Origin of the sequence: Pseudoalteromonas sp. BSi20495 (genome assembly GCF_000241185.1) — a bacterium.
GTDB lineage: Bacteria > Pseudomonadota > Gammaproteobacteria > Enterobacterales > Alteromonadaceae > Pseudoalteromonas > Pseudoalteromonas fuliginea.
Genome location: NZ_BADY01000129.1, coordinates 1 through 57,671 on the forward strand (window position 1 = coordinate 1; position 57,671 = coordinate 57,671).

A 57,671-nucleotide genomic window follows, 5' to 3' on the forward strand; every position below is an offset into this window, starting at 1 on the left:
GGAAGATTTAAAACCGAAGTTTTATTTAACTCTCTGAGTAGTTCGTGCCTCGCTATGCGTTGGCCTTTCCCGTCTCAGTGGGGTCGCATTATAGGGAGCGGCGGATTTTACGCAAGCGTTATTTGCATAAAATAGTAATTAAAATTAAGCCCCAAGCAAGCGCACATGATAAGCACAAGTTACCCACAAAAGCCTGTTGATAACTCTTGTTTTTACATAGCTAAACCATACTAAAGCTATTAATTAAAACCTTAAAAATGCAAAAAGCACCTTATGTAGGTGCTTCTCAAAAGTAATAGTTATTAGAATCTAGGGTCTGTTTATCTTTCAAGGTTAAATTTGCAGCAGCCTATTTGGTATTCAGGCAAGGCAGAGCCTATGTAGTGTGGTTACTCCCCATAAATAGGCGATAACGTAGCATTAATGCCAAACAGGCGCTGCCCAAAGGGTTCTTCCTAGGGGCTATTTACTCTTTGTTACTCGGTTTTTACTTATTCTTACATGGATGTAAGCCAGTAGGGTAACGCAGGAGCAGTTACCGAGCCCACTAGGTTACAAATCTCGCGCCGCGATTAAACAACCCCTAGTTTGAACAAATTTTAATCCGCAAAGAGCAACAGACCCTAGTATAAAATACTATATAACTTGCGACGATACTTAGCTGCGAGTGCGTCGCCATCAGGTAAAGAGGCAATAATGGCTAAAAAGCTTGGTTTTGCTTCGTTGAAATTCAGATCTTTTTGCAGCACTGTAAATAGTATATCCAATGCATCTTCTTTTCTGCCTGCTTCATTGAGTAAAATACTGAGCTCTTCTTTTAATTCTAGGTCATTTGGGTACTTTTCTACTTGTTGTTGCTTTTCTTTAATCTCTGGTGAATCTTTTGCTTCAAGCGCGGCTTCGCATTTTGCTTTTATATTATTAAAGTAAGCATCTTGCTCTTGTGCATCTATTGTATTTATAAGCGCTTGCGCTTCATCTACTTTGTGAATTTGAATACATATGTCTGCTAGCACTAATTTGATACGTGCATTCCCGCTGTCTATTTCATAAGCTTGCTTTGCATAATTAAATGCAGCATTTAAATCTGACTTTAATAACGCTTGCTTTGCTTGTTCTAACAGTAAGTCTTGTTGCGCAGGTAAATGCTTTGCTAGGGCTTCGCGTATTTGTACTTCGCTTTGAACACCTGCAAGTAAATCTACTGGTGCAGAGTCTTTTAATAATACAAGCGTAGGCAGTGTTTGAAGACCAACTTGTTGCGCAAGTTGAGAAGCGAGTGCTTGCTCTGCATCGCAATCTAGGTTTGCTACTACTATATGGCTTGCATATTCTGCTGCTACTTTATCTAAAATTGCAGCCTGTCCGATGCAGTCAGGACTTTGAGGAGAGAAAAAGTTAAGCAACACCAATTTTTGTTGTGATGTTTCACCGAGTACTTGTTGAAGGTTTTGCGCATTAATACTAACTATGTTGCTCATTGAATTGATTGCCATATTCGTCTATTTAGGTTTTTATATGGTGGTGAACATAATAATTACAAGTCATATACCTAAATCACTCGGTATACATATTCAACAATAAGGGAAAATATGAAATTAACTTACCTAAGTGCAATACTTTTATTAGCAAGCCCATTAGTACAAGCAAATGGACTCGATCTGAATTTAAGCAAAGCCATGCCAGCTATTGAAAAGTTTTACCTCGATTTACACCAATCCCCAGAGCTCTCTTATCACGAACAAGAAACAGGTAAAAAGATAGCAGATAGATTAACTCAGCTGGGTTTTAAAGTAACAAGTAATGTAGGTGGCTTTGGTGTAGTTGGTATTTATAAAAATGGTGAGGGGCCGACAGTAATGATCCGTACTGATACCGATGGCTTACCTATAATAGAGCAGACAGGAAAGTCCTATGCCTCAAAAGTTAAAGTAACAGACGAGCACGGTGCAAAAGTAGGTGTAATGCACGGCTGTGGCCACGATATCCACATGAGTTCTTTTATTGGAACTGCAGAGCAGTTAATTACTCATAAAAAACAGTGGCAAGGTACATTAATGATGATTGCACAGCCTGCAGAAGAAGTAGGTGGGGGTGCTAAAGCGATGCTAAGCGAAGGACTATTTAGTAAATATGCAAAACCTGATCATATAATTGCTTTACATGTAAGCGCTAGCGTCCCCGCTGGTAAGATATCAATGAAAAATGAATACACTATGGCAAGTGTAGATTCTGTCGATATTACAATTAAAGGTAAAGGTGGTCATGGTGCTTATCCGCATACAACTATAGACCCAGTGGTTATAGCTTCACGCACTGTACTTGCTCTACAAACAATCACAAGCCGAGAGCTTTCACCGCTTGAGCCTTCTGTTATTACAGTGGGGTCTATTCATGGTGGTTCAAAACATAATGTGATTTCGGATGAAGTAAAATTACAACTCACTCTCAGAAGCTATAACCCCGATGTAAGAAGCGCTCAAATAGCTGCTATCAAACGTATTACAGCTGGGATAGCACAAAGCGCTGGATTGGATGAATCAAACTACCCTGTAGTATATGTACATGAAGATGAATCGATTCCATCTACTTATAATAACCCTGCACAAACAGACATTGTTAGAAACTCTATTGCCAGCGCAATTGGCGATACTAATGTACTTGAAACACAAGCTGTAATGGCGGGTGAAGATTTTGGCCTATACGGACGCACCGATGAAAATATCCCTATTACCCTTTTTTGGCTAGGAGGCGTAAACCAAGCACAATATGCAGATTCGATAAAAACAGGTGAGGTACTCCCTTCCCTACACTCTAGTAAATTCGCACCTGATTATAAAGTTGCTATTCCTACCGGAATAAAAGCAATGAGTAACGCTGCTGTTGCCTTATTTAATAAATAACCTGAGTTCAGGTTAAGTAATACCAATTCAACATTAAGCAATATGGTTTAATAAAATGGCTCTGTTGCTAGGGCATGTTGACCTTTATGGATTGAAATTTGTTCAATCTAGGGGCTATTTAATCGCGGCGCGAGGTGTGTAACTTAGTGGGCTAAGTAAAAACCGAGCAACAAAGAGTAAATAGCCCCTAGGCAGAACCCTTCGGGCAGCGCATGTTTGGCATTTATGCTGCTTTATCGCCTATTTATGGGGGAATAACCACACTACATAGGCTATGCCTTGCCCAAATACCAAACATACTGCTGCAAATTCAACCATGAATGGTCAACACGCCCTAACTAGCAACAGAGCTTTTTTTATAACTCGACTTTTTAAAGGTCGCTTTTCCACCTCGTTTAGCAAAACGTTTTTTAGGTGAGGTTTTTGGTAACTTCGCAAATGCATTGCTATCGCAGTTTGCTGCTAATTGAACAAACCCATTTAGGTCAGCAAGTAAAGGCTGTAAAAATTGCTGATAACTCATTGCCTGCTGTGCAATATCACCTAAGCTCGACTCCCACTTTGCGGTTAAATCAGGACTCGCTAAACCTTGTGGTAATACGCTAATAAGAGCAAGTCCCGTTTCGGTCGCTCTAATTGACTTACCTTCACGTTTTAAAAAACGCCGCTTAAATAGCAACTCGATTATTCCCGCACGTGTTGCCTCCGTACCTAAACCATCAGTGTCTTTTAATACTTTTTTAATTTGTGGATCTTTAACATAACGGCTAATGCCCGTCATCGCAGCCAATAATGTGGCATCGGTAAAATAAGCAGGGGGTGATGTATGCTTTTCGACTACTTCGCCTTTATCGCAAAAAAGAGGCATACCTTTTGTTAAAGGAGGTAGCAAGGCTTCATCTTTTAATTCAGATTTACCCATTAACACCTTAAAACCCAAGCTTACATCTTGCTTTGCATTTGCCTTAAAAAGCCCACCAGCAATAATTACCTCAGCTTTAGTTTCGTTATATATATAGTCGGGATAAAACTGAATTAAGTAATGACGGCTTATTAATTGATATACCTTTGCTTCGTCACCGCTCAAACTCGCTGACTTTAACTGTTTAGCCGTAGGCACAATGGCATGATGGGCAGCCACTTTTGAATCGTTAAAACATTTACTACGCTTTTTTACATCAGCCCCGTTTACTAATTCACTGCTTTGCCCACCATTAGCACTTATTGCCTTAAAAATAGCAGATGCTTCTTGATGGTGATCTTTGGGTAAATAACGATTATCTGAGCGTGGGTAAGTAATTAGTTTATGACGTTCGTAAAGTATTTGGCAAATATCCAATACTTTTTGAGCTGGCATACCAAATGCTTTAGCGGCATCTATTTGCAGAGCAGATAAATTATAAGGTAATGGAGCACTTTGCTTTTTTTGTTTTTGGTCGAGTGAAGTAAGCTCAGCACTTTGCTTTGTAATGCGTGAAGCAACATTTTCTGCAAGAGCTTTGTTAAGTATTCGCCCTTCTTCATCTTGATGTGGCTCACATGCTTTGCTTGGAACCCACTTAGCTATGAATGGTTGATTATCTGGAGTAAACAAATGCGCCAATACATCGTAAAAAGGCTTAGATACAAAATTCGCTATTTCGTTATCTCTATTAACAACAAGACCTAAAATAGGGGTTTGAACCCGCCCTACCGAAAGCACATTACCAAATCCTGCTTTTTGCCCAGCTAATGTATATGCACGCGTTAAATTCATACCAAATAACCAATCCGCACGAGAGCGCGCTAAAGCAGATACACTTAACGGAATAAAATCTCGATTAGAACGCATAACGCCCAGTGATTTTTTTACCGCAGATAAATTTAAATCACTAATGAGTAAACGTTGCGTACTTTGCTTTTTAGCCTGACTTATTTTAGCTTCTTCTATTACTTGGTCAACCAGAAGCTGGCCTTCGCGGTCTGGATCGCCAGCATGAATAAGTTGCGAAGCTTGTTTAATTAATTTTTTTAAAACAGTGAGCTGTTTGCGAGTTTTGGTTTTGGCTTTTAACTTCCACTGCTCAGGTATTATAGGTAAGTGATCAAACTGCCACTTTTTAAAGCGCTCATCATAATCATCAGGCTCTGCTTGTTCTAGCAAATGCCCAATACACCACGAGACACAATCACCGTTAGCAACTTCTATATAGCCATCGTGTTTTTTATGTGGTTTTGGTAACGCATCAGCAATAGCGCGTCCAAGTGAAGGTTTTTCTGCAATGTAGAGTTTCATAGCTTGCTCACCACTGTTTATATAAACAGTAGTCTAGCACATTAGTTTAAAGCTATAAATTTTATTGTTCGTTTGATGCAATATTGCGCTTGTTACTTAAGAAATAAACTAGCGGTAGGTAACAAACAACAACGGTACCAATATTAATGAAAGGCAATAAGGTTTTATAAATATATGTACTATAAGAAAGATCCCATAGATGGCGATCAACCAACCTAAATAGCTGTAAAATAGGGGCACTTATAACAACTAGTTGACCGATAACACACTGCCACAAATAAATTTTGTCTTTTATTCCTAAATAGGCGATCAAAGCCATCCAAGCAAGATCATTAAATGCCCAAATAACGTAACGATATATATAAGTACTGCTATCGAACTCTTTTAAATAGTCGTTGATCAACGCTCCATAAAAAAAAAATACAGCAGTAACCAACACAAAGCGTAATGCAAGGTGATCTTTGCGTAGGTAAAACACAAAAATAGCAGGGCTTAATATAAAAACCCAGCTACTCTCGAGTAACCTAGAAATACTTTCAAACCATTCAGGCAAAATATTACACTCAGCCTATTTTTTATCAGGTTCTTTATCATCATTATCGTCATTACCACCGCCATTACCTGGCATATAACTAAATTTATCGATATTCTTCATGGCTGACTCCGTTACATTTGTTATTGAAAGCTTACTTTATGATAAATAAACGTATTTGCCAAGTAAAGTTACCTAACATCAATAGGTGCTGACTCTTTTGCCTTACCTTGTAAAATAGAAATCTCTACACGCCTGTTACGACGGCGGTCTTCATCTGTATCATTTGGTACAAGAGGTCTTGTTTCAGCTCGCCCAACAACCATCATCCGAGTTTTGTCAAAGCCTTGTACTTTTTGTAATTCACTTGCAACAGCCACAGCACGTTTAGATGATAAATCCCAATTATTAACATACAGTTCATTCGACACCTGAAAATCATCGGTATGCCCTGAAACTGTAATCTCTCCTGGCACATCTTTTAAAAGAACACCGATATCTTGAATTATAGGTTTAAACTTAGGTTGTAAAAATGCACTACCTGAAGGAAAGGAACCGTTTTCTCTAATACGAATAATTATTTGCTGCCCTAAAGACTCAAGCTCTATTGCACCATCAATAATTTGCTTTTCAAGCTGCTGCGCGATTTTTTTAACAAGCTCGTTTGTTTGTTCTTGATCCGCTGCTGAAATAGCCTGCTCTGAAGATTTTTCCTGCGAAGTGCTCCGAGACTCACCACCACGTTTATCACCTCGTTGTTCTTGCCTGCCGCCAGCTGAACTTTCATCACCGGCTTGAAATTCAAGCATTTGCTGAGTCATTTCTACGGTTTGCTGCTGAATAGTTTCAATTGGTGTAGGTTCTGGTTTACCTGGCGTAAACTCCATTGCAATAACCGAGGTACCTTTGGGAATATCTTTTACTTCTATTTTGTTTTGTACACCGAAAGCAAACTTCATCGAGCCTGCTATTTGTTTAAATTTAAGTACATCCATTTCAGAAAATGCAAGCAAGAGTACAAAAAAGCACATCAGTAAAGACATTAAGTCGGCAAAGGTTCCCATCCAAGCAGGTAAACCAGGAGGAGGACATTTACACTCTTGCTCAGACATGGTTACTCCTCAGTATCAACTTTACGTTTTGATTCAGCTAAGTAGTTCTTCAAAATACCTTCAATCACTTTTGGATTTTGACCATCTTGGATACCTAAAACTGCATCTAAAATCAAACGTTGATTCATCGCCTCTTCGTCTTTACGAAGTTCCAATTTAACTTGAATAGGGATAGCCACTACGTTTGCTAAAAAGGCACCGTATAAGGTAGTTAATAGTGCAACAGCCATTGAAGGACCAATTGATTTTGGATCGTCCATATTCGATAACATAGCAACTAAACCAATAAGCGTACCAATCATACCCATTGCAGGAGCAATATCGGCCATCGCTTTAAATAAGCCTGCGCCCATTTCATGTCGTGTTGAAGTTAAAGTGATATCTTTTTGTAAGGTCGCTCTAACAACGTCAGCATCGTGACCATCAACTAGCATATCTACACCTTTACGCATAAATTGATTTGGTATTTCAGCTTCCTCAAGCGCCAGAAAACCGCCCTTTCGAGCTGAATCTGCAAGTTCAACCGCTTTTTCAATTAACTCTTCCGGCGATTCAATTTTAAACATAAAAGCTTTAGCGGCAACTTTACCTATCCCAAAAAATTGTCCCATGGTGTAATTAGATAAAACTATAAATATAGAGCCACCAAATACAATTACCACTGAAGGGGTATTGTAAAACATGGCCATTTCACCACTACTACTCATAAACATGGACATGACAATTAAGCCAATTGCGCCAAGGATCCCTATTATGGTTGCTAAATCCACATTACCTCCAGAGGTTTCATGCACTAAGGCCTTATTGTAAAACTTTTATTATTAACTGCTTATCGGCAACATGCTAAATTGCTTGAGTCATATATGAAAATAAACATAAAAAACAATTCCAGGATTATTTTTAAACAAAGTTACAATGTTAATATAACGATTAATCATTTAAATGATATCAGTATGACCGTAATTAAGGCTTTATTAATCCACATAAAGTAACATTTAGCCGTAATAGAAGAAAAAAACATATCATTCTTTGACCTAGTTTAGCATTCCCCCTAAAATTGGCTCCTAAATTTATCAAGTAAGCTGAAATAAGATGGCGACTAAAAAACCTGAAAACTTAAGTTTCGAACAAGCACTAGAAGAATTATCAATAATTGTTAGTGATATGGAACAAGGTGATTTATCGCTTGAGCAGTCATTGAAGCAGTTTGAACGCGGTATTGCTCTAGCTAACGCTTCATCTGGTAAACTCAAGCAAGCAGAACAAAAGGTATCTATTTTAATGGGTAATGGCGATAAATCAGTACTTACAAACTTTGATAATGATATGGAATAGCGGTGAGCATTAAAGAACATATTGAACGTGCTCAAATAGACGTTGCATCAGCACTAAACCTTTATTTTGAACAAGCACTTGATAGTGATAGAGCAATAAAAGAAGCAACTCATTACAGTTTGTTTAATGGTGGAAAAAGGCTGCGCCCATTTTTAGTCTACGCAACAGGCAAAATATTAGGGGCAGACAAAAAAGATTTAGATATATTAGCAGCAGCTATTGAATGCATACACAGTTACTCGCTAGTACATGATGACTTACCTGCTATGGATGACGACGATCTGCGTCGTGGTCGACCAACTTGTCATATAGTTTATGGTGAAGCCCAAGCAATTTTAGCCGGCGATGCTCTTCAAACTTTAGCTTTTGAACTAATTGCTAAACATAGTTTTAACTGCTCTGCTCAAACACAGGTAAAAATGATAGCGGCACTCGCCCACGCATCAGGCCTTGAAGGAATGGTTTCAGGTCAAGGTTTAGATATTGCAGCCACTGATAAAATAATTACAGTACAAGAACTTGAGCGAATACATAAGCTAAAAACTGGCGCACTTATTAATTGCGCAATTACACTTGGTGCACTGTGCAGCGAAAATGTTGATGAACAAACCTTAGAAAACTTAAGCGTTTTTGGGTATGCTATAGGGCTTGCATTTCAAGTACACGACGACATTTTAGATGTTGAAGGCGATACGGTTACTTTAGGTAAACCACAAGGCTCCGATATTGCCGCGAATAAAGCGACATACCCTGCGTTATTAGGTATGCTAGGCGCTAAAGAAAAGGCACAAAACTTAATACAACAAGCCCATGAAGCGTTGGCAAATATAGATGCAGACACCACACTTCTTGCATCGCTGGCAAATTACCTAATTGAGCGTGACCACTAATTATTACTCACACGTATTGCAATTAACACTGACATTATTACTCAACATTAATTATTCGTAAAAGCTTTGGATTAATTAATGTTAGCGAAGGATATATATAAAACCATGACACTTGATAGTAGCAAGTATCCATTACTTAATTTGGTTGACGAGCCAGCCCAATTGCGTGATTTAGCGCAAGATAAACTCCCTGCATTTAGCAATGAGCTGCGCGATTATTTACTCAACTCAGTATCGCAAAGTAGCGGTCATCTAGCGTCTGGTTTAGGGACGGTTGAACTAACCGTTGCGCTGCATTATGTTTATAACACTCCAGACGATCGCCTAGTTTGGGATGTGGGTCATCAAGCTTATCCACATAAAATCCTTACAGGTCGTCGCGACCAAATGCACACTATTCGCCAAAAAGACGGTTTACACCCTTTTCCTTTTCGCGATGAAAGCCAATACGATACGTTTAGCGTAGGTCATTCAAGCACCTCTATTTCAGCTGCCTTAGGTATGTCTATTGCCGCCCAAAAAGAAGGCAAAGGTCGAAAATCTGTAGCCATTATTGGTGACGGAGCAATAACCGCAGGCATGGCATTTGAAGCGATGAATCATTTAGGTGATGTAAAATCAGACATGCTTATTATTTTAAATGATAACGAAATGTCGATTTCTGAAAATGTTGGCGCCTTAACAAATCACTTTGCCCGAATTTTATCGGGTAGCTTTTACACTAACATTCGTGAAGGTAGCAAAAAGTTACTCTCAGGCGTGCCTCCGGTAAAGCAACTTGCCAGTAAAATGGAAGAGCATATTAAAGGCATGATGATCCCAGGTACCTTCTTTGAAGAATTAGGCCTAAATTACATCGGCCCAATTGATGGTCACGATGTAAACATGCTTGTAGATACATTACGTAATATGCGTAATTTAAAAGGTCCGCAACTTTTACATATAAAAACGCAAAAAGGTAAGGGTTATAAACCAGCTGAAGCCGATCCGATTGGCTATCATGGCGTACCAAAATTTGACCCAAGCACAACTAGCTTACCTAAATCTAAACCTAGTGCAGCTACTTTTTCAAAAGTATTTGGCGATTGGTTATGCGATATGGCAGAGCAAGACAGCAATTTAATGGCGATTACGCCAGCAATGCGCGAAGGCTCAGGTATGGTGCGTTTTTCTAAAGAATTCCCTGGCCAGTATTTTGATGTGGCCATTGCAGAGCAGCATGCTGTTACTTTAGCTGCTGGTTTTGCCTGTGAAGGTTTAAAGCCTGTTGTGGCTATTTACTCAAGCTTTTTACAACGTGCATATGACCAATTAATACATGATGTTGCACTGCAAAACTTACCTGTATTATTTGCCATTGACCGGGCAGGCATTGTTGGAGCCGATGGTGAAACTCACCAAGGTGCGTACGATTTAAGCTTTATGCGCTGTATTCCAAATATGGTCATTATGGCACCAAGCGACACTAACGAGTGTCGCCAAATGCTATACACCGGTTATAAAGCAAACTGCCCTGTTGCAGTTCGTTATCCTCGAGGTAGCGCAGGTACTGCAGACATTGAAAGCACTATGCAATTGCTTGAAATAGGCAAAGCAAATACGGTTAAACAAGGCAGAAAGATTGCCATTTTATCATTCGGTACATTACTTGAAAACGCACAGCTTGCAGCTAACGAATTAGATGCAACGCTTGTTAATATGCGTTTTATTAAACCACTTGATACTGCACTTTTAAATGAGCTTGCTACTAGCCACGATGTAATTGTTACGCTTGAAGATAACGCGATTGCTGGCGGTGCCGGCTCTGCAGTTAACGAATACCTGGCAACGCAAAAAGCTGATATTAATATCCTTAACTTAGGTATTCCTGATGAGTTTATTAAACACGGCACGCAAGATGAAATGCACGATGAAATGGGATTAGGCGAGCAAGGAATACTAACCGCGATTAAAACGTTTATTAATTAACTTCTATACATTTAAATGTAGAGCACATTAAAAAAGGAGCCTAGGCTCCTTTTTTAATGTCAAATATTACCCATCAGCTGATCAGCGCATCCACACTTTAATATCAGCTAGGCCATTACTTTGTAAAATACCTAATTGTTGGTCAACGTTAGAGTTTTGCTCAAACTCAAATGCATCAAGCTGATCATCAAATGTAATGTTTGCAACACCATCGCCACCACGCTTTTTAACTTGGTGCAGTGCAATATCAGCTAAGTTAATAGATGTCTCCCAACTGATTACTTGCCCACCTAAAAGTGGTAACGGGTAGAAAGACCAACCAATTGACGCCATAATATTAGTACTTTTTCCATTCGGAAGCTGGAATGAATACTCTGCAACAGCTTGGCACAGCTCCGAAGCATAGCTATCTATTTTATTACATTTAAAATCACGCAGTAGGAGTAAAAATTCATCGCCACTCCAACGCGCTACGTAGTCGGATCCTTGTGTGCGAGAGTTAAGTAATGCTGCCATTTGCTGCAAACAGCTATCACCCGCTATTGGGCCATATGCATCGTTAATTCGACTAAAGTTATCAAAGTTGATTATTAGTAAAACAAGTGACTTACCCTGAGCTTGCAGCGATTGAGAATTACGTTGAAAGTGTTCGATATCTTTAGGCAATTGATCGAACAAAAATCGACGACTACGAAGCCCCGTAAGCTCGTCTGAATGACTTACTAGCTTGAGCTGTGAATTCACTTGATTAAGCTTATCATTAGCTTGACGTAACTCTAATGTACGTTCGGTGATCAATCCCTCGAGTGCTTCTTGCTTTCTGCGCTCTTGTGCTCTAAATACCCAAAAAACCAAGTAAAAAAACAAAATGAAGCCACTGGTGATCAACAATCTAAAATAAATAGTTTCATCAAAGCGCTCTGGCACAATAAAGCCGTATTCAGCTTCTTGTGCTTTACTCCAATCTTCACCTTGTCGCTTTGCTTCAAGCTGAAATAAAAACGACCCTGCCGGTAAGTTAGTATAAATAGCTTCTCTACGTGTATTTGCATAACGCCAATCGCTATCTAAGCCACTTAGCTTATACCTAAATTCAATGCTGTTTGGTGCATAATAATCTATAGCCGTGTAGGTAAGCGTTATATCTCGCTCATCAGTTTCTAATGATGGTTTTTGACCTAAGGCTGCAGTTGTTAAATTACGCAATGGTGTGGTAATTGTTTCTACTTTTGGCTTCAATGACAACACGCCAAATAGCTCTACGTTTTTAGGGATCTCTACAATCCCTTGCAAACTAGGATACCAAATTGAACTGCCAATATTAGCAACTGCGTCATGGCCTAACCCACTACAACACTGATTAGCTTTACCATCGAGTTGACGATCAAATGAAGAAATAACTTCCTCTACTTTTAAGCTTTTAATATCTGCTTTGAATTGATCTACAGGCATCCTATAAACGCCTTTCATGGTGCTAACCCAAACATGTTTTAGCTTTTCATCGTATTCGAGGCTAAAAATTGATCCATATGGTAGACCATTAGCCGCATCAAGTTGACGCCATTGCCCTTGGGTACTTCTATAAAAAAGCCCATCGTTAAGAGAACCAATTAAAATACCTACACCATCAATATGCAGTACACTTGTTACATAAGCACTTTCTAAAGACGTTTGATCACCAATTTTTTCAATGCCACGCTCGGTAAAGTAATAGGCGCCTTTACTTGTACCTATCACACCAAAATTAGTTTTATCCAATACGTAAGTAATAAACTTACTACCTAAAAATGCATTATACGCAAACGGCGTTAGCCCCGCATAACCAAGACGATATAACCCCCGTCCAGTGCCAATCCAAAAACCACCTTTGCTTGAACGGCTTATAGCAAATACAGGGTTATCACGTAGCGCACGCCCTGGAACGGTATAAAGTGTATTATTCTCATAAACAAATAAACCTCTTCCTGTGGCTATATAGAGTCGCTCACCATCAAACTGTAAGTCATGGACTGACGATCGACTGTATTTACTACTAGGGATCAGATTTATAAAGCTTTTACTTAAATCAAAGTAACCAATACCACTTTTGTTAGCGACCCATAATTTACCATCAGGTGCTTGGCTTATTGCCATAACGGCCTCAGTCATCTCAGATACAGCTGAATGTCGTTCAACCCGCCCTTCATGCGCAAGCCATAAGCCTTCACTAAAGCTTGCTAGCCATACATTATTTTTATCATCACGAAAAATATCTGCAAACCAAATACTTTGATCTAGCTGGCTTGGCTCAACCCATTGCCATTCGCCTGACTTATCTCTAAATAATAAACGCCCGTAAGTTGAAACCCATAATCCACCATTGGTATCACTCATAAACTTATAAACAGCTGAATTATTAGCATTGGGTAAAGGAAATGGCCTTAGCTCATCATCTAAATCTAGAAAATATGCACCTAGTTCTGAAGCCAAGTATAAATTGCCGTTCAAAAATGATAAATCATGCACAATAGTTTGCGCTAAACGCTCTGGTAGCGATATTTTTGCAGTGAGCTCTAAACGTAATTTAGAAAAATCGGAGGCGTTTTTAGTAAGGCGTAACAAATGACGGTCATTAACCAGCCAAATACCTTCCGGAGAAAGTGCCATTTGACTAACTGAGCCGACAATTTGGGTGATTACTGTCGCATTGACAATAGGTAGTTGACCGCTAGCGTGAGTTTGCAAGTCAACTTGCCCTCTATCAACATAATACAAACCATTTGCTGCAATCCAGATACTACCTTTAGAATCTTCTAAAATATCCCTTACAGGGCCTTTAATATTAAATTCTTGTGCTGCAAATGTTGCCGGGTTAATTACAACTAATCCGCTTTTAGTACCTATCCACAATAACCCGTTCGAATCGATTAAAAGTTTATTAATACCATTACTTGGTAAAAAAGAACTATTTTGGGTACTATAATTAGTAAATGTTGTTCCATCAAAACGGCTTAACCCAAACTGAGTACCCAGCCACATATAACCTTGCTGATCTTGCACTACACTTTTGAGTGATTGTGACGGCAAACCGTCTTTTATATTCCATTGCTTAACGACATAATCAGTAATTGAGGCCCAGCTTGGCGTCGCGCACAACATCAGTACACAAACCAGTAAAAATCGCATCATATTGCTGCCACCTAGTTAAACAATTCAAATATAAAAATTAAAAGGGTAGTAAACCCACTTTTATTAACGCTTGCAAACAAATAAGCGAAAAAATACCAGCCAATATATCATCAGCCATAATACCTAAACCGCCATGTACTCGTTTATCTAGCATACGTATTGGGCCTGGTTTTGCTATATCAAAAAAGCGAAATAACAAAAAGCCAACTAATAAACTCTGCCAGCTAAGCGCTGCGCCAATCATGGTAATGTAATAGCCAGCTACTTCATCCCATACAATTGCAGGATGGTCATGCACGCCTAAATCATCAGCCGTTTTACCACATGCCCATATACCAAATATACTGATCACTACAGCAAACACAATTTGTAACCATAATGGATAGTACATTGTCATAAAAATAAATGGCAGTGCAGCAAAAGTACCAAATGTACCAGGCGCTTTAGGCGCAAGGCCTGTGCCAAACCCTAAACCAAAAAATTGGTGCGGACGCTTTAAATTAAACTTGCGGTTATTATTCAAACCTGCTCCTTTGCAAAATGCTCAAAGCCATGCTGCTCAAAATTAAACTCTTCACCATTGTATAAAAGCTCAATTTGGCCATCACCACTTTTAACTTGTCCTATACATACGGCATCTACACCATATTGACGTAGTTTTAAATCCAACATCCCTTTATTACTATCAGGAACAGTAAATAACAATTCGTAGTCATCGCCGTAGCTAAGAATAAACGGTAATTGCTGATCAAAATCAAGGCTCGATTTCATCGCATCTGATGTAGGAATACTTTCAACATTAATAACAGCACTTACTTGCGACATATCTAGAATATGGCCTAAATCAGCAATAAGACCGTCAGATACATCAATAGCCGATGATGCAAGTCCGCGTAAAACTTGGCCAGCTGCTACGCGAGGTGTTGGATAATCGAAACGTTTATTAACATATTTTAAATGTTCAGGCTCTATTTTAAAACCTTGCTTGCGCGATTCAATAGCTAAACCTGCATCCCCTAAAGGACCTGTAACATAAATCCAATCCCCCACTTTAGCACCACTTCTGCGCAGAGCTTTCCCCTCAGGTACCGTTCCTTTTGCACAAATAGTAATAGTTAATGGCCCTTGAGTCGTATCGCCACCAATAATTTGTACATTAAAGTATTCTGCAATTTCATGCATACCTTCAGTAAATTCTTCAATCCACTGCGGATCTATACTTGGCAATGTGAGTGCAACCGAAACCCATGTTGGTTCAGCGCCCATTGCAGCTAAATCACTTAAATTCACAGCGAGTGCTCTATGACCGAGTGCGCGAGGGGAAATATCATCAAAAAAGTGCACGCCAGCAACAAGAGTGTCTGTTGTAACGGCAAGTTGGCAATTTTGTGGAACAGAGACCAATGCGCAATCATCCCCTATTCCTAGGTTTACATCACGACGAGTGATACCGCGACCTTTAAAGTAGCGATTAATTAATTCAAATTCCTTCATACACAAAAAAGCCGACCTATGCCGGCTCTCCTTTTAACGGTTGTTTAACCAATCAATCTGAAATTTAAAATTCAGAGTGAATTGTTATTACTTGCGTAAATGCTTAACAGCTTTATCAAGTACACCGTTTACAAATTTATGGCTATCTTCAGCGCCAAAAATTTTGGCAAGCTCAATACCTTCGTTAATAGCAACTTTATAAGGTACGTCTTCACGGAACTTAAGCTCATAGCTGCTTAAACGTAAAATTGCACGCTCAACCATATCTAAGTCATTAAACGGACGTGTTAAATGTGGTGATACAGCTTCGTCTAGTTGCTTATAATTTACAGCAACACCCGTCGCTAAATCTTTAAAGTATTCAACATCAATTTTAGTAACGTCTGTTTCGATCAACATTTGTTGTTCGATATCGGCAATTAAATTGCCACTTATTTGCCAAGAATAAACGGCTTGGAGTGCTAAGATACGTGCTTTACGTCTTGCTGCTGGTTTCACAAAAATTCCTTAAACTTAAATTTTATCTAACACATTAACCATTTCAAGCGCGCCTAAAGCAGCTTCGCCGCCTTTATTGCCCATTTTGGTGCCAGCACGCTCAATTGCTTGTTCAATGCTTTCTGTGGTTAATACGCCAAATGCAACCGGGATATCATACTCAAGTGATACTTGCGCAAGACCTTTGTTTGATTCGCCAGCAACTAGGTCAAAGTGTGGTGTACCACCTCTGATCACTACGCCTAATGCGATGATTGCATCATACTCTTTTTTTGCTGCAACGCGTTTAGCCGCTAAAGGTAATTCTACCGCGCCTGGTACATAAATAACGGTAATGTCGTCATCAGATACGCCACCTGTGCGTTTTAGCTCATCAACAGCACCTGCAAGGAGGCTGCTACCAATAAAGTCATTAAAACGAGAAATGACAATGGCAAACTTTTTGCCTGGAGCGTACTTATTACCTTCAATAATTTTCATTTGATAACCCTAAAAATAAGTTCAAGCGGTTGCGATTGCGCAAAAATTGCTGCGCATCATACCATAAAAATAAAATAATAGCCTAGTTTAAGCGTGATGCTTATTGTGGCTCAATGTAATCAACAACTTCTAAATGAAAGCCCGAAAGTGCATGGTACTTTTTAGGACGACTCATTAATCGCATTTGTTTAATTCCAAGATCGGCAAGTATTTGCGAGCCTACGCCAACAGTACGAGATGTACCTTTGAATTTACGTGGCGTAACGCTTTCGCCAGCATCAGCTGCCGCGAATGCTTTTACTGTTGCTTCTAATTCTTCAGTGCTTTCTTGCTTACCTAAAATAACTAAAGCACCTTCATTTTTAGCGATATAAGCCATTGCTTCAGAAAGGCCCCAACTACGGTCAGCACTTCTGTCCGAAAGTAGGATATCGTTAAAGGTACTTTGCAAATGTACACGTACATTTGTCGGTTCTTGCTCTTTTATATCGCCTTTAAGCAATACGTAATGTAATTGGCCGTCAATTGTGTCTTTGTAAGTCACCAAATCAAACTCACCATGCTCTGTTGGTAACTTACATTTTGCTACTTGCTCAATTGTTGTTTCGTTTAAGTTGCGGTATTCGATTAAATCAGCAATGGTGCCAATTTTAATATCGTGCTCTTTCGCAAAGACTTCTAAATCAGGGCGACGCGCCATGGTGCCATCAGCATTAAGTATTTCAACAATAACAGATGATGCTTCAAGCCCAGCCAAACGCGCTAAATCACAGCCAGCTTCGGTGTGTCCTGCGCGAGTGAGTACACCACCAGGTTGTGCCATAATAGGAAAAATATGCCCCGGCTGCACAATATCACTTGGTATTGCACCTTTAGCTATCGCAGCTTGCACTGTGCGCGCTCTATCTGCTGCTGAAATACCGGTTGTAACACCTTTTGATGCTTCTATCGACATTGTAAAGTTAGTCGAAAATGCTGCACCATTGTTTTTAACCATCAACGGTAAATCAAGTTGCTCGCAACGCTCTTGCGTCATGGTTAAACAAATTAAACCACGGCCATGGGTAGCCATGAAATTAATCGCTTCTGCGCTAATATGCTCAGCAGCTATTATTAAATCGCCTTCATTTTCTCTATCTTCATCATCCATTAAAATAACCATTTTACCGGCTTTAATATCGTCGATGATTTCTTGTGCGCTGTGTAAATTCATAAATTTGCTCGTGTAAGTTATCAGTTTCGTTATTTAATAAAACCCGCTTTAGCGAGTAAGCTCATCGAAATATCAGAGCCCGTTGGTTGCTCTGCACCTTTTATAAGGCGCTCTAAATAACGTGCAATTTGATCGACTTCTAAATTAACTTGAGTGCCTACTTTAAAATAAGCAATTGTGGTTTGCTCACTCGTATGTGGGACAATTGTTAATTTGAATTTATTACCTTCTACAGCGTTTACTGTCAGGCTTATACCATCAATACATACCGAACCTTTGTAAGGAATGTATTTCATTAAATTTTCTTCGGTTGTAAGCCAATACTCTGTTGCTCGAGCGTTTGCTGTAATGCTTGTAATCGTTGCTATGCCATCAACATGGCCAGATACTAAATGACCGCCTAAACGCGAAACAGGTTGCATGGCTTTTTCAAGATTCACCGTTTGCCCTAAAGCATAGTGAGCAAAACCGGTTAAACCAATCGTCTCGTTAGATAAATCAGCACTAAAACCGTCAATATGTTTATCAACTACGGTTAAGCAAACGCCATTGGTTGCAATGCTGTCGCCTAGCTTTACGTCTTTCATATCAAGGTCAGCACTTTGGATACGAATGGCTAAGTCGCCTTGTTTTTTTTGTAATAAAGCAATTTTGCCTGTGGCTTCTATTATCCCAGTAAACATAGCGCTACTCTTTTTATTAAGTGATTTTAATGAGTTTTTTAACGCGGTGATACGTAAGTCGTCACCAATGCGCGCACATTCATTAAATGTTAAATCAACGGTGTTTTGCATACTCGTCAATTCAGGAAAATTAACTAAACTTTTTGCATCATGGCCCATTAGTTTAGGCGCCAAATAAAAAACAAACTCGTCAACTAAATTAAGCTCTGTCATTTTACCAGCAAGTGTTGCGCCAGCTTCAAGCCAAACATTATTAAACTGCAGTTGCCCAAGTTTTTCTAAAACGGCTTGTAAATCAACTTTACCGTTACTTTCACTGACTTCAATATGCTTTACAAAATGCGGCCATTGCAATGATTTATCAACCTTAATGGTAAATATAATTACATCACTTTGGATTTCAAATAAAGCAAGGTCAGGTGTTAAACGGTTTTGAGAGTCAATTATAACACGCACGGGCTGGCGAAGCGGCAAATCAGTAGGCAGTGTGCAAGGCAGCTCACTTAGTCGCACATTAAGTTTAGCATCATCGACTAACACGGTATCGGCACCGGTTAAAATAGCGCAGCTTTTCGCTCGGTATAATTGTACGTCTTGTCGAGCAGCAGGGCTTGTGATCCACTTACTTTGCCCATTTTTAAGGGCTGTTTTACCATCTATGCTTGCTGCCATTTTACAGGTCACATAAGGTAAGCCTTGTTCCATTCGCTTAAAAAAGCCAACGTTAAGTGCTCGCGCTTGTGATTCGAGTAACCCATAAGCAACGTCAATACCGGCATCGCTCAATATTTTAAGGCCTTTGCCAGCAACTTGTGGGTTTGTATCAACCATAGCGGCAATTACTTTTACTACGCCCGCCTTTTTTAAGCCTTCAGCGCACGGTGGCGTACGCCCATAATGACTACACGGTTCAAGCGTTACATAAGCCGTTGCACCTTGTGCATTATTACCCGCTATTGCCAGCGCATTTACTTCAGCATGGCCTTGACCTGCTAATTGATGAAAACCCTCACCAATTATTTGATTATTTTTAACTAATACACAGCCAACATTAGGGTTAGGCGTGGTAGTAAACCGGCCTTTTTTGGCAAGCTCTATGGCACGTGCCATATACATTTCATCATGTTCTGTAAAAGTAGTTTGGCTTTGCATTGTTACTCCCCTAAACGGGCAATTTCTTCGCCAAATTCGCGTATGTCTTCAAACGAACGATAAACAGAGGCAAATCTTACATACGCTACTTTATCGAGCTTTTTGAGGGCTTCCATAATGCATTCACCAACCAAATGGCTTGAAATTTCTCGCTCGCCTGTAGCACGCAACTGCGATTTTATTATATTCACTACTTCGTCTACTTGCTCTGTGCTCACTGGGCGTTTTTCGAGTGCGCGATTTAAGCCATTTAATAATTTATCTTCGTTAAATGGTTCGCGGCTGCCATCTTGTTTAATAACACGAGGCATAACCAGTTCAGCGCCTTCAAATGTAGTAAAGCGCTCGTGGCAGTCGTTGCACTCACGGCGCCTGCGAACTTGATGGCCTCCACCAACAAGGCGTGAGTCAATAACTTTAGTATCTTTTGCGGTACAAAATGGACAATGCATAGCTCGGTACTTCCGTTTTAAAACAAAAAAGACCGCTAAATAGCGGTCTTTTATCTTAGCAAAAATTAAGGTCTGTTGCTCTTTCAGGATTTAAATTTGTTTTATCTAGAGCCAATTTAATTGCACTGTGCGATTTATAATCGAATAAACTGAGTCAAAACCCAGCCACAAAGCAAAAACTACTTTTAGAGCCACTTCAAAAACAGCGCAAATTTAATCTCAAAAGATAAACAGCTCCCTAACTGTTGTGCTGTTAATTACTGTTGCTTATGCAATTAAGCGTATACAGGTAATTTTGCACAAATTGCTTTTACTTTTTCTTTAACTTGCGCCTGTACAGATTCATCAGTGATGTTATCTAGTACGTCACAAATCCATCCAGCAAGCTCTTTTGATTCTTCTTCTTTGAAACCACGACGAGTGATTGCAGGAGAACCAATACGCAAACCAGATGTTACAAACGGAGAACGTGGATCGTTTGGCACTGAGTTTTTATTAACTGTGATGTTAGCGTTACCAAGGGCTGCGTCTGCATCTTTACCAGTAATATCTTTATCGATTAAATCAAGTAGGAATAAGTGGTTTTCAGTTTTGTCAGATACGATTTTGTAGCCGCGCTCTTGCATTACAGCAACCATTGCTTTTGCGTTTTTAACAACTTGTGTTTGGTATACTTTAAATTCTGGTTGAAGCGCTTCTTTAAATGCCACGGCTTTTGCTGCAATAACATGACATAAAGGACCACCTTGGCCACCAGGGAAAACTGCGCTGTTAAGCTTTTTATAGATTGCTTCGTCGCCACATGCAGAGATAATTAAACCACCACGAGGACCAGCAAGTGTTTTATGCGTAGTTGTAGTTACAACATGTGCATGAGGAACTGGGCTTGGGTAAACGCCTGCCGCAATTAAACCTGCAACGTGAGCCATATCAACAAACAGATAAGCACCTACTTTGTCAGCAATTTCACGGAATTTAGCCCAATCAACAATACCTGAGTACGCTGAGAAACCACCAATAATCATTTTTGGTTTGTGCTCAAGTGCTAGTGCTTCAACTTGTGCGTAATCAATTTCGCCCGTTGCTTCATCTAGTCCGTATTGGATTGCATTGTAAAGCTTACCAGAGAAGCTTACGTGAGAACCGTGAGTTAAGTGACCACCATGAGCTAAGCTCATACCTAATACAGTATCGCCTGCTTCTAATAGCGCTAGAAAAACAGCAGCGTTTGCTTGCGAACCAGCATGTGGCTGTACGTTTGCGTAGTCAGAACCAAATAATTCGTTAGCACGGTCAATTGCTAATTGCTCAACAACATCTACATGCTCACAACCGCCATAATAACGTTTGCCTGGGTAACCTTCTGCGTATTTGTTAGTAAGCTGTGAACCCTGTGCTTCTAGTACACGTGGGCTACAGTAGTTTTCAGATGCAATTAGTTCAATGTGCTCTTCTTGGCGAGCAGTTTCTTTAGTGATTGCGTCAAATAACTCTGGATCAAAATCCGAAATATTCATGCTACGTTCTAACATTGGGGTCTCCTAGGGCAACGTGTATGGTGTTTTTTAGAGGCTTTATTGTACGCTTTAAACGACTCTTTGCCTACGCTCTTAAGTTGAGGATATTTAAACAGGGATTGAAACTATTTCACAGACTTTTTAAGATGATATTTTTTAATAAGTACATAACTATTTTAAATGCATTTCATTTTTCACATTTAATTAGCTAATGAAAGCCTCTCTTTTTTGAATTATAATTTATAAAAAAAGCGGCCATAGCCGCTTTAATTGTTATTTTTTATTATCCTAGCTTTGCAAGTATTTCTGTACGTAATGCGTCGTAATCGGCGTTTATATCGCTTGCTAGACATGGTTTTGCTAATGCATCGCTAAGTGGTTTTGGCATATCCAATTCAATATTTAAAATATCCTCCACGCTTTCTTTAAACTTAGCAGGGTGAGCGGTCGCTAAAAAGATACCCGCTGCACCAGGCGCTCGATTTTCAACAAGACCTTGGTACGCAATAGCAGTGTGAGGCTCTGCAACATAACCCGTTTGTTGAATTTTTTTCATCACCGATTGCGTGTCTTGCTCGTTTACGCTAGTTGAATAAAAGTTATCGTAGCTAAACCAGTTATTATCTAACATTGTTTGCACACGTGGCCAGTTGTTTGGCTTACTTACATCCATTGCATTTGAAAGCGACTCAAGTGTTGCGCTTGGCGTCCACGTTTTATCAAGCATAAAGCGCGGCACAGTATCATTTTGGTTGGTTGTTGCACTTAATTTACCTACAGGTAAGCCAATAACCGCACCAATCATTGCAGCACATACATTACCAAAGTTGCCACTTGGCACTGATATATGCGCTGTTGCGCGTTTTTCTTTTGGTAGTTGTGCAATGGCCTCAAAGTAATAACAAACCTGAGCAACTAAACGGCTAATATTAATTGAATTAGCAGAATTAAGCCCAAGTGTTGATTTAACTTCTTCATCTAAAAAGGCATTTTTAACTAACTCTTGGCAATCATCAAAGCTGCCCTCAACTGCATAACAATGAATATTGTTACCTAGCGTAGTAAATAGCTTTTGCTGAGCAAGTGAAATTTTGCCTTTAGGATATAAAATTACAACATCAATATTTGGCTTATTATAAAAAGCATGTGCAACGGCTGCACCAGTATCGCCCGATGTTGCGGTTAAAATAGTTACTTTTTCATCTTCATTAAATTGCGCCAAACACTCTGCCATAAAGCGGCCACCAAAGTCTTTAAACGCAAGCGTAGGACCATGAAACAACTCTAAGCAGTATGTATTCTCTTCAACTTCCACCAGCTTAACTGGAAAGTTAAATGCATTTTTAACCATTTGTGCCACAGTGTCGCTTGGTAGCTCATCACCAATTAGGTGAGATAATATTTTGCCACTGCGTGTTACAAAGTCCATATCAAGCAATGCATCAACATCGGACAGTGGGGCAAGGGTTTCAGGAAAAAACACACCTTGATTACGACCCAAACCTGTTTTTACGGCTTCAACGAACGACACTTTTTGTGAGCTATCTTTTAAATTATGTAATTGCATGACTACCTATCCTATAAAACTGTTAATTGACGCGTGCCGTCGTTATCTAATTTACAAATGTGGCAAAAGCCTTGCTCGTTAATGTAATTTGCCTCTAACCACTGCGCGCATTGCTGTGCAGCTTCAAGTGTTTTACATACACTAAACAAGGTGGGTCCTGCGCCCGAAATACTCACTATTTCAGCGCCCAGCGCTGGTAAGCTTGCTTTGGCTTCACTAAAGCCTTTAATAAGCGGTGCGCGGTAAGGTTCTGCTATTTCATCTTTCATTATGCTCAGCGCATCGTCAAAACGATTAGTTAACAGTAAGCTACTAAATGCCGATAAACGCTGTGCAAACTCAACACTTGCATGCATGCTCAACTCTTTTGGTAAAACCGAGCGCGCTTTTGCAGTGTTGAGTGAAAAACCAGGGAACGCAGCAACGTAGTACCAATTATCATCAACAGGCAGTGCAATCGATTTATCAGGGATTAAATCACCTGTTAATTGCAAACCACCTAAATAACATGGCGTGATGTTGTCGTAATGACGACCGCCGCTTACCACAGCTTCAAAGTCAGCCATAAGCTCAATAAGCTCAACCTGACTTAAGTTAGTTTGTGCAAACTTATCAAGAGCTGCAAAGGTAGCCACTACCGAACATGCACTAGAGCCAAGCCCAGATCCAATTGGTAAATTCTTTTTAAGCTCGAGCTTTACGCTTGGCATATTAGGCGCAACATGCGCTCTAAAATGCACTAAACACTGGTACGCTAAATTTTCATTAGCATCACTTGGTAACTTGTGAGCGTAGTCGCCAGTGCAAATAAATTCGTCACTTGGTGCTGCACTTACAATGGCTACATCGCCTAATAAACTGCCATCAATTGGCGCAAGCGCTGCGCCAAGTGCATCAAAACCCACTGCAAAATTACCAATAGACGCCGGAGCATATACTTCAATCATAACGAGCTCCTAGCGCGATAGTGTTTTTAAAATATCAGCAAATACACCCGCTGCTGTTACTTCAGAGCCTGCACCATAACCACGAATTACAAACGGACGTGGCTGGTAGTATTGACTTAAAATAGCCAGCGCGTTTTCGCCATCGCGAATTACATTAAGCGCATGTTTTTCATCAACAGCCTCAATACCTACTTTACAGTGACCTTCTTTAATTGTACCTACATAACGAAGTACCTTACCTTCGCTCGCAGCACTTTGAATGCGGTCATTAAAATCAGCATCTAGGCTTGGTAGTTTTGCCATAAACTCATCAACGCTATCACCTTGTGCAAAACCTTGTGGTAATACTGACTCAACTTCAATATCGCTTAGCTCCAACTTCATGCCGGCTTCGCGAGCAATGATCAATAACTTACGTGCTACATCGGTACCCGATAAATCATCACGAGGGTCTGGCTCAGTAAAACCGCTTTCTTTGGCTTTAATAGTTGCCTCAGAAAGTGATAAACCATCTTGAAGTGCGCCAAACATATACGAAAGTGAGCCTGATAAAATACCGCTAAACTCTAATAACTCATCACCGGCACCAAATAATGACTGCAAGTTATCGATAACTGGTAAGCCTGCACCAACATTTGTTTCGTATAAAAATTTACGATTATTCTTTTGTGTTGCCGCAATTAAATCTTGGTAATACGTGTATGAGCTTGTTGTTGCTTTTTTATTGGCAGCAACTACATGAAAACCTGCATTTAAAAAGTCTACATACTGCGCAGCAAGTGCATCTGAAGATGTACAATCTACTAATACCGGATTCACTAAGTGGTTTTGCTTAACAAATTGCTCTACTAACTTTAAATCAAATGCTTGCTCAGATGAGGCTAATTTTTGCTGCCAATCACTAAAAGCAATGCCTTCGTTATCAAGGTGTAATTGACGAGAGTTAGCAACACCGTACAAGTTGAGTTTAATATTACGCTTTTCAAGCCAAGCTTGTTGACGTTCAAGCTGATTAATAAGCTCTTGCCCTACTAAGCCACAACCTAGTAAAAACACATCAATTGACGGCACATGCGTGAAAAAGTTTTCATGGCATATTTTTACGGCGTCATTACACAACTCACCATCAATTACCGCAGAAATAGCACTTTCTGTAGAATCCTGTGCAATTGCCACAATATTTACTTGCGCTTGTGCAAGCGATGCAAAAAACTTAGCTGCTAAACCACGGTGTGCGCGCATGTTATCGCCCACTAAAGTAACAATGGCTAAATTGCGCTGCACTTGTACAGGCTCAATAAGCCCTGCTTGTAATTCAAGCTCAAATGCAGTTTGTAGCGCATCGAGTGCAAGTGCTAGGTCTGTTTCGTGCACACAAAAACTAATGCTAAATTCACATGATGATTGCGTGATCAATACAATTGATACGTTATCGTGAGCAAGCGCGTTAAATACCTTAGACGCCATGCCTACTTTACCTTTCATGCCAGGGCCTGAAACAGTTAACATTGCAAGGTCTTGTAAGCTAGAAAGCGCTTTTACGGGCTCATCAGATGAATAATCGTTACCAATTAATGAGCCTTGTGCGTCTGGGTTATGCGTATTTTTAATTTCACATGGCACGCCTGCTTTAGCACACGGTAAGATTGTTTTAGGGTGAAGTACTTTTGCACCAAAGTAAGAAAGCTCCATCGCTTCTTTATAAGATAAAAAATCTACTTTAGTGGCTTTTTTAATATAACGAGGATCAGCGCTATATACGCCATCAACGTCAGTCCAAATTTGGCAAATCTCAGCTTCTAAACATGCCGCAGCAATAGCTGCTGAGTAGTCTGAACCATTACGGCCAAGCGTTGTAAGCTCACCTTTATCATTACTCGCCGTAAAACCAGGCATGATATAAATAGTTGCAGGGTTTTCTTTAAGCACAGCTTGAAAGCGCGCTTTACTTGCCACTAAATCCGCTTCTGCATCAATGTAGCCACCCGTTGAAGCTATACAGCTTGTTGCTTCTAAGTATCTTGCATCTTGCGAGTTCAATAAAGCCTGCATTAAAGAAACACTAACGCGCTCTCCAAAGCTAATTACAAATGCGCGAACTTGATCAGGGCAACACTGTATAAGCGACACGCCATCTAATTTATTTTTAAGTTCCCTTAGGTCTGGCCAGCTTGTAACTACTACGCCACTTTTTTCAACGTCAGCTTTTAAGCCTTCACAACGGCTAGCTAATGCTTGCCATTGCTGCGAAAAATCTAAGCCTTGCTCTGCCTCACTTGCTAACGCAACTAATGAATCGGTCATTCCACCTGGAGCAGAAAGCACCAATAACATTTCATCTTTTAGCTGTGCTTTAACTAATTGAGCTACCTGCTGAAGGCAAGTAAAGTCGGCAAGCGACGAGCCTCCAAATTTTAAAACGCGCATTGTTTATGTTCCTCATCCCATAAAACGAAAAAAGGCCTGTGTTCTAAGTGAACACAGGCCTTTAAATTTGTTGCACCGACCTATGCCACTATCCAGTAAGAATGGTGGTTGTAATAATAATGGTCAGTACGCGATTAATTGTTTTCATAGGTTAAGACTGCCTTAACAAAGGCTATGCTGTCAACCCCAAATTAAAAGATAAAACAGCCTTTTTGAACATGAAAAAACCTAATGAATGCCAAATTTATGCAAAATATTATTCATGCGGGTTTTATCTATTGGTTTATTTATAAAATCGATAGCGCCTAATTGAGTAACTCGTAACTTCATTTTGTCTTGAATATCTGCCGATATGACGAGCACAAAACACTCTATTTTATTAGCTTTGATATACTCAAGCACTTGAACTCCATCAACTTCAGGCATAGTTAAATCCAAACATAACAAATCAAAATTATGAGTATTTAATAGCTCAATAGCTTGTGCGCCATTTATTGCTTGCTGAATATCTGCATCAAGACATTGCTGCAAACATCGAATAACTTGCTTACGAGCCACGGTTGAGTCATCACATACTAAAATAGAAAAATTCATAATATTTACTACTGTATTAAGCATAATTAAATTTGTTAAAAAACAGCTATCCATAGCAACTTTATTTTATCTTATCACGGTCTCTTTATAAGCAAACAAAGTAATGGTAATTATTTACTCTTAAATTTTCACCCTACGATAAACTATAGTACTAGGCGTATTGTTCTTACATAACTAAACATGCTCATTTCGGTAGCTAATCAGGTACAAAGTTTGTAACCTAACCGCTTAGTAAAAATGTCGGGATCTGGTTATGCATTCCTTGCTTAAAATCAAACATGCCGAAGTAAAATAAAGCTAAAGACTCAATGTAATCAGAAAATAAATTTTGATTACATTAACAGAAATCATTATTTAACTAAGGGGGGAAAGTTAAATATCTGAGATACACTTCCGACTTTTAACACTTTTTAATAAGTAAAAATTAATTTTTATTTATTTTTACGCCTTTATTGACTAGCTTTTATATAAACCGCAGTTATTTAACTCAACCCAAGGAACCATAAATCACTTATGTTACAACAAAGCCTTTCTAAAAAGTTGCTGACCAGTGTGCTATCGGTCTATTTTTTGCTTACCTTTGTGGTCACTTGCGGACAAGTTATTGCCGAATATGTAAACACTAAGGACTATATAAGAGACGAGCTAACTACTTTACAAAAAACCTTCAGCCGAAGCCTAACCCGTGCTATTTGGGAGCTGAATATAAAGCAAACCATAACAACTGCAGAAGGTCTGTTAGCTATTCCTATGATTGAAGGTATTATTGTCCGTGATGATAGTGGTGAAGTAATTTCGCAACTCGGCCGTTCTCTCGATATACATAAACTTTACAGCCAACAGCTAGTACAAGAAGAAGTCATGTTAGAGGACTCTAAGTCTGGTTTGTTTGGTTATACTTTTCCGCTTATTTTTGAGTTTTCAGGCAGAGCAACGCAAGTTGGCGATGTGACGTTATTTTCTAGTCGTGAAGTCGTTTTTAGTCGAATCATGGTTTCAATCTACTTTTTGATTGGTAACGCAATGATTAAAACTACTTTTTTAATCATTCTATTTCTAATGGCATTTAGAAAGTTACTCACAGACCCTTTATCTCAGCTAACAGATCAAATAGAAAACCTCGAACTAGACGAACTTGAAGGGCAACATATAGAAATCGAAACGGAGGAACATAATGAACTCAACGTTATGGAACAATCGTTTAATAAATTAATAGATAAAGTAGTCCAATACCGTCTAGAGCTCGAGCAAGCACAAAAAGAACTCATTATTAGTAATGAGAAGCTAGATCAACATAACATTCAATTAGAACAAGATGTAGCACGTAAAACATCAAATTTAAGCCAAGCAATGATGGATCTACAGCAGCAAAAATATGAATTAGAAAAACAAAAAATTGTACTTACTGACGAAGTTGATCTTCGTAGAAGTACAGAGCAAGAGCTGCTAACAAAACAAACTGAACTAGAACGCTATGTTGAAGAATTAAGTCTTGCACAAGAGCGCTTACTTGGCACTGAAAAAATGGCTGCATTAGGGGGACTCGTTGCTGGGATAACTCATGATATAAATACCCCTATAGGAATTGGGGTGACTGCAATTTCGTTTTTACAAGAACGCTTAAATCAGCTTGAAGCCGCCTATAAAGAAAAAACGCTTTCGCCGAAAGCCCTTGAAGAGTTCATTAATGACGCAAAGCAAAGTACGAGTTTGCTTACAACTAACCTTGATAGAGCCTCAGAACTAATTGCAAGTTTTAAACAAATAGCCGTAGATCAGGCAAGTGATGCAGTAAGAACGATCAATTTTAAAGACTACGTGAACGAGGTGATCCGTTCACTTCATCCCAAGCTCAAAAAAACATCTCATAAACTTCAGCTAGAATGTCCTGATGACTTAGTTTTAAATTTACCTGCGGGGGCAATAAGCCAAATTTTCACTAACCTAATAATGAACTCGCTAATTCATGGTTTTGAAAATATAAACAACGGCATTATAGATATAAAAATAGCCAGCGACGAAACATTTTTAACTATTGATTATAAAGATAATGGGAGCGGTGTTACAGAGCAACAACTTAAAAAGCTGTTTGACCCTTTTTTCACAACAAAACGAGATCAAGGCGGTAGTGGGCTTGGTACACATATAATGTTCAATTTAGTAAAACAAACTTTAAGTGGTTCAATTGAAGCGATTAGCGAACCAGGTGAGGGTTTGCACTACCATATACAATTCCCTAAAAACATGCCTAAACCCCTGCCTATTTTTAATCAGAATTAAATTGGCAGGAATAAAATCAAGCATTTCGAGATAGTGATTTTATTGTTATGATTGGGCAAATTTTTCAAATGGATCAGTACCCCTATGTGGTTTAGTAACCTTATATGTTATCGCTTTAAACAAGACGTTTCATACACGCAAGAAGATTTCGACAAAGCATTAGAGCAAGATTTATTTCGTCCATGTACAGGCCAGGAGCTTTCTACATTTGGTTGGACAAAAGCATTTGGAAAGCACGGTGAAACACTATCGCATTTTTCTCAAAAAAGTATTTTAGTCTGCGCTAAACGTGAAGAAAAGGTACTACCAGCATCAGTTATTAATGAACTTGTCGCTGAAAAAATTGACTTAATTGAAGCTGAAGAAAACCGTCCAGTTAAGAAAAAAGAAAAAGACGAATTAAAAGAAAACATTCTTCATGCTCTTCTACCTCAAGCATTTAAAAAATCGAGCTTACAATTTGCATTTATCGACCAAGAAAATGGCTGGGTAGTTGTTAATAGTGGCAGCTTTAATAAAGCCGAAGAGCTACTTGCATTGCTTCGTAAATCACTTGGTACGCTACCAGTAGTACCTGCATTTGCAAACTACGACTTGGATGTATTTTTAACTGATTGGTTAACTAACTTTAGTACACCGGAAGGCTTTGCTATAGGCTCAGACGCAGAGCTTGAAGAAGCAGATGACAGCGGAGCACAGGTAAAGCTTAAAGGTCATGACTTGTCGTGTGACGAAGTTAAATCACATCTTGAAAGTGGCAAACGCGTAACCAAACTTGCTCTAGATTGGCAAGAACGCGTTAAGTTCATGCTACAAAATGATGGCTCTATTAAGCGCTTAAGTTACTCAGAAACATTAAAAGAAGAAAATGCGGATATCCCAAAAGAAGATATGGCTGTAAAACTAGATGCTGACTTTATTTTGTCATCAGAAGAGATTAAGCAACTTCTTGAAGAACTTACTCTTGGCTTAGGTGATTCTGACGATTTAGCTAAACCTGAACTCTAACTTAGAACTCTTTAATATTCTAAGAGCAAAGGCAAACTTTCGTATTAATAGCTAATTGCCAGAAATAAATACGCCGTTCATTTAAAATGAACGGCGTATTTATTTTATCTTTTTATACCAATCTTGCTTATATATGGGGTCTATTTAACGTTAAGTAAATTACGCTAGAACTAGGCAAAAATTTTTGTATCTAGTTGTTCTAAATAAAAATTTTCACGACGTTATAGTGCAATTTAATTCGTTAAATTGATCAAAGATTTATGCAGGTTGGTATTACTTATGAATCTTACTTTTCTAGCAAAATATCATGTATTTTTGCAAGGTCAGATTTACCTGCAATAATTTCATCTGGTGTTAAACCCGATAGTTCATGCGGAAACACCAACCACTCTTCAGACTCATGAATATAGTAATCTGGCACTGTATCTACTTTTGAGTTTTTTGGTTTGTAATATGGGCATGCGATACGAATATCACGTGGCAAGTTTAAACGCATAAGCTCTGAAAGTTTTTCTTTTAATGCAACAATACTACGACCAGAATCAAATACATCATCAACAATTAATAATGAATCGCCTGCATTCGCGTTTTCAACTATGTAATGTAAACCATGTACTTTAATTTCTTTCGATTGTTTACCAATACCGTAATAAGACGAAGTACGTACTGCAATGTGGTCAGTCTCAATGCCTTTGTAATCGTAATATTCTTGAACAGCAATACCGATCGGTGCACCACCTCGCCAAATACCAATAATAAAATCAGGACGAAAGCCATCTTGGTATACTTGTGCCGCTACGCGGAACGAATCTTCAAGCAGTTGTTGAGCTGTGATGTAGCACTTATCTGACATAATTAGAAACCCCAGTGGTGGATATAACGCTTGAGCGCAGCTTAGAGTTAAGCAGAAATTAAACTCAAACAGGTATTGGCGACGGATTTTACCGCAAATGAAATAAAATTGCTTGCTTCACGTACAAAAAAATAGACACCAAGTGGTGCCTATTCATTCAAAGTATAAAAAGCATAAATTTAGTAAATACTATGCTTTTTCTAGTAAAGTTCGCGCAACTGTACGCATACCTTGAGTAGTTGCACCCGCTGCCCACTGGCTTGTGCTGCCCATGTTAAACGCAGCGGCTAAATCTATGTGTACCCAACCTTTGCCGTCGTTTGGCACAAAGCGTGATAAGAAGCCAGCCGCATTTGATGCACCGCCGTAACCCCCACCCTTTTGTGCACGGCTATTTGCCGTATCAGCATAAGGAGACGGGCAGTTTTGTTGATGCCATTTTTCAAGAGGCAGTGGCCAAGCAGCTTCCATTTCTTGAGATGCAAAACTTTCAACTTCGCGTGCAAGTTCTTTATCAAGTGCAAATAAAGCATTGTACTCTTGGCCAACAGCAACAAGCGCTGCTCCAGTTAGTGTTGCTGCATCAATGATAAGTGGAGCGCCAGTCTCTCCTGCTGCCATTAAGCCATCAGCAAGTACTAAGCGACCTTCAGCATCAGTGTTTACAATTTCAACTGTCGTGCCATTTTTATAAGTAAGAATGTCACCTAATTTGTATGCATGGCCCGAAATTAAGTTCTCAGCACAACATAAAAACAGTTTAATGCGCTTTTCAATACCACGGTTAATAGCCAATGCTAAACCTGCGGTTACAGTTGCAGCGCCGCCCATGTCGCACTTCATACCAAGCATACCTTCGCTTGATTTAATTGAGTAACCACCTGAGTCAAACGTAATACCTTTACCTACAAGCGCAGCACTTACTGGTGCATTTTCATCGCCTGTTGGGTTGTAATCAAGCTCAAGCAATACTGGTGGGCGTTCACTGCCACGACCAACAGCATGGATACCAATCCATTGTTGCTCTAGTAAGGCATCACCTTTAATAATTTGGTAACTTACATGCTCAGGCGCTAATGATTGAATAAACTCAGCCGCTTTTTCTGCAAGGCTTTCAGGATAAATGTCATCGGCAGTGCCGTTAACCATTTCACGAGCCCAAATTGCTGACGTTTTTAAGTGAGCAAGTTCTTTAATATCTGATTGTGCGTTATCAACAAACTCAACACCGTTTAACGATTTTGGTGTTACAAAACCTTGATAAAAAGCCCACTGACTTTCTGTACACCAGGTATCGCCTGCTAGTTCAACGTTTTTAACGCCTTGGCTTGCAATAGTACGGCCTGCTTTTTGAACATTTTTTAATGTGTCTTGCTCAGATAAATGAACAGTTGCACCGCGCTCGTTAAAAGACAATGACGCATTATCGCCCCAATGACTCGCTGCTGCTTGTTCGCTTAGTTGAACAACAAATTTTTCACTCATGTTAGAATACCCTTGCACTTAAATGTGCCACCGAGTTTACTATAGAGCGCTTAAGTTCCCAACAGCTTGAGATAAATAACATAAACCACACTGCTGTGCAGTATTTACGCTTTGGAATTTATCATGAAGTACACGCCAACTCTGCAACCTGCCACCTTATTAAAGCGCTACAAACGTTTTTTAGCCGACCTACAATTAAGTGATGGCAGCGAATTTACCGCCCATTGTGCTAATACAGGTAAAATGACCGGATGCGCAGAGCCGGGTTTTACTGCTTTTTATTCAACGAGCGATAACGCAAAACGAAAATACCCACATTCATTAGAGCTGACACAAAATAATTTATCGCAGCTTATTTGTGTAAATACAGCGGTGGCCAATAAAGTAGTAGAAGAAGCAATAAACAATAATGTGATAAGCGAGCTACTCGACTACAGTCAATTGCAAAGCGAAGTAAAGTACGGCAGTGAAAATAGCCGAATCGACTTTTTACTCACAGACGAAAATAAACCTGATTGCTACGTAGAAGTTAAATCAGTCACATTACTAAGCCAAGATGCACCACAAAGTGGGCAAGGCTACTTCCCAGATGCGCAAACACTGCGCGGACAAAAACATATTCGCGAACTAATAGAAATGATCGAACAAGGTCACCGAGCAGTATTACTGTTTGCTGTTTTGCATGAAGGAATAAATACAGTAAGTGCAGCTGCGCATATTGATGAAAAGTACGCCATGCTATTAAGCCAAGCAATTGTGGCGGGGGTTGAAGTATTAGCATACAAAGCAAAGATTTCAGCAAATGAGGTTTTGCTTCATAAAAAAATAGCATTTGTAAAATAATGTATAAATACAAACAATTAAACTAGTCTTACTGTTGAAATGACAAAGACTCGAAAATAGTCCTTGTTAAATTGTACAAATCAGCTTGTTTTTAAAACTTTTGCCCACATAACTAGGCAAGTTTTAAAGAGCGAATACATGAATTAATAAAAGTGTAAATAGACTATTAATACACTTTTTGATCAGTGAACATGGTTGAAGCTAATTCGATTAATTAAAAATAAATTTGCCTAGGGTATAAGATTCTGTTATTTATACCGCCGGCTAATGCTGAGGCATTAAATTAAGGATTTAGGAGAGAGTTATGCCAGACCAAAAGAAACATGGTTTATTGGCTCAAGCCGGTTTAGAACCATACCAAGAAAAACCAGGTGAAGAGTACATGAATGATGCACAACGTGCACATTTTAGAGCGATTTTAGAAGCTTGGCGTAATGATTTACGCAATGAAGTCGACCGTACTAAATCGCACATGCAAGACGAAGCTGCTAACTTTCCTGACCCAGTTGACCGCGCTGCACAAGAAGAAGAGTTCTCTTTAGAACTTCGTACTCGTGACCGCGAACGTAAATTAATCAAAAAAATTGAAAAAACAATTAACCTGATTAAAGAAGATGATTTTGGCTTTTGTGAGTCTTGTGGCATCGAAATTGGCATACGCCGCTTAGAAGCGCGTCCTACTGCCGATTTATGCGTAGACTGTAAAACACTTGCAGAAATCAAAGAAAAACAATCTGGACGCGGCTAATTAACCTCTATTAATTAGTTATGTCTCCTACAGCCGTTACTGCGCCAGTGCGTAAATATCGCGGTCGTTTTGCACCGTCTCCTTCTGGGCCATTACATTTTGGCTCACTTGTGGCGGCTGTGGGTAGTTACCTTGATGCAAAAGCAAACAAAGGTAAATGGTTAGTCCGTATCGAAGATATAGACACTACGCGCGTTGTAAAAAATGCCGACTCCGATATTCTAAATACCTTACACGCTTACGCCCTTTACTGGGACGAACCGGTTGTTTATCAAACACAGCGCTTGCCTTTATATCAAGATATTACCCACTCACTTTTAAAACAAAAGCTTATTTATGGTTGCACCTGTACTCGCAAACAAATAAAAACCATTGGTGGTATTTATCAGGGGCATTGCAAAGTACTTGATCACAGCACTGAATCCGGTGCACTTCGCTTAGTTCAACAACATCCAACGACTCAATTTAGTGACTTAATCCAAGGTGATATAACGGTAAATAGTCCCCTTGCCCATGAAGATTACTTAATTAAACGTAGCGATGGTTTATTTGCTTATCAGCTTGTAGTGGTTGTTGATGATATTGATCAAGGGATTAATCGAATTGTAAGAGGTGCAGATTTAATTGAACCTACTGCTCGGCAAATTAGTTTGTTTAAACAACTCAACAGCCCTGTACCTGAATTTGCTCATTTACCTTTAGCGGTTGCCAAACCTGGCTTTAAACTGTCTAAACAAAATTATGCACCCGCAATTAGTAAAAACAATCCAAAACCTGCATTAATCAGTGCATTTGAGTTTTTAGGACTACCTGTAATTGCTGATCTAATCGATTTAAATATTGAACAATTAGTCGCTTGGGGAGTTAAAAACTTTAGCTTAAAACAGGTGCCACACGTTCCCGAAATACAGATTTCTCAGCATCCGACGAGTCAAGCCATCCAATTTACTCAACTAAGTAAATAAAAATCGCTAAAAACGGCTTAATTTCAACACATCAACTTAATTTTTAAACCCTGCTGGTATATGATAGCCGCCTAAATATATGCTATTTACGTTAAACAGCTTGTACTGGGTTATAACTTCCCTATTTGCTGTAATTTTTGATTGCGATGACAAGTCAATCAACACCTTCTAGGAGACAGACTATTATTTCCAAGCTTTTTCAATTTTGCCGACAAATAATCGGCCCGAATACCAGTGCAAAAAGCGCTTCGGTAAGCAGTGAACCTATTGTTGTCACTCGTGGTGAGCATGGTATTTCGCGCAAACAATTTAGCCCAAATGCAATCAAAGTACTGTACCGTTTAAAAGATGGTGGTTACGACGCCTACCTAGTTGGTGGTTGCATTCGCGATATATTGTTGGGCCAACAACCAAAAGATTTTGATGTAGTAACCAATGCAACGCCAGATCAAGTAAAGAAACTTTTTAGAAACTGTCGCTTAATTGGTCGTCGCTTTCGCTTAGCACATATCGTATTTGGTCGTGAAATTATAGAAGTCGCAACGATGCGCGGACATCACGAAGCGCCAGAAGATAAAAACCAAATAAGCCAATCGAGCGATCAAGGTCAATTACTACGTGATAACGTATTTGGCAGTATTGAAGAAGATGCAGAGCGCCGCGACTTTTCAATCAATGCACTTTATTACTCAATCAATGATTTTAGTATTCATGATTACGCAAACGGCTTAGCTGCAATTAAAGCTAAACAAATTGAGCTCATTGGTGACCCAGAAACTCGCTACCGTGAAGACCCTGTTCGTATGTTACGTGCAGTGCGTTTTGCCACTAAACTTGATATGAGCATCGCACCGAAAAGCGAAAAACCAATTACAGAACTAGCAAGTTTGCTTGATAACATTCCGCCAGCTCGCTTGTTTGAAGAAGTACTTAAACTGTTTTTAAACGGTAAAGCTGAAGCTAACTTTTTAATGCTGCGTAAATACGGTTTATTTAAATCGCTATTTCCAGACCTTGATAGCATTTTAAATAAAAAGCCTGGTGGGCTAGAGCACACACTTGTTCAGCAAATGTTTCAAAATACCGATGAACGTATAAATGCCGATAAAAAAGTAACACCTGCATTTATTTTTGCAGCGCTACTTTGGTTTCCATTATTAGCACGAACTAAAGAAATTCAAGAACAAGAGCAACTCGTTGAATACGATGCATTTGCTCAAGCAATGAATAAAGTATTGAGCGATAGCGCTCAGCACATTGCAGTTCCAAAACGCTTTACACTAGGTGCTCGCGACATTTGGCATATTCAGCACCGTTTAGATAAACGAGCAGGGCAACGCGCTTACAGACTAACGCAACAGCCTCGCTTTAAAGCCGCTTATGACTTTTTGTTATTACGTGTTGATGCAGGTGAAACACAGCACACCGAATTAGCACAATGGTGGACACAGTATCTAGGCCAAGACATTAACGGCCAAAAAGAGATGGTTAAGAACCTAGGTCACCCTGGCGGTCCTAAACCACGAAAGCGCACACGCCGTCGTGCACCTAAAAAGCCTGCTGAGTAATACCATGCATTGTGTTTATTTGGGTTTAGGTGCAAATCTAAACTCACCAAAAGAGCAGCTTGATAACGCCGTTATTGCGCTTAAAAAGTTGCCTCACTGTGAATTTATAAGCGTATCGCATTATTACGCCAGTAAACCTATGGGTCCACAAGATCAACCCGACTACATAAATGCCGTTGCATGTATTAAAACAAGCCTTGAGCCAGAGCAATTACTTGATTTAACACAAAGTATAGAGCTTGAGCACGGTCGAGTTAGAAAAGCAGAGCGTTGGGGGCCACGCACTCTTGATATAGACACCCTATTATTTGATGATCAAATCATAAATACACAGCGCTTAACAGTGCCTCATTATGGTTTGAATAATCGCGAGTTTGTAGTGTATCCACTATTAGAGCTTGCACCTGAACTTATTTTACCTAGCGGCGTTGCATTAAAAACCATTGCAAAAAATTTACCGCTCAACGACTTACAACAATTACCTCTGTAATTAACCTAGGCTCAGCCTGCGAGGAATATTATGTCTAAAATAACTGTTTCTACTTTAAATAAAATGAAAGCAGAGAATAACAAAATTACTGCGTTAACGGCATACGACGCCAGTTTTGCAAAGTTATTTCATGATAACGGCGTTGAAGTTATTTTAGTGGGCGACTCTTTGGGCATGGTACTTCAAGGTGGCGATGACACGCTTGGCGTAACCAATCAAGATATCGCATACCATACACGTTGTGTACGCGCTGGTAGTCGTGAATTATTTGTAATTGCCGACCTGCCTTTCATGACCTATTCAAGCGTAAGTGATACCTGTAAAAATGCAGCTGAGCTTATGCGCGCTGGCGCAAACATGATTAAGCTTGAAGGCGGAGAATGGCTTTACGAGAGTATTAAAACGCTTACTCAACAAGGTATTCCAGTTTGCGGGCATTTAGGCCTTACACCGCAGTCAGTGCATGTATTTGGTGGTTTTAAAATACAAGGTCGCGAAGAAGACAAAGCACAAAAAATGATTGATGACGCAAAAGCACTAGAAGCTGCTGGCGCACAATTATTAGTACTTGAATGTATTCCTAGTGCATTGGCAAAACGCATTACAGACGCTCTAAGTATCCCAACTATTGGTATTGGTGCTGGTAGCCTAACTGACGGCCAAATACTGGTAATGCACGATCTAGTCGGTATTTCAGCTGGGTATATTCCTAAATTTTCTAAAAACTTTTTGCTCGAAACAGGCAATATGCCTGCAGCCGTTCAAAAATATTGTACAGACGTTAAAAGCGGTGCATTTCCTTGCGCTGAACACGAGTTTAAATAATGCAGTCAATCACTGAAATAAAATCATTACGCAGCCAAATTAAAGCATGGCGACAAGCAGGTCTTAGCGTGGCATTAGTACCAACTATGGGAAACTTACACCGAGGGCATTTTTCGCTAGTCGAAAAAGCAAAAACACTGGCCGACAAAGTGGTTGTGAGCATTTTCGTAAACCCTATGCAGTTTGGTGCTAACGAAGATTTAGATAACTACCCTCGTACACTTAACGAAGACAAACAAGGTCTTGCTGAGCTTGAAACCGATATTGTATTTACTCCAAGCGTAGAAACAATCTATCCTAACGGACTTGGTGCACAAAGCTTTGTCGATGTGCCTGACATTTCATTAGGCTATTGCGGTGGTTCACGCCCAGGGCATTTTAGAGGCGTTGCAACAATCGTTACTAAGTTATTTAATCTAGTACAACCTGATTATGCCTGCTTTGGTGAAAAAGATTTTCAACAGCTGCAAGTCATTAAAACCATGGCACGCGACTTATCAATTCCGGTTGAAGTGATTGGTGTCCCTACAATGCGAGAAGTTTCTGGCCTTGCTATGAGTTCACGTAATGGTTATTTATCTGAAGCGCAAAAAACGACTGCAACCGTATTATTTAAAACGCTTAATACATGCGCAGAACAGCTAAAAAGTGGCGAGAAAGACTTCGTAAAACTTGAAAGCTTAGCTAAACAGAGCTTAGAGCAAGCTGGTCTAAAGCCAGACTATTTTGAGATAGCTCAACGAGATACATTAAAAACTGCTACACTCAAAGACACCAAGTTTGTTATTTTAGCTGCTGCCTATTTTGGTAATGTTAGATTAATCGACAATATTCAGGTCGAAATTTAATATTATTGCGACTCCATTTTTAAGGATTAAACATGCACAATTTAATAAAAACAAGCGTAGTTGCCCTTACTTTTGCATTTTTAGCTGGTTGTCAAAACCAAATACAAAGCCCTGAACTTAACCAGTGTGCTCAACAAAACTATCAATGTGAAACTACCTGTGAACAGCAGTCAAGTGGCGAAGGCTTAAAGCAACAAGTATGCTCTGGCAAATGTGTTGAAAGCTACAATCAGTGTAAAGTACAAGCCGAAAAATTAGGTGGTATATAAGCGTTTAAAATACTTGGAGCTGTTTATCTTTCAGGCCCTTAATTTTAGGCACAAAAAAACCGCTCAATGAGCGGTTTTTTTATTGCTTATAGTTTATTAATTTAAACCTAGCTTTTTAAGCTCTACTTCTACGAGCTTTGCCGAAAGTGGTACATAACCATCTTTTTCTACAATTTGTTGACCATCTTGCGAAAGCACCATTTTTAAAAATTGTGCTTCGATAGGCGCTAATGGTTTATTTGGGTGTTTATTCACGTAAACGTATAAGAAACGAGATAGCGGGTATTTACCTTGAGCAACGTTATCAAGAGTCGCATCAACAAAATTACTGCCTTTTTTAGCCAATGGAACAGTACGTACACCCGACGTTTTGTAACCAATGCCTGAGTAACCAATTGCATTCAATGATGATGAAATTGACTGTACTACCGATGCAGAGCCTGGTTGTTCATTTACGTTGTTACGAAAGTCACCTTTACACAATGCTTTCTTTTTAAAGTAACCGTAAGTACCTGATACCGAGTTACGTCCGTAAAGTTGAATATCTCTTGCTGCCCAGCTACCAGTTAGGCCAACTTCACTCCAGCGGTTAACTTGCTCTGGTGCACCACATTTACGAGTCGATGAAAAAATAGCATCTACTTGGTCAATGCGAAGACCTTCAATTGGGTTATCTTTATGAACATAAACCGCTAGCGCATCAATAGCAACGCGCACTTCTGTTGGTTTATAACCGTAACGTTTTTCGAACGCTTCGATTTCTTTTGATTTCATTTTTCGGCTCATTGGGCCTAAGTTAGCTGTACCTTCAGTCAATGCAGGTGGTGCAGTAGAAGAACCTGCGGCCTGAATTTGGATATTTACATTTGGGTAAATACGTTTGTACTCTTCAGCCCAAAACGTCATCATGTTGGCTAAAGTATCAGAACCTACCGATGAAAAGTTGCCTGAAACACCACTAATTTTTTGATATTCAGGAATGTTTTTATCTAGTGCAACTGCTTGCGCAGATACGAAAGTTGTAACAGCCACACCCATTGCGGCAACTAAATTTTTAAATTTCATGTCGGGTTCCCCGGTTTGTTCGTCTCATTTACTAACTGTTGCCCACTCTAAAGTGAGTAGATGACAGTTAGATTGCTATTAAGTGACACTTTTATGACTTTGCTTTTTATACCAATTCGCTTAATTCGTTGTTCTACTTTGAGATAAGAAAGTTGTGTTGATAACAAGGCAAAAATTTCGTTATTTAGTTGTTATATATAAGAAATTTTTAACGCAGCTAGCACCAGGTTTAATCCCTCAAATTGATTAAGTATTATTGCGAATTAGTATTAGGGCATGTTGTTCTTTATGGATTGAAATTTGTTCAATCTAGGGGCGATTAAATCGCGGCGCGAGGTTTGTAACCTAGTGAGCTAAGTAAAAACCGAGCAACTAAGCGTTAATCCTCCCTAGAAAGAACCCTTTGGGCAGCGCATGTTTGGTATTTATGCTGCGTTATCGACTATTTATGGGGAATAACCACACTACATAGGCTCTGGCTTGCCAAAAAACCAAACATACTACTGCAAACTCAACCACTAAATATCAGCACGCCCTAGTATAATTACTTAGCCAACGGAACTATCTTATCGATCGAAAAATCAAAAGAAAAACATGAACCTTTGCCTATTTCACTGCGAATATTTAATTTGCTATCGTGGCGCGTTAGTACATGTTTTGTGATCGCAAGGCCTAAACCCGATCCCCCTGTTGTTCTGCTTCGTGCTTTATCTACCCGATAGAAGCGCTCCGTTAAACGATTAATATGCTCTGGCGCAATACCATCACCGTTATCGGTAACACTAAAACAAGCACGATCACCTTTATGCTGCCAGCATACCTGTACTTTGCCGCCAGCTTTGGTGTAATGAATAGCGTTAAAAACGAGATTAGAAAACGCGCTACGTAGTTCATCCTCAGAGCCTTTAATATCTAAAGTCGCATCAATATCAAAAACAAGTTCATGACCTTTATCCTGATTAATTGATTGTGCTTCGGTTTGAATGTAACCAAGCAACTTCGGAGCATTAATTGCTTTATCGTTATCTTGACGCCTAGCACCTTCTATTCGCGAAAGTGATAATAACTGGCTAACCAAGCTATCCATGCGCTTACATTGCTCAAGCATCGTTTTTTGTGCCTTGCCCCACATTGCTGGCGGCGGCATCATATCGCCATCCATCATTTCAAGATAGCCAGATACCACTGTAAGCGGCGTACGTAGTTCATGTGATACATTGGCTACAAAGTCTTTTCGCATTTGTTCAAGCTGCTTTAAACGTGTTACATCACGCACAACGACCATTAGCTGTGTACTTGCATATGGCATAACCCTAAATTCAAGTACTTGCTCAACCGCATGCCCATTATCAAGCTCAAGGGCATCATCAAATTCACCTTTGTGCATGTATTTAGCAAACTTAGGTTCGCGAATTAAGTTATCAAGGCGCTGACCGTGATCAGTTGGCCACTGCAGGCCAAGCACCTTAAGTGCTAGTTGATTACACCACACAATACTTAAATCATTTTGCAGTACCACAACAGCATCAGGTACAGCTTCTGCCCCATCGCGAAAGCGACGAATTAAATCAGCAAGCTCATTACGCTTTTTACGATTGCGGTGCTGTAGATGATAAATGCCTTCGAATACTTGTTCCCACGCACCTTCGCCCTCGGGTGGATTAAAGCTGCGTTGATTAAGTAGCCAATCGCTCAAGCGATAAAGCTGATGATAGTGCCAAATAAGGAGGGAAAAAGATCCTAAAAATAAAAGCAAAAATGGCGCGCCAACCAGCACACCAATTAATAGTAAAGGTAAAAAATAGATAAACAGACGTTTTACTAACGCCTGCTTATTAACAACTCGATACATACACTCACTTTACCTTAGAGTAGTAATACACACGCACGTTATACCAACTGGCTTATAAATGGGGTCTATTTAACGATAAGGAAATTGCGCTATAACTAAGCAAGAATTTTATTTCTAGTTGTGTTCTAAATAAAATTTTTAACAACGTTATAGAGTTATTTAACTCGTTAAATTGTTCAAATATTTATGCAATTTGGTATTACAGCTTACTTGAAAAACGATACCCAGCACCACGTACAGTTTGCACTAAACGGTCATGTCCAAGTGGGCCAATTGCTTTACGCAGGCGACGAATATGCACATCAACCGTGCGATCTTCGACGTAAACGTTAGTTCCCCATACATGATCAAGCAGTTGTTCACGGCTATAAACACGCTCTGGGTGGGTCATAAAAAAGTGTAGCAATCTAAATTCGGTTGGCCCCATATCAAGCTCGTTACCCTCAGAGGTAACACGGTGAGAAATTGGATCTAAGCGCAGGCCATGTACTTCAATAGCTTCCTCTAATGAGGTTGGCGATACACGGCGAATAACTGCTTTAATACGCGCCATAAGCTCTTTAGGGGAAAACGGCTTAGTGACGTAATCGTCAGCCCCTACTTCAAGACCGCGTACTTTGTCTTCTTCTTCGCCACGGGCTGTAAGCATAATAATTGGGATTTGGCGGGTATGTTCATTTTGCTTAAACTTTTTCGCAATTTGAATACCGCTGCCACCTGGCAACATCCAATCAAGTAAAACCATGTCTGGATAAGGTTCAACCATAGCTGCAATTGCAGAGTCATAATCTTCTGCTTCAATTGCTTGAAATCCATTTTGCTCTAAAACAAAAACCAGCATCTCCCTGATAGGAGCTTCGTCATCTACGACTAGTACTTTACGTGACATTCCAATTTATCTCTTACGCTATCGAATTAGTTTTCATTATTATGACTAAGTATGACATTTTTATGAAAGTGTAACGTGTAAATTAAAATGGTGGTAAAAAAAATACAAATTAGTGACAAATAACCTCATTAACGTCATATTTTTAAAACCTTTTTAATATTTAACGCAATAAAAAGAGGTTTACGATAAATTTATGTAATAGCTAACTTTTTGAAATTATCTTTTTTGTATCGCTATTTAAACCACTAAACAATATTAAACTAGCTGGGATCATTGTTTTACTAACCAAGACATTTTTACAGATCGATCGTTTAAAAGTAGCTTTAAAGCCATTTTAAAATCAGCAAACCCGCCTGTGCAACCATCAATACGTTTAAAAATAGATCTAAATTTTACTAAGCCTTAAATAAAGGATCAGATTTTTACCAAGCCGATCACCCCTCAGATCAGAGTTGTACTTAGTCAAAGCTATAAGTTGTTGATTGTTTATACAAATAAATAACGATCAGATTATTTCAAAGCCTAAAATAGCGTCAAAGTGTACTTTTCTTAGTAAAATAATGATCCAAAAATAGCTGTGTTAGTAAATGCGTGATCCCAAAGTACGGTGTTGGTAATACAGTGATCTGATCAATAAACCGTAATCTGCAATATAAAAAGGGCTAACATTAAAAAAGCCAGTAACAAAGTTACTGGCCTAGTATCGATTATCTAATTTTAGGGTCTAGCTCACCGCTTAAATATTTAAGGTGCATTTCATCAAGTGAAATTGGCTTAATTTTACTCGCCTGACCAGAGGTGCCAAACGAGTTATAGCGTGCAACACAAATCTCTGTCATTGCTTTAGTTGCTTCAGCTAAGTATTTACGAGGATCAAAGTTAGATGGGTTTAACGCCATATGACGGCGAATTGCACCGGTAGAAGCTAAACGTAAATCAGTATCAATATTTACCTTACGAACACCAAACTTAATACCTTCGACAATTTGCTCAACAGGCACACCATAAGTTTCTGGAATTTCGCCACCATACTGATTAATAATTTCTAACCACTCTTGTGGAACCGAAGATGAACCATGCATCACTAAGTGCGTGTTAGGAATACGTGCATGAATCGCTTTAATGCGGTCAATCGCTAAAATGTCATCTGTTGGTGGGCGCGTAAATTTATAGGCACCGTGCGAAGTACCACATGCAATTGCAAGTGCGTCAACGTGTGTTTTATTTACAAAGTCAGCCGCTTCTTCAGGATCTGTTAGCATTTGCTCAGTGGTTAATATCCCTTCTGCGCCAACGCCATCTTCTTCGCCAGCTTCACCTGTTTCAAGTGAACCAAGTACACCTAGCTCGCCTTCAACCGATACGCCACAGGCATGCGCCATAGCAACAGTTTCGCGCGTTACTTCTACATTGTATTCGTAGCTTGAAGGGGTTTTACCGTCGCTCATTAGCGAGCCATCCATCATTACTGATGAAAAACCAAGCTGAATTGAACGCTGACATACACCTGGCGATGTGCCGTGATCTTGGTGCATAACAACGGGGATATGTGGCCATTCTTCAACGGCTGCTAAAATCATATGACGAATAAATGGAGCACCAGCATAAGCACGTGCGCCCGCTGATCCTTGCACGATTACTGGGCTGTTTGTTTTGTCAGCCGCTTCCATTATTGCGCGCATTTGCTCTTGGTTATTAACGTTAAAAGCAGGTACGCCGTAACCATGCTCTGCTGCATGATCTAAAAGTTGTCGCATACTGATTAAAGCCATTGGGTATTCTCCAATTTATCGATAGCAGTTCCCTACCATCTAGTTTGAACGGATTTGTTAGTTTGGCGTTATAACAACGCCACGAAAAACCACTGCTTTGCAGTAAAATTCCGTCTAAATTAACTATTAAATTAGGGTGAGAGGTATTTAATAATTAATTGTCGGTGAGGGCTATTACCCCCTCACCTTACGCGACTAAAATTACTTAGCGCGCGACTCTAGCATTTCAACTGCTGGCAGTTTTTTGCCCTCTAAAAACTCTAAGAACGCACCACCACCAGTAGAAATATAAGAAACTTTATCGGCAATGCCGTATTTATCAATGGCGGCTAAGGTATCACCGCCACCCGCAATTGAAAACGCATTTGAGTTAGCAATTGCTTGTGCAATAGCACGAGTGCCATTACCAAACTGGTCAAACTCAAACACGCCTACTGGACCATTCCATACAACAGTGCCTGCATTTGCAATAATTTTTGCAAGCTTGCTCGCTGTATCAGGGCCAATATCAAAAATCATATCGTCGCTTGTTACTTCGCTTACATCTTTAAGCGTAGCTACAGCAGATTCAGAAAACTCATTACCAACAACTACGTCAGTCGGTACCGGAATTTCGCCATTATTAGCAATCGCTGCTGCACATAAACGGTTCGCTTCATCCATTAAATCAGGTTCGTAAAGCGATTTACCAACTGGGCTACCTGATGCCGCAATGAAGGTATTTGCAATACCACCACCGGTAACTAACTGATCAACAATTTTAGAAAGTGAATCTAAAACGGTTAATTTAGTTGAAACTTTAGAACCACCAACAATCGCCACTAATGGACGAGCGGGGTTATCAAGTGCCTTGCCTAATGCTTCAAGTTCAGCCGATAACAGCGGACCTGCACATGCAACATCGGCAAATAAGCCAACGCCATGGGTAGATGCTTGTGCACGGTGAGCCGTACCAAATGCATCCATTACATATACATCACACAGTGCTGCTAGTTGCTTAGATAGCGCTTCGTCGTTTTTCTTCTCGCCTTTGTTAAAGCGTACATTTTCAAAAACAACCACTTCGTTATCAGCAATATCAACACCGTTTAGGTAATCTTTTTCTAAACGTACAGTTTGCTCTAGGGCATCGTTTAAGTAATCAGCTACAGGTGCAAGCGAAAACGCTTCATCGTATTCCCCTTCCGTAGGACGGCCAAGGTGTGACATAACCATTACTTTAGCGCCTTTCTCAAGGGCTAGTTTAATAGTAGGTAGTGCTGCACGAATACGCGCATCTGACGTCACTTTACCTGCTTTAACTGGTACATTTAAATCTTCACGAATTAATACGCGTTTGCCGTTTAAATCTAAATCTACCATTTTTATGACCGACATGAACATCTCCTTAGTTAACGATACTGAACCTGAAAAATACGTTTAAAATTATTATATTAATAAATTACTTATTCACTGCCATCATAGCACGCGCTGTGTCGAGCATACGATTAGCAAAACCCCATTCATTATCACACCATACTAATAACTTTATCAGTCGTTTGTGACTAACACGTGTTTGTGTGCCATCAATAATACAAGAATGTGGGTCGTGATTAAAATCAACCGATACAAGCGGCTCTTCGGTATAACTTAAAATACCTTCTAAGCGATCTTTTGCTTGTGCTTTAAGTGCATTATTTACTGCGTTCAAATCTACATCGGTATTAACCGTTACACTTAAATCCATTGCCGTTACATTTATAGTCGGAACTCGTACGGCAATTGCCTCAAAACGACCTTTAAACTTTGGTAAAATACGGTCTATACCACGGGCAAGCTTTGTATCAACTGGAATAATTGATTGGCTTGCAGCGCGAGTACGGCGTAAATCATGATGATAACCATCAATCACTTGTTGATCGTTCATCGACGCATGAATCGTTGTAATAGCGCCCGACTCAATACCAAATGCATCATCTAATACTTTAATAACCGGCACAACACAGTTAGTTGTACACGAGCCGTTAGACACAATTGTATGCTCGCTTTTAAGCTCATCGTCGTTAATACCATACACAATAGTGGCATCAACATCGTTATCGGCCGGATGTGAAAACAACACCTTTTTAGCGCCTGCTGTAATATGTAACTGCGCATGTTCGCGCGAGTGATAAACACCTGTACATTCAAGTACAACGTCTACATCGAGCGTTTGCCAAGGTAATTCAATTGGGTTTTCTTCACAAAAAAGTGCAATGGTATCGCCTGCAACACTAATGGTGTCTTCACCAAGTTTTACAGGAAAAGAAAAACGACCGTGGGATGTGTCGTATTTTAATAAATGAGCAATAGCTTCAGGATCAGCAAGTTCGTTAATCGCAACAATTTTTATATCGTCGCTCAAACCAGACTCGTATAACGCGCGGACAATATTTCGACCAATACGACCAAAACCATTAATTGCAAGTTTGATTGCCATGAAATATAAAATCCACTCTTTTAGCGTGCAGATAAAGGCAATATGCCTTTTAGATGGCTGTATTGTAATCGACCTTGCATCTGATTATAAGAGGGAAGCATTAGAAACTTTAAATTAAGGTTAAAGAGCTTAAACATTGCAAGCTCTTCAAGGGTTCTGACTTTTTAAATTAAGTTTTTTATACTAAATTTTTTAAAGCGTTAATTATATCTTCTGGCTCAGAACGAGTACGATAATCAACATCAACATAACGCCAAGTCACTTTACCTTGTTTATCTAAAACAAAGGTGGCAGGGATCGGTAAAACACTACTATTGCCATTGTTAACCGACTCTAAATCTAGGCCTCGGTCTACTCGCATATGTTCTAGTAAAAATGTGGGTACTGGCCATGCTACGCCGTAGCTTGCTGCTACATCTGCACTTTGATCGCTCAGCACTAAAAAATCCATGTTGCTTATATCGCTTTTGCTCATTGAGCCATCGGGTACTTGCGGGCTAATAGCCACCAATTGTGCGCCTAATGTGTGAATTTCAGGTAAACGTGCTTGAAGCGCTTTGAGCTGTAAATTGCAGTACGGACACCAACTTCCACGATAAAAAGTAACAACCACAGGCCCTTTAGCAAGTAACTCGGTTAACTGCACCGATTGACCATGCTGATTTGGTAACTCAAAACTTGGTGCGCTTTGGTTTAAATCAAGTGCATTAGCACCTTGTTGAAACACTTTTGCTTGTGCAATCGTTTCATCAACACCTTTCATAAAATCAGGATTACCTTTACGCCCAGCTGCTATTTTTGCCTCAGTTTGTGCTTTTAACGTGTTATTTTCATCGCTCATTATATGGCTACTTTTAAATTAATCAAAAACTTAAAGCCAGCTTACATTATGAAAATGTATTTGAAATGAAAATTTTGGGGTGTGTTGACCTTTCAGGTTTAAATTTGTTCTATCTAGGGGCTATTTAATCGCGGCGCGAGATTTGAAACCTAGTGGGCTAAGTAAAAACCGAGCAACAAAGAGTGAATTGTCCCTAGGAGGAACCCAAAGGGCAGCGCATGTTTGGTATTTATGCTGTGTTATCGCCTACTTATGTAGGATAACTACACACCATAGGCTCTGCCTTGCTTTAATACCAAACATACCGATGCAAATTCAACATCGAAAGAAAAACACGCCCTAATTTATTCACCTACCTCTAAATCAAACACCACGTTTATTGATGATTTAAAGCTTACCGTTTGTTGTAGATAATTTTTGCGAGCTTTAGGAAATGAATCGCTTATTGGATTTACTCTATCTATTTTTTTAACCGCTGCACCAAAGCCACTGTAAACGCTTTTTTGAGTTGAGCTAATAGTGCGTACTTCACCCACTTTTGTACCAAAGGAGTTAGCAAGCATATTTGCTTTTTCTTTTGCGTTATTAAGTGCTTGTTGTGTAGCTTGTGCTTGTAACAGCTCAGCTTTTGAAGATAAAAACTCAGTATTTTGAATCGCATTTACTTTTAAATTCAATAAAAAATCACTTAAATCATTCACTCTTTCAATATTTTTTAGTGTTACTTCAAAGGTCCTTATAGCTGCGTATTCAGCGGGAGCCTGATGCCCTGTTTCAATGTAATCCATACCCGTTTTTTCAACTTTAACACTTGAGGCAACTACATCATCGGCAGTTATTTCAAATTGATTTAGTCCATCAATTAGTAAATTAACTTTATTATCAAGATCGTTCTTAGCTGCTAAAGGTTCGTTTTTAATACTTATAATTTGAAATTGTATTTTAGCGATATCAGGATTGGCAAGCACCTCTGCAGTCCCTTGAACCGAAATTTGACGGCTTGTAGGCAAACTTGAATTAGCAAAAGTGATGAGTGGGAATAAGGTTAAGAAAATGGCAGTGATGAGTTTCATGATCGTCCTTGAAGTGATAATGCCGACTAAAAAGAATATAAAGTACCTAATTAAGGTTCTTTATACTCTTTCGTAGAACTAATTTAATGTATACATCTTAAATAGTTCCGATCTTGTAACTCTCGATTTCCTATTGTTAGTACCGGCATACATATACCCATAATAAATTCCAAAATCATTATCTTTAGTGTTTTTATTACTCAATATAGAAGTTTCAAAAGAAAGTAGTTTTTCTTTAAAATCAGGGGGTAGCTCACCAGCCAAGCATATTTCAACAATCAAAGTAAAGAAATTCGACTTTCTAAACCAAATTGAATCTAAACTTAGATCTAAATTCTTAACTACTGAGATAGCATTCAGTACGAGAGATTTAGTTTTATGATAATTAGGGTATTCATCATTAAACTCTGCTACGCACTTTTCAAGCTCACCATCACGTTGATAATATCCGCCACGCTCAAGTGTAGACATAACTTGAAGAAAGAAATGTACATCAGCCATACGAGTAAATTCCGAGTCATGGAATACTCCAAACTCTCCAAGCTCTACGTCTGCAGACAGTTCTTTTGCAGCTTGAATAAATTTCCCATCATAAATGGCGTTCTGAATTTCAATATCCGAAAGCTTAAATTTAGTTAAGTTTATACGCCTAAAAATTTCTCTAACTAGAGTATCTTCAACTTTCCCAATATCTCGAACTACAACTTGATAAGATAAAAAATCTTCTCTTTCAGAGTCGGTTAGCGCATCAAAACCTTTTACGAGCGTTAAAGGACTTTCAAAAGAATCTTCTATATAATTTTTTATCGTTGTTAATCTTTGCTGGCCATCTATAACTTTTTGCGTTGTTCGTAATTTTTTAGTATCTACAACGCCTTGGCAAACATAAATTTCAGGGAAGGGAAACCCATTTAAGATAGTATCTAAGAATTGCTCTTGATGCTCATGAGTCCAAACAAATTTTCTTTGAAAGTCAGGTGAAAGATCCAGTTTATTATCTTCAATTTTTTCGTAAATATCTGCAATCGTTGGGTTTGTTACAGATGGTTTTATCTGATACGCCATTATTTTCTCCTTAAAAGTCTTCTATTTCTCACATCAACTAACCCACTTACAATATAATCCTCTAAGTGCTCATAGCTTTTAAAAACACCTGCATTAACTTTGTAATTACCAACTTCAGATTTACCATAAGACATTTCTTGAAAGAATTTAAACCAATCGTTTTTAAATGTTTTCATTTGAAATGATATTGGTAGTTTATCAGGCCTGATCCAACCTAGAGCAACGTATTCAAGAAATTGATGGTACATTTCAAGCTCTGATTCTCGAACCACAGCTCTAGCTTTACGGAAAGACATTTGATATTTTGAAATATCTTTCATAATGTTATCAAATAATTTAGGGGATATTATCGCAACGTCAATATCGGAATCATAATCAAATTCTTTGAGCTTAAACGGGCTGAACCCAAGTTTTCCTGAGCCTGTTATGTAAATTTCATGAAAAGGTATATCAAATTTATTTGCTATTTTTTTTCTGAATTCGTAAAACTCATTATCTCTGCTCCCAAAGACGAATGGAGTTCCGTGCAAAACAAATTTTCTGCAGAAATCATAATGTTTATCATCTGTATCCTGCTTTTCTAATTCAAGCATAAAACTTTCAAGATTCACAATATTTCCTTTTCCTTATTAATAATTATAAGTTTCCCTTTAGAAGATTGAAAAACTAATATAACCTTTCTCCTAGTCCCCATAATTATACATACAACAATAAAAGTAAACTGTCTATTACTAAACCTCGGTGTTAACCGATAAGGCATTTTATCGTTGAGTTTCGCTGTCCTCTATCCAACCTACGTCAACTCGCCTACTTTTAACCCTTTGCCACGGCTTATTTGATGGCATTGGGCTAGCAGTAACTCCGCAGTGGCTTGTGCATCGGTCAGTGCGTGATGGCAATGATAGCTTGGTAACTCATAACGTGTGCGGCAAGCATTAAGGGTTAAATCATCTTGTTTTATTTCAGTTGAATGATGGAGTAAGCGCTTTTGCTCAATATGCAGTGTGTCGAGTATCAGTTTAGGCCGTATAGTTATATTGGCATTTTTTAGGGCTATTTTTAAAAAGCCCCAATCGAGCATGGCATTATGAAACACTAAAATACAATCATTAAAGTGGCTGCTTAGTTGCGTTAATATACTGCACAAGCTCTGTCCTTTTGTTATAGCATCGTCATTTATACCGTGATAAACAGGGCTTTGTTCGAGGCTTATAACGTCTTTATTGATAATATGCTGCGACTCACTCATTTTTATACATTGATTATCTATTATCACCCACGCTACCGATACAATTTCGTGCTGTTTTACATCAAGGCCAGTGAGCTCTAAATCAATCACTAAGTAACGCTGTTGCAAGGCATTTTTGCCTAGTAATTTACGGCGCTTTAAGTACCGAGTGAGCAGCTTTTTTACCATGTTAGTAATCCATCATTATAAACTGCCGCGAGCAAACTTAAACGCAGCAGCTTGCTGCGCTTGTTTAACAAGGTAAAACGCTTCTTTTAGTTGATGGCGCTCTAGTGAGTTTAATTTATTAGGATTAATACAATTACTTGGTAAGCCTTCTTCGTTTATCTGCGTACTAAGTCGAAGTTGCGTTAAAAACCGCCAGCAATCTTTTAGGTTGTATATATCTTCTTTGCTAAGCAATTTATGTTTGAGCAGTGCCTCTAGTCGCTCTTGGGTATTGGCGCGCTTAATACCCGCTTTTAAAGCGTATAACCGCACTATGTCATTTATAATTACGACACCGCGTTTTTTTAAATCTATGTATTTATTATTTTCATCGGTTTTTTCGGTTTTAAATTTATTAAATAAACCAATTGGCACGCTGTTACTACTTATGTCGGTTGCCATTGCAGCATAGAATAAGTCGTTACGCGATATACGAATTAGCTGCTCGCAAAAAGCGGTGTATAAAGCGTTTGAACCTTCAATAAAGCGCAGGTCAAAAAATATTTTACAATTAAGCATCGCATCTGGTGTGGGGCTTTTTATCCATTTAAAAAAGCGCTCGCTCCAGTCATTTACGCTCATTCGGCACTCATCGCTGCTTGCCATAATATTACCTGGGCAACGCCTAATGCCGCATTCAACTAAGTTCTCACATACAAATTTCCCCATGCTTTTAAAGTAAGCTTGCTGATCAGTGCTTAAGTCGTTAGGGAGTAATAAGCCGTTATCTTGATCTGAGTGCAGAGTTTGCTCTTCGCGTGCTTGCGAGCCAAAGCAAATAAAACTAAAGCTGGTTGGCGCTGCGCCATGCTCTTCTTGAAATAAGTGAATAAGTCGCGATGTAAGCGCATCGGTTAATCCACTTAGTAATTTACCAATTAGCGATATGTCGTCAATGTTGTACGAAAAACCACGCAATAACTCAGGGATTTCTTTTGCATAGCGTTTTAAGTCAGTAATAGTGTGCGCTTTATAAATGCGCCCAATAAGCTGCACGGGGTCACTTTTTTGTTGGCGTAATAAGTCGGTGCTGGTTATCATTCCTATCGGTTTATGGTTTTCATCAAGAACCGGTAAGTGATGAATATTATGCTTAAGCATTAAGTGCAGCGCTGAAAACACTCGATTATTTTCAAATATAAACTTGGGCTTAGCGGTCATAATGCTGCTTACAGCATCTTGAGGGTTTACCTCGTCGGCGAGTACGCGGTTACGTAAATCACGATCGGTAACCACGCCAACTAAATGTGCATGCTGCGTTATCATTATTGACGACACACCATGCTGTTTCATCTTTTTAGCGCTTTGCCTAATGCTTGCATCAGGCGCAAGCGTAATCGCTGTGCGTGCCATCAGCTCTGATATTTTACGCTCAGACCAGCTATCGTTTTTACTTTTATAATGCGATGACAACAACCGGTTAGCATGAGCGCGTACAAAGTATTGCTCAAACGATTTATATTCTCTGCGCAAAAAATCAAAATGCGTTTGAGAGAGCATATACACTATGCCCTCTTTTTGTACCGCTAAACGGTTTTGAATCGCTTCCCCCGTTAGTAACGACGGGAAGCCAAAGTAATCACCTTGTGCTAAATGCGTAACAACGTCGCCTTTAGCATCAACTAAATCATACAAACCAGAGCGAATTAAAAATAGTTTAGGGTTTTCACTTTGCAACCACTGAGTTTGATTTTCGCGGGTGAGGTAAATAATGTCGAGGTGATTTACAAAATACTCGTATGCACTGCTATCAAGTAGGCTAAATGGTGCTTGCATGCAAACATATTGGGCTATTTCTTGTTGTTCTACGCTCATCGTTGTGCTCATTAAAAAGTATACACAACACCAATGTACTCATTTTTTATACAAATAAAAAGCCCGACTTAAGTCGGGCTTTTTACGCTTTATTTTAAGTAACCTTAGTGATCGTGCGCTTCTGCCGATCCTTTAGGATTACGAATACCTTCTACCATTTCTTGAATTTCAACAGGTGTTGGTTGAGTAAATTTAAGAACAATTGCAGCAACTGCAAAGTTAATAATCATACCAATTAAGCCAATACCTTCAGGCGAAATACCTAAGAACCAATTTTCAGGGCTGTTTAGCTCTGGACTAACAAACTTGAAGAAGATGATATACGCAGCGGTAAAGCCTATACCCGTTACCATACCGGCAACAGCCCCTTCGCGGTTCATTGTTTTAGAGAATATACCCATAATAATTGCAGGGAAGAAACTCGCAGCCGCCAAGCCAAAGGCAAATGCCACAACTGATGCCACAAATCCAGGCGGGTTAATACCAAAGTACGCGGAGATAACAATAGCAACCATGGCTGCCAACCTCGCTGCAAGTAGCTCTTGCTTGTCGGTAATATCGGGCTTGAGGGTTCGCTTGAGTAAATCGTGCGAAACGGAGGTCGAAATAACCAGTAGTAAACCTGCTGTTGTAGATAATGCGGCGGCAATACCACCTGCTGCTACAAGTGCAATAACCCATGCTGGTAAGTTAGCAATTTCTGGATTTGCTAATACCATAATGTCGCGATCTACATTGACTTCGTTAGCACTGTTCGGATCGGTAATTTTACCCGCCGTGTAGAACATTTTGCCATCGCCATTTTTATCATCAAACGTGATTAAACCTGTGCGTTCCCAGTTTTTAATCCATCCTGGTGCTTCTGCGTAAGCTGTACCGCTACCGTCTTTACCATTAATGGTATCAACCATGTTTACGCGAGCAAAAGCTGCAACCGCAGGTGCTGTAGTATAAACAATCGCGATGAACACAAGAGTCCATGCGGCAGAAATACGCGTGTCTTTTACGCGAGGTACAGTGAAAAAGCGTACAATTACATGTGGTAAACCAGCAGTACCTACCATTAACGCACCAGTAATAGCGAACACGTCAATCATGCTCTTAGAGCCTTCGGTATATTGCGCAAAACCAAGTTCAGCGCTTAAGCCGTCTAGTTTATCAAGTACGTACACGCCGTCGCTGCCAATTAATGTGGCACCAAAACCGGTTTGTGGGAAAAAGTGACCCGTCATCATCATTGAGATGAAAATGGCTGGTACAAGGTAGGCAAATACAAGTACACAATATTGCGCTACCTGTGTATAGGTAATGCCTTTCATGCCGCCAAGTACCGCATAAAAGAATACAATCACCATACCGATGTAAACACCAGTTTCAATTTCTACTTCTAAAAAGCGTGAAAATACGACGCCTACGCCGCGCATTTGCCCTGCAATATAAGTAAAACAAATGAATATGGCACATACAATTGCCACTAAACGTGCGGTGCGTGAATAGTAACGGTCGCCAATAAAGTCAGGTACAGTAAACTTGCCGAATTTACGTAAGTAAGGCGCTAAACACATAGCTAATAGTACATAACCACCTGTCCACCCCATTAAGTAAACGCTGCCATCGTAACCTGCAAACGAAATAATACCCGCCATTGAAATAAACGACGCGGCGCTCATCCAATCAGCTGCTGTTGCCATACCATTAGCAAGAGGAGGTACGCCGCCGCCCGCGACATAAAATTCTTTAGTTGAACCCGCTCGGGCCCAAATTGCTATGCCGATATAAAGCGCAAAGCTTAAACCAACAATTAAAAACGTGAGTGTTTGAACATCCATTGCTTAGCTCCTATTCGTCTACGCCATATTTTTTATCTAACGTATTCATTTTGAAAACGTACACAAAAATCAAAGCAACAAAGGTATAAATCGCGCCTTGCTGGGCGAACCAGAAGCCAAGTTTAAACCCAAAAAAACGTACTTCATTAAGTACATCTACCAATAATATGCCAAAGCCAAAAGACACAATAAACCACACTGCTAATAGTTTAAATAACAGTGAAATATTTTCTGCCCAATAAGCTTTTGCTTGTTCTTCATCTTTAAAAGCCATTTTTATTTTCCCCTTTAAGCACCGCAATATCGCGATGAGTGGTTTTTTATCTTCACTTACCAATTTAGCAATGCTGTCTCAAGATTGAATTGCGACCATAGTCGTAACAGCTTATTAACGTTTACGTAAACTGTATAAAAACAACTAAACCTAAATAGCTCTTTTTGTTATTTTTCAGCCTGTTAAGGTTTTTAAGTTGAGTTTTAGGGTTATAAAGAAGCTAAGTACTAAATTAATGCGACATTAGTCTAATGCTATAAGTTATTTTATTTTTATCTTTAATATTCAAGAAGATAAAAACAAAACTAAAATTATGATTTAAATTCAACCCTCACACTTAACCTGAGTTCTGGTATTGTGTTAATCCCTCATAGGGTTGGGGGGCTATTTTAAATAATAAGGTTTAATAACAACATGACTGCCGTACTCATTATTGTTGCTTTAGGATATATAGGTGTGCTGTTTTGGCTGGCTAACTGGGGTGATAAAACGACGCCTTTAGCAAAACGCATTAGCCACCACCCTTTTGTTTACTCATTTTCATTAGGTATTTATTGTACTTCATGGACCTACTATGGGTCAGTAGGAACTGCGGCGACTAGTAGCTGGAGCTACTTACCTATTTTGCTTGGTCCTGCATTGTTGTTTTTTTTCGGACAAGGCTTTTTACGTAAATTAGTGTTGGTGAGTAAAAAACAAAACATAACCACTATTGCCGATTTCATCTCTGCTCGTTACGGTAAGCGCCAAACTACTGCAATTATGGTAACAGTTATCGCGTTACTGGCGACTATTCCTTATATCGCACTACAACTAAAAGCACTCAGTACCAGCTTTTTACTTTTGCAAAACAGTAATAAAATATCCGGCGATATGCTCGCGCTTTCTGCCACATTGATTATGGCTTTATTTGCTATATTTTTTGGTACGCGCAAAGTCGATGTGACCGAATATCGCTCAGGCTTAATGCTTGCTGTTGCCTTTGAATCAATGATTAAACTTATTGCACTTATGGCTGTGGCAGGACTTGCCATATTTACACTATTTAATTTGCCCGAATCAACCTCAAGTAAAATCACCGAATCAATTTGGGATCACTGGAGCGATTTTAACTTTTTTAGTTTTAACTTTATTGGTCAGTCGTTAATGGCTGCAGCTGCCATTGTATGCTTACCACGCCAATTTCATGTCACCGTTGTAGACAACCAAAATAAACGTCATTTATTTACTGCTCGCTGGGCTTTTCCTCTGTATTTGTTATTGACTGCTGCGATGATTTTACCCATTGCAACTGCCGCTATCCATCCTGAAATCGGCAGTGGTTATTCCCCCGACAGCTTTGTACTTGCCCTACCGTTAATTAACGACAATGCATTTTTAACCACTTTTGTATTTATAGGCGGGTTGTCTGCCGCCACCGCTATGATAGTGGTCGCAACACTTACATTAAGTACTATGATCTCAAATGATGTTGTATTGCCATTAATATTACGCCGTAAATTTAAACGTAACTTAATTACCACCAGCTACAAATCGCAAATTTTATTGGTAAGACGTTTTACCATTGCCGGTATTCTAATCTTGGCTTATTTTTATCAACAATGGTTTGGCCACAGCAGTGCATTGGCGAGTATGGGGCTAGTGGCATTTTCACTCGTTACGCAATTATTGCCCGCTATTGTTGGCGGTTTATACTGGCGAAAAGGTCATGCTTACGGTGTTTATGCTGGTTTAATAGCTGGCATTATTTGTTGGGTGCTATTTTTAATGCTACCTATTTTAGATGCAGGCAACACCTTAAATAGTGAATTACAACAAACACTCATAACACGCGGGACGCTCATTGCCTTATTTGCCAATATTGGTTGTTATATTAGCTTTTCATTAGGCGCA

General features: G+C 39.3%; 49 protein-coding genes and 1 pseudogene (1 of these 50 running past the window's edge). 15 read left to right on the forward strand and 35 right to left on the reverse strand.

Annotated elements, in window-relative coordinates; all coding sequences use genetic code 11:
• Positions 1 to 623: 623 nt before the first annotated feature.
• Positions 624 to 1,481, reverse strand: a complete 858-nt coding sequence (locus P20495_RS05185; RefSeq protein ID WP_008137952.1) for a tetratricopeptide repeat protein — start codon at positions 1,479 to 1,481, stop codon at positions 624 to 626.
• A 111-nt stretch (positions 1,482 to 1,592) separates the two neighbouring features.
• On the opposite strand from P20495_RS05185, the gene P20495_RS05180 reads away from it, so the two are divergent.
• A complete protein-coding gene (locus P20495_RS05180; protein WP_008137954.1) occupies positions 1,593 to 2,903 on the forward strand; it encodes a M20 family metallopeptidase in 1,311 nt (436 codons plus the stop codon).
• 334 nt (positions 2,904 to 3,237) lie between these two features.
• Here the strand turns inward: P20495_RS05180 and P20495_RS05175 are convergent, their stop codons facing one another.
• From P20495_RS05175 to pomA, 4 genes are all read right to left on the reverse strand, one after another.
• Entirely contained in the window at positions 3,238 to 5,178 is a 1,941-nt protein-coding gene (locus P20495_RS05175; protein ID WP_008137957.1) for a DNA topoisomerase III, read from the reverse strand.
• Between the two features lie 61 nt (positions 5,179 to 5,239).
• The gene (locus P20495_RS05170) at positions 5,240 to 5,731 is read right to left on the reverse strand and encodes a hypothetical protein (protein ID WP_007377459.1); all 492 of its coding nucleotides are present in this window, start codon (positions 5,729 to 5,731) and stop codon (positions 5,240 to 5,242) included.
• Between the two features lie 170 nt (positions 5,732 to 5,901).
• Complete coding sequence (locus P20495_RS05165) at positions 5,902 to 6,822, reverse strand: flagellar motor protein MotB (RefSeq protein WP_007377460.1); 921 nt, start codon at positions 6,820 to 6,822, stop codon at positions 5,902 to 5,904.
• 2 nt (positions 6,823 to 6,824) lie between these two features.
• Entirely contained in the window at positions 6,825 to 7,592 is a 768-nt protein-coding gene (gene pomA, locus P20495_RS05160) for a flagellar motor protein PomA (RefSeq protein ID WP_007377461.1), read from the reverse strand.
• Positions 7,593 to 7,914: 322 nt separating this feature from the next.
• On the opposite strand from pomA, the gene P20495_RS05155 reads away from it, so the two are divergent.
• The 3 genes from P20495_RS05155 to dxs all read left to right on the forward strand — a co-directional run bounded on the left by P20495_RS05155 (position 7,915) and on the right by dxs (position 11,015).
• A complete protein-coding gene (locus P20495_RS05155; RefSeq protein ID WP_008137959.1) occupies positions 7,915 to 8,157 on the forward strand; it encodes an exodeoxyribonuclease VII small subunit in 243 nt (80 codons plus the stop codon).
• 2 nt (positions 8,158 to 8,159) lie between these two features.
• Positions 8,160 to 9,047 carry a (2E,6E)-farnesyl diphosphate synthase gene (ispA, locus tag P20495_RS05150; RefSeq protein ID WP_007377463.1) on the forward strand — a complete coding sequence of 296 codons (888 nt, stop codon included), beginning with the start codon at positions 8,160 to 8,162 and terminating at the stop codon, positions 9,045 to 9,047.
• A gap of 105 nt (positions 9,048 to 9,152) precedes the next feature.
• On the forward strand, positions 9,153 to 11,015 hold the full coding sequence (dxs, locus tag P20495_RS05145; RefSeq protein ID WP_008137960.1) for a 1-deoxy-D-xylulose-5-phosphate synthase: 1,863 nt from the start codon (positions 9,153 to 9,155) through the stop codon (positions 11,013 to 11,015).
• A gap of 81 nt (positions 11,016 to 11,096) precedes the next feature.
• Here the strand turns inward: dxs and P20495_RS05140 are convergent, their stop codons facing one another.
• The 14 genes and pseudogenes from P20495_RS05140 to P20495_RS05085 all read right to left on the reverse strand — a co-directional run bounded on the left by P20495_RS05140 (position 11,097) and on the right by P20495_RS05085 (position 27,207).
• Entirely contained in the window at positions 11,097 to 14,183 is a 3,087-nt protein-coding gene (locus P20495_RS05140; protein ID WP_008137963.1) for a ligand-binding sensor domain-containing diguanylate cyclase, read from the reverse strand.
• Positions 14,184 to 14,220: 37 nt separating this feature from the next.
• A complete protein-coding gene (locus tag P20495_RS05135) occupies positions 14,221 to 14,706 on the reverse strand; it encodes a phosphatidylglycerophosphatase A (protein WP_007377466.1) in 486 nt (161 codons plus the stop codon).
• Positions 14,703 to 15,677: a thiamine-phosphate kinase gene (gene thiL / locus P20495_RS05130; RefSeq protein ID WP_008137965.1), complete on the reverse strand. Its 975-nt coding sequence runs from the start codon at positions 15,675 to 15,677 to the stop codon at positions 14,703 to 14,705. Before thiL ends, P20495_RS05135 begins: the two co-directional genes overlap by 4 nt.
• Before the next feature lie 87 nt (positions 15,678 to 15,764).
• Entirely contained in the window at positions 15,765 to 16,175 is a 411-nt protein-coding gene (gene nusB / locus P20495_RS05125; RefSeq protein ID WP_007587129.1) for a transcription antitermination factor NusB, read from the reverse strand.
• A 15-nt stretch (positions 16,176 to 16,190) separates the two neighbouring features.
• Positions 16,191 to 16,655, reverse strand: coding sequence for a 6,7-dimethyl-8-ribityllumazine synthase (gene ribE, locus P20495_RS05120; RefSeq protein ID WP_002961753.1), 465 nt, complete (start codon positions 16,653 to 16,655; stop codon positions 16,191 to 16,193).
• A 100-nt stretch (positions 16,656 to 16,755) separates the two neighbouring features.
• Positions 16,756 to 17,868, reverse strand: coding sequence for a bifunctional 3,4-dihydroxy-2-butanone-4-phosphate synthase/GTP cyclohydrolase II (gene ribBA / locus P20495_RS05115; RefSeq protein ID WP_007377468.1), 1,113 nt, complete (start codon positions 17,866 to 17,868; stop codon positions 16,756 to 16,758).
• Between the two features lie 29 nt (positions 17,869 to 17,897).
• The gene (locus P20495_RS21690; RefSeq protein WP_083829699.1) at positions 17,898 to 18,551 is read right to left on the reverse strand and encodes a riboflavin synthase; all 654 of its coding nucleotides are present in this window, start codon (positions 18,549 to 18,551) and stop codon (positions 17,898 to 17,900) included.
• 30 nt (positions 18,552 to 18,581) lie between these two features.
• Positions 18,582 to 19,703 (reverse strand): annotated as a pseudogene (ribD, locus tag P20495_RS20885) (bifunctional diaminohydroxyphosphoribosylaminopyrimidine deaminase/5-amino-6-(5-phosphoribosylamino)uracil reductase RibD); the annotation flags it as partial.
• Between the two features lie 2 nt (positions 19,704 to 19,705).
• On the reverse strand, positions 19,706 to 20,155 hold the full coding sequence (nrdR, locus tag P20495_RS05110) for a transcriptional regulator NrdR (RefSeq protein WP_002961761.1): 450 nt from the start codon (positions 20,153 to 20,155) through the stop codon (positions 19,706 to 19,708).
• Between the two features lie 275 nt (positions 20,156 to 20,430).
• The gene (gene glyA / locus P20495_RS05105; protein ID WP_008137971.1) at positions 20,431 to 21,687 is read right to left on the reverse strand and encodes a serine hydroxymethyltransferase; all 1,257 of its coding nucleotides are present in this window, start codon (positions 21,685 to 21,687) and stop codon (positions 20,431 to 20,433) included.
• A 268-nt stretch (positions 21,688 to 21,955) separates the two neighbouring features.
• Positions 21,956 to 23,239 carry a threonine synthase gene (thrC, locus tag P20495_RS05100; protein ID WP_008137973.1) on the reverse strand — a complete coding sequence of 428 codons (1,284 nt, stop codon included), beginning with the start codon at positions 23,237 to 23,239 and terminating at the stop codon, positions 21,956 to 21,958.
• Positions 23,240 to 23,250: 11 nt separating this feature from the next.
• Positions 23,251 to 24,186, reverse strand: coding sequence for a homoserine kinase (gene thrB / locus P20495_RS05095; protein WP_008137976.1), 936 nt, complete (start codon positions 24,184 to 24,186; stop codon positions 23,251 to 23,253).
• A gap of 9 nt (positions 24,187 to 24,195) precedes the next feature.
• Positions 24,196 to 26,613 (reverse strand): bifunctional aspartate kinase/homoserine dehydrogenase I, encoded by a 2,418-nt coding sequence (gene thrA, locus P20495_RS05090; protein WP_008137978.1) that lies wholly within the window; start codon positions 26,611 to 26,613, stop codon positions 24,196 to 24,198.
• Between the two features lie 228 nt (positions 26,614 to 26,841).
• Positions 26,842 to 27,207: a response regulator gene (locus P20495_RS05085; protein WP_188085272.1), complete on the reverse strand. Its 366-nt coding sequence runs from the start codon at positions 27,205 to 27,207 to the stop codon at positions 26,842 to 26,844.
• A gap of 513 nt (positions 27,208 to 27,720) precedes the next feature.
• Here P20495_RS05085 and P20495_RS05080 point away from each other — a divergent pair.
• On the forward strand, positions 27,721 to 29,487 hold the full coding sequence (locus P20495_RS05080; protein WP_007377476.1) for an ATP-binding protein: 1,767 nt from the start codon (positions 27,721 to 27,723) through the stop codon (positions 29,485 to 29,487).
• Between the two features lie 84 nt (positions 29,488 to 29,571).
• Positions 29,572 to 30,495: a recombination-associated protein RdgC gene (rdgC, locus tag P20495_RS05075; protein WP_007377477.1), complete on the forward strand. Its 924-nt coding sequence runs from the start codon at positions 29,572 to 29,574 to the stop codon at positions 30,493 to 30,495.
• A 286-nt stretch (positions 30,496 to 30,781) separates the two neighbouring features.
• Here the strand turns inward: rdgC and P20495_RS05070 are convergent, their stop codons facing one another.
• Complete coding sequence (locus P20495_RS05070) at positions 30,782 to 31,348, reverse strand: phosphoribosyltransferase (RefSeq protein WP_007377478.1); 567 nt, start codon at positions 31,346 to 31,348, stop codon at positions 30,782 to 30,784.
• A 189-nt stretch (positions 31,349 to 31,537) separates the two neighbouring features.
• Entirely contained in the window at positions 31,538 to 32,833 is a 1,296-nt protein-coding gene (gene pepB / locus P20495_RS05065; RefSeq protein WP_007377479.1) for an aminopeptidase PepB, read from the reverse strand.
• Positions 32,834 to 32,956: 123 nt separating this feature from the next.
• On the opposite strand from pepB, the gene sfsA reads away from it, so the two are divergent.
• The 8 genes from sfsA to P20495_RS05025 all read left to right on the forward strand — a co-directional run bounded on the left by sfsA (position 32,957) and on the right by P20495_RS05025 (position 39,389).
• Positions 32,957 to 33,676: a DNA/RNA nuclease SfsA gene (gene sfsA / locus P20495_RS05060; protein WP_007377480.1), complete on the forward strand. Its 720-nt coding sequence runs from the start codon at positions 32,957 to 32,959 to the stop codon at positions 33,674 to 33,676.
• Between the two features lie 304 nt (positions 33,677 to 33,980).
• Positions 33,981 to 34,424 carry an RNA polymerase-binding protein DksA gene (dksA, locus tag P20495_RS05055; RefSeq protein WP_007377481.1) on the forward strand — a complete coding sequence of 148 codons (444 nt, stop codon included), beginning with the start codon at positions 33,981 to 33,983 and terminating at the stop codon, positions 34,422 to 34,424.
• A gap of 20 nt (positions 34,425 to 34,444) precedes the next feature.
• The gene (gene gluQRS, locus P20495_RS05050) at positions 34,445 to 35,389 is read left to right on the forward strand and encodes a tRNA glutamyl-Q(34) synthetase GluQRS (protein ID WP_007377482.1); all 945 of its coding nucleotides are present in this window, start codon (positions 34,445 to 34,447) and stop codon (positions 35,387 to 35,389) included.
• A gap of 146 nt (positions 35,390 to 35,535) precedes the next feature.
• Positions 35,536 to 36,957: a polynucleotide adenylyltransferase PcnB gene (gene pcnB, locus P20495_RS05045; RefSeq protein WP_007377484.1), complete on the forward strand. Its 1,422-nt coding sequence runs from the start codon at positions 35,536 to 35,538 to the stop codon at positions 36,955 to 36,957.
• A gap of 4 nt (positions 36,958 to 36,961) precedes the next feature.
• A complete protein-coding gene (folK, locus tag P20495_RS05040) occupies positions 36,962 to 37,447 on the forward strand; it encodes a 2-amino-4-hydroxy-6-hydroxymethyldihydropteridine diphosphokinase (RefSeq protein WP_008137982.1) in 486 nt (161 codons plus the stop codon).
• 30 nt (positions 37,448 to 37,477) lie between these two features.
• Positions 37,478 to 38,272 carry a 3-methyl-2-oxobutanoate hydroxymethyltransferase gene (gene panB / locus P20495_RS05035; protein WP_008137984.1) on the forward strand — a complete coding sequence of 265 codons (795 nt, stop codon included), beginning with the start codon at positions 37,478 to 37,480 and terminating at the stop codon, positions 38,270 to 38,272.
• The gene (panC, locus tag P20495_RS05030) at positions 38,272 to 39,120 is read left to right on the forward strand and encodes a pantoate--beta-alanine ligase (protein WP_007377487.1); all 849 of its coding nucleotides are present in this window, start codon (positions 38,272 to 38,274) and stop codon (positions 39,118 to 39,120) included. Before panB ends, panC begins: the two co-directional genes overlap by 1 nt.
• A gap of 32 nt (positions 39,121 to 39,152) precedes the next feature.
• Complete coding sequence (locus P20495_RS05025) at positions 39,153 to 39,389, forward strand: hypothetical protein (protein WP_007377488.1); 237 nt, start codon at positions 39,153 to 39,155, stop codon at positions 39,387 to 39,389.
• Positions 39,390 to 39,485: 96 nt separating this feature from the next.
• On the opposite strand, the gene P20495_RS05020 is transcribed toward P20495_RS05025, so the two are convergent.
• From P20495_RS05020 to P20495_RS04955, 14 genes are all read right to left on the reverse strand, one after another.
• Entirely contained in the window at positions 39,486 to 40,454 is a 969-nt protein-coding gene (locus tag P20495_RS05020; protein ID WP_007377489.1) for a PstS family phosphate ABC transporter substrate-binding protein, read from the reverse strand.
• A 544-nt stretch (positions 40,455 to 40,998) separates the two neighbouring features.
• Positions 40,999 to 42,306: a phosphate regulon sensor histidine kinase PhoR gene (gene phoR / locus P20495_RS05015; protein WP_008137986.1), complete on the reverse strand. Its 1,308-nt coding sequence runs from the start codon at positions 42,304 to 42,306 to the stop codon at positions 40,999 to 41,001.
• 199 nt (positions 42,307 to 42,505) lie between these two features.
• A complete protein-coding gene (gene phoB, locus P20495_RS05010) occupies positions 42,506 to 43,195 on the reverse strand; it encodes a phosphate regulon transcriptional regulator PhoB (protein WP_006791869.1) in 690 nt (229 codons plus the stop codon).
• A gap of 707 nt (positions 43,196 to 43,902) precedes the next feature.
• Positions 43,903 to 44,967, reverse strand: coding sequence for a class II fructose-bisphosphate aldolase (fba, locus tag P20495_RS05005; protein WP_007377491.1), 1,065 nt, complete (start codon positions 44,965 to 44,967; stop codon positions 43,903 to 43,905).
• A gap of 201 nt (positions 44,968 to 45,168) precedes the next feature.
• Positions 45,169 to 46,344: a phosphoglycerate kinase gene (locus P20495_RS05000; RefSeq protein ID WP_007377492.1), complete on the reverse strand. Its 1,176-nt coding sequence runs from the start codon at positions 46,342 to 46,344 to the stop codon at positions 45,169 to 45,171.
• A gap of 64 nt (positions 46,345 to 46,408) precedes the next feature.
• Positions 46,409 to 47,425, reverse strand: a complete 1,017-nt coding sequence (gene epd / locus P20495_RS04995) for an erythrose-4-phosphate dehydrogenase (RefSeq protein WP_002961528.1) — start codon at positions 47,423 to 47,425, stop codon at positions 46,409 to 46,411.
• Positions 47,426 to 47,603: 178 nt separating this feature from the next.
• A complete protein-coding gene (locus tag P20495_RS04990) occupies positions 47,604 to 48,266 on the reverse strand; it encodes a peroxiredoxin-like family protein (protein WP_008137990.1) in 663 nt (220 codons plus the stop codon).
• Between the two features lie 344 nt (positions 48,267 to 48,610).
• On the reverse strand, positions 48,611 to 49,339 hold the full coding sequence (locus tag P20495_RS04985) for an SIMPL domain-containing protein (protein WP_008137991.1): 729 nt from the start codon (positions 49,337 to 49,339) through the stop codon (positions 48,611 to 48,613).
• Between the two features lie 78 nt (positions 49,340 to 49,417).
• Positions 49,418 to 50,404 (reverse strand): DUF262 domain-containing protein, encoded by a 987-nt coding sequence (locus P20495_RS04980; protein ID WP_008137993.1) that lies wholly within the window; start codon positions 50,402 to 50,404, stop codon positions 49,418 to 49,420.
• A complete protein-coding gene (locus P20495_RS04975) occupies positions 50,404 to 51,015 on the reverse strand; it encodes a hypothetical protein (protein WP_008137995.1) in 612 nt (203 codons plus the stop codon). The genes P20495_RS04980 and P20495_RS04975 overlap by 1 nt, the downstream gene beginning before the upstream one ends.
• A gap of 182 nt (positions 51,016 to 51,197) precedes the next feature.
• Positions 51,198 to 51,821 carry a 3'-5' exonuclease gene (locus P20495_RS04970; RefSeq protein WP_008137997.1) on the reverse strand — a complete coding sequence of 208 codons (624 nt, stop codon included), beginning with the start codon at positions 51,819 to 51,821 and terminating at the stop codon, positions 51,198 to 51,200.
• Between the two features lie 15 nt (positions 51,822 to 51,836).
• Positions 51,837 to 53,675, reverse strand: coding sequence for a DUF294 nucleotidyltransferase-like domain-containing protein (locus P20495_RS04965; protein ID WP_008137998.1), 1,839 nt, complete (start codon positions 53,673 to 53,675; stop codon positions 51,837 to 51,839).
• A gap of 104 nt (positions 53,676 to 53,779) precedes the next feature.
• Positions 53,780 to 55,504: a sodium:solute symporter family protein gene (locus P20495_RS04960; RefSeq protein WP_008137999.1), complete on the reverse strand. Its 1,725-nt coding sequence runs from the start codon at positions 55,502 to 55,504 to the stop codon at positions 53,780 to 53,782.
• Between the two features lie 10 nt (positions 55,505 to 55,514).
• Positions 55,515 to 55,778 (reverse strand): DUF4212 domain-containing protein, encoded by a 264-nt coding sequence (locus P20495_RS04955; RefSeq protein ID WP_007377498.1) that lies wholly within the window; start codon positions 55,776 to 55,778, stop codon positions 55,515 to 55,517.
• Between the two features lie 414 nt (positions 55,779 to 56,192).
• Here P20495_RS04955 and P20495_RS04950 point away from each other — a divergent pair, with 414 nt between their 5' ends.
• A protein-coding gene (locus P20495_RS04950) for a PAS-domain containing protein (RefSeq protein WP_008138000.1) crosses the window boundary here: on the forward strand, positions 56,193 to 57,671 show its start. Its footprint extends 1,962 nt past the window's final position; only the first 1,479 of its 3,441 coding nucleotides appear in the window; the start codon lies at positions 56,193 to 56,195; its stop codon lies off the right edge, out of view.

Coding starts and splice junctions, on each gene's coding strand:
- P20495_RS05185 (WP_008137952.1), bottom strand. CDS start 1,481: ATGAGCAACATAGTTAGTATTAATGCGCAAAACCTTCAACAAGTACTC.
- P20495_RS05180 (WP_008137954.1), top strand. CDS start 1,593: ATGAAATTAACTTACCTAAGTGCAATACTTTTATTAGCAAGCCCATTA.
- P20495_RS05175 (WP_008137957.1), bottom strand. CDS start 5,178: ATGAAACTCTACATTGCAGAAAAACCTTCACTTGGACGCGCTATTGCT.
- P20495_RS05165 (WP_007377460.1), bottom strand. CDS start 6,822: ATGTCTGAGCAAGAGTGTAAATGTCCTCCTCCTGGTTTACCTGCTTGG.
- P20495_RS05155 (WP_008137959.1), top strand. CDS start 7,915: ATGGCGACTAAAAAACCTGAAAACTTAAGTTTCGAACAAGCACTAGAA.
- dxs (WP_008137960.1), top strand. CDS start 9,153: ATGACACTTGATAGTAGCAAGTATCCATTACTTAATTTGGTTGACGAG.
- P20495_RS05140 (WP_008137963.1), bottom strand. CDS start 14,183: ATGATGCGATTTTTACTGGTTTGTGTACTGATGTTGTGCGCGACGCCA.
- thiL (WP_008137965.1), bottom strand. CDS start 15,677: ATGAAGGAATTTGAATTAATTAATCGCTACTTTAAAGGTCGCGGTATC.
- ribE (WP_002961753.1), bottom strand. CDS start 16,655: ATGAAAATTATTGAAGGTAATAAGTACGCTCCAGGCAAAAAGTTTGCC.
- ribBA (WP_007377468.1), bottom strand. CDS start 17,868: ATGAATTTACACAGCGCACAAGAAATCATCGACGATATTAAAGCCGGT.
- P20495_RS21690 (WP_083829699.1), bottom strand. CDS start 18,551: ATGTTTACTGGGATAATAGAAGCCACAGGCAAAATTGCTTTATTACAA.
- nrdR (WP_002961761.1), bottom strand. CDS start 20,155: ATGCATTGTCCATTTTGTACCGCAAAAGATACTAAAGTTATTGACTCA.
- glyA (WP_008137971.1), bottom strand. CDS start 21,687: ATGTTAGAACGTAGCATGAATATTTCGGATTTTGATCCAGAGTTATTT.
- thrC (WP_008137973.1), bottom strand. CDS start 23,239: ATGCAATTACATAATTTAAAAGATAGCTCACAAAAAGTGTCGTTCGTT.
- thrB (WP_008137976.1), bottom strand. CDS start 24,186: ATGATTGAAGTATATGCTCCGGCGTCTATTGGTAATTTTGCAGTGGGT.
- thrA (WP_008137978.1), bottom strand. CDS start 26,613: ATGCGCGTTTTAAAATTTGGAGGCTCGTCGCTTGCCGACTTTACTTGC.
- P20495_RS05085 (WP_188085272.1), bottom strand. CDS start 27,207: ATGAATTTTTCTATTTTAGTATGTGATGACTCAACCGTGGCTCGTAAG.
- P20495_RS05080 (WP_007377476.1), top strand. CDS start 27,721: ATGTTACAACAAAGCCTTTCTAAAAAGTTGCTGACCAGTGTGCTATCG.
- rdgC (WP_007377477.1), top strand. CDS start 29,572: ATGTGGTTTAGTAACCTTATATGTTATCGCTTTAAACAAGACGTTTCA.
- P20495_RS05070 (WP_007377478.1), bottom strand. CDS start 31,348: ATGTCAGATAAGTGCTACATCACAGCTCAACAACTGCTTGAAGATTCG.
- pepB (WP_007377479.1), bottom strand. CDS start 32,833: ATGAGTGAAAAATTTGTTGTTCAACTAAGCGAACAAGCAGCAGCGAGT.
- sfsA (WP_007377480.1), top strand. CDS start 32,957: ATGAAGTACACGCCAACTCTGCAACCTGCCACCTTATTAAAGCGCTAC.
- dksA (WP_007377481.1), top strand. CDS start 33,981: ATGCCAGACCAAAAGAAACATGGTTTATTGGCTCAAGCCGGTTTAGAA.
- gluQRS (WP_007377482.1), top strand. CDS start 34,445: ATGTCTCCTACAGCCGTTACTGCGCCAGTGCGTAAATATCGCGGTCGT.
- pcnB (WP_007377484.1), top strand. CDS start 35,536: ATGACAAGTCAATCAACACCTTCTAGGAGACAGACTATTATTTCCAAG.
- folK (WP_008137982.1), top strand. CDS start 36,962: ATGCATTGTGTTTATTTGGGTTTAGGTGCAAATCTAAACTCACCAAAA.
- panB (WP_008137984.1), top strand. CDS start 37,478: ATGTCTAAAATAACTGTTTCTACTTTAAATAAAATGAAAGCAGAGAAT.
- panC (WP_007377487.1), top strand. CDS start 38,272: ATGCAGTCAATCACTGAAATAAAATCATTACGCAGCCAAATTAAAGCA.
- P20495_RS05025 (WP_007377488.1), top strand. CDS start 39,153: ATGCACAATTTAATAAAAACAAGCGTAGTTGCCCTTACTTTTGCATTT.
- P20495_RS05020 (WP_007377489.1), bottom strand. CDS start 40,454: ATGAAATTTAAAAATTTAGTTGCCGCAATGGGTGTGGCTGTTACAACT.
- phoR (WP_008137986.1), bottom strand. CDS start 42,306: ATGTATCGAGTTGTTAATAAGCAGGCGTTAGTAAAACGTCTGTTTATC.
- phoB (WP_006791869.1), bottom strand. CDS start 43,195: ATGTCACGTAAAGTACTAGTCGTAGATGACGAAGCTCCTATCAGGGAG.
- fba (WP_007377491.1), bottom strand. CDS start 44,967: ATGGCTTTAATCAGTATGCGACAACTTTTAGATCATGCAGCAGAGCAT.
- P20495_RS05000 (WP_007377492.1), bottom strand. CDS start 46,344: ATGTCGGTCATAAAAATGGTAGATTTAGATTTAAACGGCAAACGCGTA.
- epd (WP_002961528.1), bottom strand. CDS start 47,425: ATGGCAATCAAACTTGCAATTAATGGTTTTGGTCGTATTGGTCGAAAT.
- P20495_RS04990 (WP_008137990.1), bottom strand. CDS start 48,266: ATGAGCGATGAAAATAACACGTTAAAAGCACAAACTGAGGCAAAAATA.
- P20495_RS04985 (WP_008137991.1), bottom strand. CDS start 49,339: ATGAAACTCATCACTGCCATTTTCTTAACCTTATTCCCACTCATCACT.
- P20495_RS04980 (WP_008137993.1), bottom strand. CDS start 50,404: ATGGCGTATCAGATAAAACCATCTGTAACAAACCCAACGATTGCAGAT.
- P20495_RS04970 (WP_008137997.1), bottom strand. CDS start 51,821: ATGGTAAAAAAGCTGCTCACTCGGTACTTAAAGCGCCGTAAATTACTA.
- P20495_RS04965 (WP_008137998.1), bottom strand. CDS start 53,675: ATGAGCGTAGAACAACAAGAAATAGCCCAATATGTTTGCATGCAAGCA.
- P20495_RS04960 (WP_008137999.1), bottom strand. CDS start 55,504: ATGGATGTTCAAACACTCACGTTTTTAATTGTTGGTTTAAGCTTTGCG.
- P20495_RS04955 (WP_007377498.1), bottom strand. CDS start 55,778: ATGGCTTTTAAAGATGAAGAACAAGCAAAAGCTTATTGGGCAGAAAAT.